Origin of the sequence: Profundibacter sp., assembly GCF_965277155.1 — a bacterium.
In the GTDB taxonomy this organism is placed as follows: Bacteria; Pseudomonadota; Alphaproteobacteria; order Rhodobacterales; family Rhodobacteraceae; genus Profundibacter.
Genome location: NZ_CBDIBV010000014.1, coordinates 1 through 56,800 on the forward strand (window position 1 = coordinate 1; position 56,800 = coordinate 56,800).

54 protein-coding genes, 1 tRNA gene and 6 pseudogenes (1 of these 61 cut by a window edge) are annotated in these 56,800 nt (G+C 56.8%); 28 read left to right on the forward strand and 33 right to left on the reverse strand.

Going from position 1 to position 56,800, the window contains the following annotated elements:
- Positions 1-223: hypothetical protein (locus ACQY4M_RS20805; protein ID WP_428548346.1), on the forward strand; the 223-nt coding region annotated here is incomplete at its 5' end.
- A gap of 63 nt (positions 224-286) precedes the next feature.
- Here ACQY4M_RS20805 and ACQY4M_RS20810 read toward each other — a convergent pair.
- Entirely contained in the window at positions 287-1,330 is a 1,044-nt protein-coding gene (locus ACQY4M_RS20810; RefSeq protein ID WP_428542508.1) for an IS5 family transposase, read from the reverse strand.
- 35 nt (positions 1,331-1,365) lie between these two features.
- On the opposite strand from ACQY4M_RS20810, the gene ACQY4M_RS20815 reads away from it, so the two are divergent.
- The gene (locus ACQY4M_RS20815; RefSeq protein WP_428548349.1) at positions 1,366-3,291 is read left to right on the forward strand and encodes a hypothetical protein; all 1,926 of its coding nucleotides are present in this window, start codon (positions 1,366-1,368) and stop codon (positions 3,289-3,291) included.
- Here ACQY4M_RS20815 and ACQY4M_RS20820 read toward each other — a convergent pair.
- Positions 3,266-4,516, reverse strand: a complete 1,251-nt coding sequence (locus ACQY4M_RS20820; protein ID WP_428539230.1) for an IS256 family transposase — start codon at positions 4,514-4,516, stop codon at positions 3,266-3,268. The genes ACQY4M_RS20815 and ACQY4M_RS20820 overlap by 26 nt on opposite strands.
- 244 nt (positions 4,517-4,760) lie before the next feature.
- On the opposite strand from ACQY4M_RS20820, the gene ACQY4M_RS20825 reads away from it, so the two are divergent.
- The 4 genes from ACQY4M_RS20825 (at position 4,761) to ACQY4M_RS20840 (ending at position 8,408) form a co-directional block, all read left to right on the forward strand.
- Positions 4,761-6,113: a hypothetical protein gene (locus ACQY4M_RS20825; protein WP_428548352.1), complete on the forward strand. Its 1,353-nt coding sequence runs from the start codon at positions 4,761-4,763 to the stop codon at positions 6,111-6,113.
- The gene (locus tag ACQY4M_RS20830) at positions 6,110-6,307 is read left to right on the forward strand and encodes a hypothetical protein (protein WP_428548355.1); all 198 of its coding nucleotides are present in this window, start codon (positions 6,110-6,112) and stop codon (positions 6,305-6,307) included. Before ACQY4M_RS20825 ends, ACQY4M_RS20830 begins: the two co-directional genes overlap by 4 nt.
- Before the next feature lie 216 nt (positions 6,308-6,523).
- Positions 6,524-7,567, forward strand: coding sequence for an IS5 family transposase (locus ACQY4M_RS20835; RefSeq protein WP_428539221.1), 1,044 nt, complete (start codon positions 6,524-6,526; stop codon positions 7,565-7,567).
- An 82-nt stretch (positions 7,568-7,649) separates the two neighbouring features.
- A complete protein-coding gene (locus tag ACQY4M_RS20840) occupies positions 7,650-8,408 on the forward strand; it encodes a DNA adenine methylase (protein WP_428548358.1) in 759 nt (252 codons plus the stop codon).
- 79 nt (positions 8,409-8,487) lie between these two features.
- On the opposite strand, the gene ACQY4M_RS20845 is transcribed toward ACQY4M_RS20840, so the two are convergent.
- Complete coding sequence (locus tag ACQY4M_RS20845) at positions 8,488-9,531, reverse strand: IS5 family transposase (protein ID WP_428539227.1); 1,044 nt, start codon at positions 9,529-9,531, stop codon at positions 8,488-8,490.
- Positions 9,532-9,566: 35 nt separating this feature from the next.
- Between ACQY4M_RS20845 and ACQY4M_RS20850 the strand changes: the two genes are divergently transcribed.
- A complete protein-coding gene (locus tag ACQY4M_RS20850; RefSeq protein ID WP_428539674.1) occupies positions 9,567-9,932 on the forward strand; it encodes a PDZ domain-containing protein in 366 nt (121 codons plus the stop codon).
- Positions 9,933-10,279: 347 nt separating this feature from the next.
- Positions 10,280-11,506: an IS256 family transposase gene (locus tag ACQY4M_RS20855; RefSeq protein ID WP_428549028.1), complete on the forward strand. Its 1,227-nt coding sequence runs from the start codon at positions 10,280-10,282 to the stop codon at positions 11,504-11,506.
- Between the two features lie 66 nt (positions 11,507-11,572).
- On the opposite strand, the pseudogene ACQY4M_RS20860 reads toward ACQY4M_RS20855, so the two are convergent.
- Positions 11,573-12,553 (reverse strand): annotated as a pseudogene (locus ACQY4M_RS20860) (bifunctional alpha/beta hydrolase/OsmC family protein); the annotation flags it as partial.
- Positions 12,554-12,711: 158 nt separating this feature from the next.
- On the opposite strand from ACQY4M_RS20860, the gene ACQY4M_RS20865 reads away from it, so the two are divergent.
- Positions 12,712-13,593: an endonuclease/exonuclease/phosphatase family protein gene (locus ACQY4M_RS20865; RefSeq protein ID WP_428548361.1), complete on the forward strand. Its 882-nt coding sequence runs from the start codon at positions 12,712-12,714 to the stop codon at positions 13,591-13,593.
- A 117-nt stretch (positions 13,594-13,710) separates the two neighbouring features.
- The gene (locus ACQY4M_RS20870; protein WP_428548364.1) at positions 13,711-15,189 is read left to right on the forward strand and encodes a multicopper oxidase family protein; all 1,479 of its coding nucleotides are present in this window, start codon (positions 13,711-13,713) and stop codon (positions 15,187-15,189) included.
- A gap of 13 nt (positions 15,190-15,202) precedes the next feature.
- Here the strand turns inward: ACQY4M_RS20870 and ACQY4M_RS20875 are convergent, their stop codons facing one another.
- Entirely contained in the window at positions 15,203-15,487 is a 285-nt protein-coding gene (locus ACQY4M_RS20875) for a hypothetical protein (protein ID WP_428548367.1), read from the reverse strand.
- 106 nt (positions 15,488-15,593) lie between these two features.
- Between ACQY4M_RS20875 and ACQY4M_RS20880 the strand changes: the two genes are divergently transcribed.
- Together ACQY4M_RS20880 and ACQY4M_RS20885 are read left to right on the forward strand one after the other, a co-directional pair.
- Positions 15,594-16,820: an IS256 family transposase gene (locus ACQY4M_RS20880; protein WP_428539582.1), complete on the forward strand. Its 1,227-nt coding sequence runs from the start codon at positions 15,594-15,596 to the stop codon at positions 16,818-16,820.
- A gap of 188 nt (positions 16,821-17,008) precedes the next feature.
- Positions 17,009-17,084, forward strand: a tRNA-Lys gene (locus ACQY4M_RS20885).
- A 237-nt stretch (positions 17,085-17,321) separates the two neighbouring features.
- Here the strand turns inward: ACQY4M_RS20885 and ACQY4M_RS20890 are convergent.
- Positions 17,322-17,567 (reverse strand): annotated as a pseudogene (locus ACQY4M_RS20890) (ATP-binding protein); the annotation flags it as partial.
- Between the two features lie 58 nt (positions 17,568-17,625).
- On the opposite strand from ACQY4M_RS20890, the gene ACQY4M_RS20895 reads away from it, so the two are divergent.
- Positions 17,626-18,758, forward strand: a protein-coding gene (locus ACQY4M_RS20895) for an IS3 family transposase (protein WP_428539245.1) whose coding sequence is annotated in 2 segments (ribosomal slippage) — positions 17,626-17,878 and positions 17,878-18,758 — 1,134 coding nt in all. Because the reading frame shifts where the segments join, the coding sequence is not laid out codon by codon here.
- 130 nt (positions 18,759-18,888) lie between these two features.
- Here the strand turns inward: ACQY4M_RS20895 and ACQY4M_RS20900 are convergent.
- The 4 genes and pseudogenes from ACQY4M_RS20900 to ACQY4M_RS20915 form a co-directional block, all read right to left on the reverse strand.
- Complete coding sequence (locus tag ACQY4M_RS20900) at positions 18,889-20,136, reverse strand: IS256 family transposase (protein ID WP_428549032.1); 1,248 nt, start codon at positions 20,134-20,136, stop codon at positions 18,889-18,891.
- 4 nt (positions 20,137-20,140) lie between these two features.
- A pseudogene (locus tag ACQY4M_RS20905) lies at positions 20,141-20,801 on the reverse strand (IS1595 family transposase).
- 196 nt (positions 20,802-20,997) lie between these two features.
- Positions 20,998-21,561: pseudogene (locus ACQY4M_RS20910) on the reverse strand (ATP-binding protein); the annotation flags it as partial.
- A pseudogene (locus ACQY4M_RS20915) lies at positions 21,558-21,866 on the reverse strand (IS21 family transposase); the annotation flags it as partial. The pseudogenes ACQY4M_RS20915 and ACQY4M_RS20910, both read right to left, overlap by 4 nt.
- A gap of 256 nt (positions 21,867-22,122) precedes the next feature.
- Between ACQY4M_RS20915 and ACQY4M_RS20920 the strand changes: the two are divergent.
- The 3 genes from ACQY4M_RS20920 to ACQY4M_RS20930 all read left to right on the forward strand — a co-directional run bounded on the left by ACQY4M_RS20920 (position 22,123) and on the right by ACQY4M_RS20930 (position 24,964).
- Complete coding sequence (locus ACQY4M_RS20920; protein ID WP_428539227.1) at positions 22,123-23,166, forward strand: IS5 family transposase; 1,044 nt, start codon at positions 22,123-22,125, stop codon at positions 23,164-23,166.
- A gap of 324 nt (positions 23,167-23,490) precedes the next feature.
- Positions 23,491-24,165, forward strand: a complete 675-nt coding sequence (locus ACQY4M_RS20925; protein ID WP_428544470.1) for a thiamine diphosphokinase — start codon at positions 23,491-23,493, stop codon at positions 24,163-24,165.
- Positions 24,158-24,964: a class I SAM-dependent methyltransferase gene (locus ACQY4M_RS20930; protein WP_428543398.1), complete on the forward strand. Its 807-nt coding sequence runs from the start codon at positions 24,158-24,160 to the stop codon at positions 24,962-24,964. The genes ACQY4M_RS20925 and ACQY4M_RS20930 overlap by 8 nt, the downstream gene beginning before the upstream one ends.
- On the opposite strand, the gene ACQY4M_RS20935 is transcribed toward ACQY4M_RS20930, so the two are convergent.
- The gene (locus ACQY4M_RS20935) at positions 24,961-25,863 is read right to left on the reverse strand and encodes a DMT family transporter (RefSeq protein WP_428543400.1); all 903 of its coding nucleotides are present in this window, start codon (positions 25,861-25,863) and stop codon (positions 24,961-24,963) included. The genes ACQY4M_RS20930 and ACQY4M_RS20935 overlap by 4 nt on opposite strands.
- A gap of 113 nt (positions 25,864-25,976) precedes the next feature.
- The gene (locus tag ACQY4M_RS20940) at positions 25,977-27,140 is read right to left on the reverse strand and encodes an NAD(P)/FAD-dependent oxidoreductase (RefSeq protein ID WP_428543402.1); all 1,164 of its coding nucleotides are present in this window, start codon (positions 27,138-27,140) and stop codon (positions 25,977-25,979) included.
- A gap of 74 nt (positions 27,141-27,214) precedes the next feature.
- Here ACQY4M_RS20940 and ACQY4M_RS20945 point away from each other — a divergent pair, with 74 nt between their 5' ends.
- Entirely contained in the window at positions 27,215-28,402 is a 1,188-nt protein-coding gene (locus ACQY4M_RS20945) for a winged helix-turn-helix domain-containing protein (RefSeq protein WP_428543404.1), read from the forward strand.
- A gap of 62 nt (positions 28,403-28,464) precedes the next feature.
- Here ACQY4M_RS20945 and ACQY4M_RS20950 read toward each other — a convergent pair whose 3' ends face one another.
- Entirely contained in the window at positions 28,465-29,841 is a 1,377-nt protein-coding gene (locus ACQY4M_RS20950; protein WP_428543406.1) for an L-serine ammonia-lyase, read from the reverse strand.
- A 237-nt stretch (positions 29,842-30,078) separates the two neighbouring features.
- Between ACQY4M_RS20950 and ACQY4M_RS20955 the strand changes: the two genes are divergently transcribed.
- The 6 genes from ACQY4M_RS20955 (at position 30,079) to ACQY4M_RS20980 (ending at position 35,545) form a co-directional block, all read left to right on the forward strand.
- Complete coding sequence (locus ACQY4M_RS20955; protein ID WP_428548370.1) at positions 30,079-30,426, forward strand: hypothetical protein; 348 nt, start codon at positions 30,079-30,081, stop codon at positions 30,424-30,426.
- Positions 30,427-30,581: 155 nt separating this feature from the next.
- Entirely contained in the window at positions 30,582-31,625 is a 1,044-nt protein-coding gene (locus tag ACQY4M_RS20960) for an IS5 family transposase (RefSeq protein WP_428539227.1), read from the forward strand.
- Between the two features lie 65 nt (positions 31,626-31,690).
- Complete coding sequence (locus tag ACQY4M_RS20965) at positions 31,691-31,813, forward strand: hypothetical protein (protein ID WP_428548373.1); 123 nt, start codon at positions 31,691-31,693, stop codon at positions 31,811-31,813.
- Between the two features lie 239 nt (positions 31,814-32,052).
- The gene (rpiA, locus tag ACQY4M_RS20970) at positions 32,053-32,841 is read left to right on the forward strand and encodes a ribose-5-phosphate isomerase RpiA (RefSeq protein WP_428548376.1); all 789 of its coding nucleotides are present in this window, start codon (positions 32,053-32,055) and stop codon (positions 32,839-32,841) included.
- 24 nt (positions 32,842-32,865) lie between these two features.
- Positions 32,866-34,224, forward strand: a complete 1,359-nt coding sequence (gene gor, locus ACQY4M_RS20975; protein WP_428548379.1) for a glutathione-disulfide reductase — start codon at positions 32,866-32,868, stop codon at positions 34,222-34,224.
- Positions 34,225-34,318: 94 nt separating this feature from the next.
- Entirely contained in the window at positions 34,319-35,545 is a 1,227-nt protein-coding gene (locus ACQY4M_RS20980) for an IS256 family transposase (RefSeq protein WP_428539582.1), read from the forward strand.
- Between the two features lie 67 nt (positions 35,546-35,612).
- On the opposite strand, the gene ACQY4M_RS20985 is transcribed toward ACQY4M_RS20980, so the two are convergent.
- From ACQY4M_RS20985 to ACQY4M_RS21045, 13 genes are all read right to left on the reverse strand, one after another.
- Positions 35,613-37,046: a phosphomannomutase/phosphoglucomutase gene (locus ACQY4M_RS20985; protein ID WP_428549035.1), complete on the reverse strand. Its 1,434-nt coding sequence runs from the start codon at positions 37,044-37,046 to the stop codon at positions 35,613-35,615.
- 88 nt (positions 37,047-37,134) lie between these two features.
- Positions 37,135-38,688, reverse strand: a complete 1,554-nt coding sequence (locus ACQY4M_RS20990; RefSeq protein ID WP_428548382.1) for a capsule biosynthesis protein — start codon at positions 38,686-38,688, stop codon at positions 37,135-37,137.
- A complete protein-coding gene (locus ACQY4M_RS20995) occupies positions 38,672-39,325 on the reverse strand; it encodes an ABC transporter ATP-binding protein (protein ID WP_118941578.1) in 654 nt (217 codons plus the stop codon). Before ACQY4M_RS20995 ends, ACQY4M_RS20990 begins: the two co-directional genes overlap by 17 nt.
- Positions 39,326-39,515: 190 nt before the next feature.
- The gene (locus ACQY4M_RS21000; protein ID WP_428548385.1) at positions 39,516-41,213 is read right to left on the reverse strand and encodes a Na(+)/H(+) antiporter subunit D; all 1,698 of its coding nucleotides are present in this window, start codon (positions 41,211-41,213) and stop codon (positions 39,516-39,518) included.
- Positions 41,206-41,550, reverse strand: a complete 345-nt coding sequence (locus tag ACQY4M_RS21005) for a hypothetical protein (RefSeq protein WP_428548388.1) — start codon at positions 41,548-41,550, stop codon at positions 41,206-41,208. Before ACQY4M_RS21005 ends, ACQY4M_RS21000 begins: the two co-directional genes overlap by 8 nt.
- A 9-nt stretch (positions 41,551-41,559) precedes the next feature.
- The gene (locus ACQY4M_RS21010) at positions 41,560-43,026 is read right to left on the reverse strand and encodes a proton-conducting transporter membrane subunit (protein WP_428548391.1); all 1,467 of its coding nucleotides are present in this window, start codon (positions 43,024-43,026) and stop codon (positions 41,560-41,562) included.
- On the reverse strand, positions 43,027-44,553 hold the full coding sequence (locus ACQY4M_RS21015; protein ID WP_428548394.1) for a monovalent cation/H+ antiporter subunit D family protein: 1,527 nt from the start codon (positions 44,551-44,553) through the stop codon (positions 43,027-43,029).
- The gene (locus ACQY4M_RS21020; RefSeq protein WP_428548397.1) at positions 44,554-44,982 is read right to left on the reverse strand and encodes a cation:proton antiporter subunit C; all 429 of its coding nucleotides are present in this window, start codon (positions 44,980-44,982) and stop codon (positions 44,554-44,556) included. It lies immediately after the preceding gene.
- Positions 44,982-45,422, reverse strand: a complete 441-nt coding sequence (locus ACQY4M_RS21025) for a Na(+)/H(+) antiporter subunit B (RefSeq protein ID WP_428548400.1) — start codon at positions 45,420-45,422, stop codon at positions 44,982-44,984. The genes ACQY4M_RS21020 and ACQY4M_RS21025 overlap by 1 nt, the downstream gene beginning before the upstream one ends.
- A complete protein-coding gene (locus ACQY4M_RS21030; protein WP_428548403.1) occupies positions 45,422-45,988 on the reverse strand; it encodes a DUF4040 domain-containing protein in 567 nt (188 codons plus the stop codon). Before ACQY4M_RS21030 ends, ACQY4M_RS21025 begins: the two co-directional genes overlap by 1 nt.
- Positions 45,981-46,349 (reverse strand): monovalent cation/H(+) antiporter subunit G, encoded by a 369-nt coding sequence (gene mnhG, locus ACQY4M_RS21035; RefSeq protein ID WP_428548406.1) that lies wholly within the window; start codon positions 46,347-46,349, stop codon positions 45,981-45,983. Before mnhG ends, ACQY4M_RS21030 begins: the two co-directional genes overlap by 8 nt.
- Positions 46,346-46,639, reverse strand: a complete 294-nt coding sequence (locus tag ACQY4M_RS21040) for a monovalent cation/H+ antiporter complex subunit F (protein ID WP_428548409.1) — start codon at positions 46,637-46,639, stop codon at positions 46,346-46,348. The genes mnhG and ACQY4M_RS21040 overlap by 4 nt, the downstream gene beginning before the upstream one ends.
- A complete protein-coding gene (locus tag ACQY4M_RS21045; protein ID WP_428548412.1) occupies positions 46,639-47,121 on the reverse strand; it encodes a Na+/H+ antiporter subunit E in 483 nt (160 codons plus the stop codon). The genes ACQY4M_RS21040 and ACQY4M_RS21045 overlap by 1 nt, the downstream gene beginning before the upstream one ends.
- A 225-nt stretch (positions 47,122-47,346) precedes the next feature.
- Here ACQY4M_RS21045 and ACQY4M_RS21050 point away from each other — a divergent pair, with 225 nt between their 5' ends.
- Positions 47,347-47,850: a uracil-DNA glycosylase family protein gene (locus ACQY4M_RS21050; RefSeq protein ID WP_428548415.1), complete on the forward strand. Its 504-nt coding sequence runs from the start codon at positions 47,347-47,349 to the stop codon at positions 47,848-47,850.
- A gap of 38 nt (positions 47,851-47,888) precedes the next feature.
- On the opposite strand, the gene ACQY4M_RS21055 is transcribed toward ACQY4M_RS21050, so the two are convergent.
- Positions 47,889-49,021, reverse strand: a protein-coding gene (locus tag ACQY4M_RS21055; RefSeq protein WP_428539245.1) for an IS3 family transposase whose coding sequence is annotated in 2 segments (ribosomal slippage) — positions 47,889-48,769 and positions 48,769-49,021 — 1,134 coding nt in all. Because the reading frame shifts where the segments join, the coding sequence is not laid out codon by codon here.
- Between the two features lie 64 nt (positions 49,022-49,085).
- Here ACQY4M_RS21055 and ACQY4M_RS21060 point away from each other — a divergent pair.
- Together ACQY4M_RS21060 and ACQY4M_RS21065 are read left to right on the forward strand one after the other, a co-directional pair.
- Positions 49,086-49,202, forward strand: a pseudogene (locus tag ACQY4M_RS21060) (uracil-DNA glycosylase family protein); the annotation flags it as partial.
- Positions 49,195-49,980 (forward strand): SseB family protein, encoded by a 786-nt coding sequence (locus tag ACQY4M_RS21065; protein ID WP_428548418.1) that lies wholly within the window; start codon positions 49,195-49,197, stop codon positions 49,978-49,980. The pseudogene ACQY4M_RS21060 and the gene ACQY4M_RS21065, both read left to right, overlap by 8 nt.
- Here the strand turns inward: ACQY4M_RS21065 and ACQY4M_RS21070 are convergent.
- Genes ACQY4M_RS21070 through rfbF form a run of 4 tightly spaced genes read right to left on the reverse strand, consistent with a single transcriptional unit; the run spans position 49,977 to position 53,809 of the window.
- Complete coding sequence (locus ACQY4M_RS21070) at positions 49,977-51,500, reverse strand: Hint domain-containing protein (protein WP_428548421.1); 1,524 nt, start codon at positions 51,498-51,500, stop codon at positions 49,977-49,979. The two genes, ACQY4M_RS21065 and ACQY4M_RS21070, sit on opposite strands and share 4 nt — an antisense overlap.
- Positions 51,392-51,976 carry a dTDP-4-dehydrorhamnose 3,5-epimerase gene (gene rfbC, locus ACQY4M_RS21075; protein ID WP_428548424.1) on the reverse strand — a complete coding sequence of 195 codons (585 nt, stop codon included), beginning with the start codon at positions 51,974-51,976 and terminating at the stop codon, positions 51,392-51,394. The genes ACQY4M_RS21070 and rfbC overlap by 109 nt, the downstream gene beginning before the upstream one ends.
- Positions 51,963-53,054 (reverse strand): CDP-glucose 4,6-dehydratase, encoded by a 1,092-nt coding sequence (gene rfbG / locus ACQY4M_RS21080; RefSeq protein WP_428548427.1) that lies wholly within the window; start codon positions 53,052-53,054, stop codon positions 51,963-51,965. Before rfbG ends, rfbC begins: the two co-directional genes overlap by 14 nt.
- Entirely contained in the window at positions 53,036-53,809 is a 774-nt protein-coding gene (rfbF, locus tag ACQY4M_RS21085) for a glucose-1-phosphate cytidylyltransferase (protein ID WP_428548430.1), read from the reverse strand. Before rfbF ends, rfbG begins: the two co-directional genes overlap by 19 nt.
- A gap of 218 nt (positions 53,810-54,027) precedes the next feature.
- Between rfbF and ACQY4M_RS21090 the strand changes: the two genes are divergently transcribed.
- Entirely contained in the window at positions 54,028-54,960 is a 933-nt protein-coding gene (locus ACQY4M_RS21090; protein WP_428548433.1) for a glycosyltransferase family 2 protein, read from the forward strand.
- Positions 54,961-55,013: 53 nt separating this feature from the next.
- Here the strand turns inward: ACQY4M_RS21090 and ACQY4M_RS21095 are convergent, their stop codons facing one another.
- Entirely contained in the window at positions 55,014-55,421 is a 408-nt protein-coding gene (locus ACQY4M_RS21095) for a hypothetical protein (protein WP_428548436.1), read from the reverse strand.
- Here ACQY4M_RS21095 and ACQY4M_RS21100 point away from each other — a divergent pair.
- A protein-coding gene (locus ACQY4M_RS21100) for an IS3 family transposase (protein WP_428539245.1) occupies positions 55,387-56,519 on the forward strand; the annotation gives its coding sequence in 2 pieces (ribosomal slippage) (positions 55,387-55,639 and positions 55,639-56,519; 1,134 coding nt in all). The genes ACQY4M_RS21095 and ACQY4M_RS21100 overlap by 35 nt on opposite strands.
- Positions 56,520-56,557: 38 nt before the next feature.
- Here the strand turns inward: ACQY4M_RS21100 and ACQY4M_RS21105 are convergent.
- Positions 56,558-56,800: the 3' portion of a sulfotransferase family 2 domain-containing protein gene (locus tag ACQY4M_RS21105; protein WP_428548439.1), read on the reverse strand. The gene runs 147 nt beyond the window's last position; the window shows 243 of its 390 coding nt (coding positions 148-390); its start codon lies off the right edge, out of view; it ends in the stop codon at positions 56,558-56,560.

Sequence of the window (56,800 nt, forward strand, 5' to 3'; positions counted from 1 at the left end):
ATCAAATCCCTATCCGGTTTCCGACAGTGAAATCGATTGGGATATGCTGGCCCGCTGGCATGAATACTGCACCGCCAAAGGTCTGAAATACGACTATGTGCACCAGTCCGCCGAAACCTTGTCCGACATGCTATTGGGAACCTCTGTAAATTCCCGTTTTCGCCTTCTTCGCGGCGGGGTGGACGGTTTTTCGCCTGTCCCGCCTGATTGCTTCGGATCATAAACCCATTTTCACCGGTTTCAAGCCGGTTTTGGGTATTTCAGGCACACCTCACCCCATGAACCCTTATCCCGGCGCCGCCAGGCCGCATTCGAACTGGACGAAGCGCTTCATGTTGTAGACCAGGTTCATCATCCCGATGCGAAATCGCGCCCGCTTCAGGCCGATGGAGCGGATCAGCTTGCCGCCCATGGAGCGCTCCTGAAAAGCGAATACATGCTCGACCCGGACCCGCACTTTCGAGCGCCTCCGGTTGGCCTTTTGCTGGCGCTCGCCAAGCGGCTTGCCGCGCCTGCCCTTGTGATGGATATGGCTGTGAAGCTCCCGCTCTTCCAGCTCGCTTTCGATCTTTTGCGAGCGATAGGCGCTGTCGGCCCACAGGTCCGATGAGGTGTTGCTCGCATCAATCAGACCGGCAAGCGCCTGGCTGTCATGCACGGCGGCATCGGTGACATCATAAGCGCGGATGAATTTGTGCCGCCGGTCGACATTGATGTGGTTCTTGTAGCCGTAATAGCTCTTGCCGTGCTTCTTCGTCCAGCGCGCATCCACGTCCTTCTGGCGCTTCTTGTGGGGTTTTTCCTCCCACTCTTCAGGCGTTTCGCCCGCCTTGATTTTCTCGTTCTCGTCCCTTTTGTTGTGCTGGCGCGGCGCCGGAACGATGCTCGCATCAACAATCTGCCCGCCCATCGCCAGATAGCCCTTTTCGCGCAGAAAGGCATCGAACTTGTCAAACAGCTCCTTCATCTTCCCGGCCCCGGCCAGCCTTTCACGGTAGGCCCAGATGGTCTTGGCGTCAGGTACGCTGTCTTCAATGCCAAGGCCGAGAAACCGCATGAACGACAGGCGGTCGCGGATCTGATACTCGATCTGATCGTCAGAGAGGTTGTAGAGCTGCTGCAAAACCATCGTCTTGAATATCAGCACCTCATCCCAAGGCGGGCGGCCAGCGTTGGATTTGCGCTGTTCGGGCGGCGTGCGCCATATGGCCTTCAGCTCGTCCCGGTAATCCTCGAACGGCACCATGTCGTTGAGCAACACCAGCGGATCACCAGATTTGTCCAGTCCCGCGTATCGGCTGGAAAGATCAAAAAATCCCATCTGACCCATGACAAAACCCCGTCGGTCGAATCATTTTCATCCTGATGACGATTCTACCCCGTCAGGCCGGATTTTGGGGGATTTTTAGAGGTTCCCTATTGAAAATCTGCGCGGCTGGCCGGGCAACCCCGCGCCATGACGGGTTGCGTTGGGGGGTTGTGGTGGACCGTCCCGACGATCTGATTGTGGACCACATCAATCCGCGCAACAGCACGGATTTTACATGGAGTCGTCCGTATTTTGACCCGCCCCATGCCTTCCGTGTGAAATTCTTTGATGAAACAAACGACTATCAGGATGCTGAACGCATTGTGCCGTGGGTGGGCCACACCGGCGACATCACCCTGACCGAGGCCCTGAACCTGCCGGGCAAGACAGATCCTGACGAAATCTGGATCGAGGCGCGCCGCCGTATGTACGAGCTGATGCACAGGCCGGATGTATTCACCGCAATGCAGGATGGCGCGGTGCGGGTTGCAACGCGCGGCGATACAATCATGGGCAGCTATGATGCGCTGGAACGCAGTCAGGTGGCCGCACGGGTGCTCGAGGTCAGGGATGATCTGGTCGTTCTGGACGAAACTGTCACGATTGAGTCGGACAAAAACTATGCCATCCGGTTCCGGGTGTTCGGGGCTGCGGATACAATCGGTCAGTCCGTTGTGCGCGAGGTAACGGGCGCTGCTGGCGAAACATCCGCGCTGCGCCTGCTGCCCGGACAGAGCGGCCCGCAGGTGGGCGATCTGGTTCATTTCGGGATCAAGACTACCGAAAGCATTGCCCTGAAGATCAAGGGGGTGGAGGCGGGCGAGAATTTCTCCAGCATCCTGAATATGGTTGCGGCCGCGCCTGAAATCGAAGATCTGGCAGATGCGGAAATCCCGCCCTCATGGGACGGTCGTGTTGGCACAACTCTGGTTCCTTCAGCCCCGCCACCAGCCCCCGCCGCCCCGGAATTCCGGACGGTAGCAACAGGGATCGATGGCACGGGCAATGCTGACAATATCCGTGTATTGGTCGGGGTCGCCGCCGGATCAACTGCAACAGTAAAAACCCTGAGAATAGAACACCGGATTGAAGGGGCTTCGGTCTGGACGTCCGTTGATGTGCCTGTGGCTGACGGGGGTGTTCTGATTGAAAGTTATGCCAAAGGCAACACGGTCGAATTGCGTGCCTCGGCTATCGGAGATGACGGGCAGCAAGGCCCGTACACGCCGGTTATATCCGTGATGATCGGTGCGAATGATCCGTTGACCCCGGGCTTTATGCCGATCAGCTCGATTGTCATTCGCGGCAGTATGGGCAGCTCGGCTGTGACAGTAGCGATTGGCACGGTCAATCCGCCTGAACAAATCCAGCTGTTTCGCGCCCCGACCGGCGTTGCTCTGGATCGCGCACTGCATGCGGTTGGCGATCCCTTCCCGGTCAGCCCCGGCACAACGGCGGTTTATATCGACGGAGATGGCACACGGTCAAACCTGTTGGACAATGGCGAGTTTACAACAACAGCCACTTGGGTGGCTGATGCGAACTGGACGGTGACAGATGGTCATGCGGTTCACTTTACCGGTGCGGCCGATAGTCTGCATCAACCCGTCAATGTGGCAGCCGGGGAATATTACCGGATTGCGCTTACAGTTTCGGGGCGCACAGCAGGAACCGTGACACCACGGCTGTCCGGTGGATCGGTTGTCGATGGCAATGCTGTTGCTGCGAACGGTCTGGCGCTTGATCGGATTCAGGCAGTCACGGGCAATACCACGTTCGAGCTGGTCGCCTCATCCGATTTTGACGGCTCTGTCGATGATGTGGTGCTCTTCATGGAAACACCAGTCTGCATCGATTCAGGAATTTATGATTACTACTTGGAACCGCAAACCCTTGGGGGCTTATCCCAAGTGCTGCCCGGGCCAGAGCTATGCCCAAAAGTTGGTGACGCAGTAATCAGGCGGCATGTTTTTCCTGCTTGATCCCGTCCTTAAATTCAACCCCTTCGATGATTTCCGGCAATCGGAATGCGCCGTCGAGTTTACGCCATTTCTTCTTTGCCGACATCATCAGGCGGAAGGTCATTGCCAAGGCGGTCTTGCGCCCGAGGCAGCCTTTGGTCTTCTTCGTTCGGTGCCGCACGGTGGCAAATATGCTTTCGATGGGGTTGGATGTGCGGATGTGTTTCCAGTGCTCGGCAGGGAAGTCGTAGAAGGTCAGCAGCACGTCCCGGTCCTTGGTCAGCTTCCCCACGGCACGCTCGTATTTCACGCCATAGGCTTCGATGAAGAAATTGAACGCGGCCTCGGCGTCCCGTTTGTTCTCGGCCATCCAGATGTCCTGTAGATGGCCCTTGGCTTTGGCTTGCAGCGACTTCGGCATGGCATTCAGGACGTTGCCGGTTTTATGCACCCAGCAGCGCTGCTCCCGGGTCTCACCGAACACCTCCCGCAAGGCGTTCCAGAAGCCGAGCGCGCCATCACCAACGGCCAGATCAGGGGCTTTTCTGAGGCCACGACGTTGCAAGTCCAGCAGCAGTTCACGCCAGCTCTGGCTGCTTTCTCGATACCCGTCCACGAGGCCCAGAACATCCTTGTTACCCCACTCGTCCGCGCCGATGATCACCAGCATGCATTGCTTGTCAGCATCCGTGCGCGGCTTGAAATAAACCCCGTCGGCCCAGAAATACACATAGCGTTTGGCCGACAGGTCACGCCGGTTCCAACGCTCGTATTCTGCCCACCACTCCGCCTTCAGGCGCGAAATCGTGCTCGATGTCAAACCACCCGCATCAGGCCCCAGAAGGGCCGCCAGTGCTTCGCCGAAATCACCCGTGGAAATACCTTTGAGATAGAGCCAGGGCAACAACTCCTCGACCGACTTTGCCCGGCGCAGATACGGCGGCAGAAGCGTCGAGGTGAACCTGATCTTCTCCGCCCCCGTGCCACGATCACGCACCCGAGGCACATTCACCGGGACAGGGCCGATCCCCGTCATCACCTCGCGCTCCGGCAGGTATCCGTGGCGAACAAGGCGCTGGCGACCGGCCGAATCCCTCAAATGCGCGTGTTGCGCCATCAGATCACAAACCTCGGCCTCGACCGCCTGTGCCAACAGATCCCGCGCGCCTTTGCGCAAGATATCCGTCAGCGGATCAGGTGAAATTCCGGCTGGATCGGTAAACTCCAAAATAGTATCGTCTTCCATGTGGCATATCCTTTTCTCTCTGAGAATCGCGGCGCGTCAACACCGCCATGATATGCCACCCAATCACCCCATCACCAACTTTCGGGCATTACTCCCCGGGCCATTATCGGGGCCTATAACCACACAGATAAAATAGGGTGTTCATACTATGGCACAAAACGGCGTAAAAACAACAGACCTGCCCAGCTTATCCGCATTCGATACGCTGGTCGGGAATGATTCAGGCAGCACCGGGCTTGTCCCTGTGACCGAAGTCGCCGCCACCCTTTATCCGTCCGGTTACGGGGACACCCACATTCACGGCTGCTGTTTTGATAAATGGTCCGATCTGTTTTTTGTGATCGAAGGTCATACAGCCAACATGGGGATTTACTGGAACGCGGACCCGTTCACAGATCCTGCGGGCTGGACCCGTATTGAAAAAGGCCCCCTTGGCGCTGTGCGCAGCGAAGGCCAGCCGACCTGTATCGTCCCCACCGACAACGGCATCGTATTGGCGTCCGACGCCCCCGAGCAGGGTATCTGGGCTATCCAGCGCGGGGCCACACCAGCGGATATGCAGGTGCACTGGATTTGGGAATGGCCGGGCGGGCGCGGCGGCACACTCGGCTTTGGTCTGTGCCATGCGCGCGACCCCGAGACCGGCATTGTATATCTCGGTTACAAGCACAACCCCGTGCCTGACAGCTATAACCCGCTGGCGATATTTGCCTCCGACGGGTTTTCCGGTGGACAGGTCTGGGCTGGCGGGCCCTCAACAGTGCCGACCACCGGAAACACAAATGATGTTTCTCGCATCGCAGTAACCCCGTGGGGCACAATCGAAGCCGAGGTCGGCGCAGGTGCGGAAGTTGGCGCAAAGCGGATTTCCGGACGCATTACACCGAATACAGGCTGGTCTGTCAGCTATGATCAGGGTGGAGTTTTGGGTGGTTCGCGCGAAGGCACGATTGGGAACGAACGGGCAATGGCGGCAGGGGAAGGCTCGCTTGCCTCGGCAAACGGGGCGACGGCTGTCGGACCCGCCGCCAAGGCCCAGCATCCAGCCTCTACTGCCGTCGGGTCATCCGCAAAGACGGTCGGCTCGAATGCAACGGCCATCGGTAAGTTGTCCCAAGCGGGGACTTCCTCTTTTGCCGGTGGATACCTGACCAAGGCAGGGTCGAACAGTGTTCTGGTAAGCTCCAACATTGACCTCTCGGCCAAATCCGGCGTGACAGGGATCGGTGCCAATCTGGTTATGACAATGGATAACATCGTCGGCATCGGCGCGTCTGTGAATGTTACGGCTGCATGGGGCGTTTGCGTCGGTACTTTTTCCAAGTCAACGGCTCTGGCGGGGACTGTTCTGGGGCACGGGTCGGAAGCAAACCATGCCTATTCGACGGTTATTGGCAAAGGCGTAATATCGACCGCCGCCTACCAGATAAAACTCGGCGAACAGCACCTGCAGATGTCACCTCCCACATCCGCCCCGGGCACCCCGCCTGCTGGCAGCTTTAACGTCTGGTCCCATGATCTGGGCAGCGGCGCTGGCGAACTGCGGTTCAAGGGCAGTGACGGAATTGAATATAAAATCACAATGACGGCAGTATGATGGATATCCAACCAACACCACAGGACTATATCGAAGCCTTGGTCCAGCAGCGCGATGATCTGGCAAACAGGCTGGCCAACGCAATTGCGGCCAATACAGCCCTGCAACGCGGCCTGTCCGAACTGCAGGATGCGTTGGCCGAGGCTCGCGCCGCGCAAAAGCCCCCCAAGCCCAAGAAAACCAAGGCCTCATAGCAGGAGGCCAAAGGGTGCTAGACACACCCTCCGACACGGGGCCAAACCTCTCACAGCCGACCCCAATAAGATCAAGGTCGCTCCTGTCCCTCGAGGGAGCGCCAATCTAGAAACGATTCGGTTAATTATGTCTACACAAAGACCTCTGCATAACATCGGGATTCCCCCGGGTTGGCCGTTTTGGTAAGCTAGCCGGGAAATCTCTGGGGTGAATAGATGGACCTTTTCCTGCACGAAGCGGCGGCACGGATCGGCGCGGATGACGTTCTGTCGAAGATCGACGCGCTGATGGATTGGAACTCGTTTTTGCCGATCCTGCGGCGCGGTCTGGGGCGCTCGGGGATCGGGCCTCAGGGCTATGATCCGCTGGTTCTGTTCAAGTGTCTTCTGGTTGGCCAGTGGCACGGGCTGAGCGACCCGAAGCTGGAGCGGGCCTTGAAGGTGCGGCTGGATTTCATGCTGTTCTGCGGGCTCGATCTGCACGCGTCGGTGCCGGATGAGACGACCCACTGCCGGTTCCGCAATGCGCTGGTCCGGGGTGGCGTTTACGATGAGCTGCTGGCCGAGGTCTGCCGCCAGATCGAGGCGCATGGGCTGAAGCTGAAAGAGGCTGAGGCGGCGATCATTGATGCGACCCTGATCGCGGCGGCGGCGCGCCCGCGCACCCATATCGACGCCCCGCAGGACCGGGCAGAGGACGGGGCAAGGGAAGGGACGCCGGATGATCCGCCCGAGGTCTCACCCGACGGGGCACAGCTGCATTTCAGCGCCGACCCTGATGCCCGCTGGGTCAAGAAGGGCCGCAAGAGCACGCTCGGCTACAAGGGCTTTGCCCGCTGCGACGAAGAGGGCTTTATCGACAAGGTGCACACCACGCCCGCCAATGCCGCCGAAAGCCCCGAATTCGCCACCATGATCGCGGGCGCAAAGGCGCAGCGGGTGCTGGCCGACAAGGCCTATGCGAGCAAGGCCAACCGCCAGATGCTGCGCGGCAAATACCGCGACGGCATCCTGCGCAAGGCAGCGCGCGGCCGCCCCCTGCGGCAATCGGAGAAACGCTTCAACCGGCTGATTTCGAAACGCCGCTTCCGCATCGAGCAGACTTTCGGCACGATGAAACGCCTCTTCGGCCTGCAGCGGGCGAGATATTTCGGGCGCGCCAGGGTGCATGCCCAGATGGTCATGGCCGCCATCGCGCAAAACCTGCTCAAGGCCGCAAACAGGATCACCCTCAACCCGCAAACCCCCGCAATCGCATAGCCCCAAACCCCGCCACCCGTCTGTCCGCCGGACCCGCAGGGGCGCAAGGTGGGCGGCCGAAATCTTGCTTCAACCGAAAGCCATGGCCTCATGCAGAGGTCTTACACATTCCATTCCCAAAACCGCCCCTGTCGCCCCGTATCTGGGCGGCAAGCGCAATCTTGCCAAGCGCATTTGCGCCCTGATCGACGCAGATGGCCACCGCACCTATGCCGAACCGTTTGTCGGCATGGGCGGTATTTTCCTGCGGCGCACCCGTCAGCCACGCGCCGAGGTCATCAATGATTACAGCCGGGACGTGGCCAATCTGTTCCGGATTCTGCAACGTCACTACCCGCAGTTTCTGGATCACCTGCGCTTTCAGCTGACCACCCGCGTCGAGTTCCAGCGCCTGCTCGATACCGATCCCGCCACCCTGACCGACATGGAGCGTGCCGCGCGTTTCCTTTATCTCCAGCGCACAGCCTTTGGCGGCAAAGTGTCGGGGCGCAATTTCGGCGTGTCCAAGGATCGCCCGGCACGGTTTAACCTGACCACGCTGGAACCAATGCTCGAGGATCTGCACAGCCGCCTGTCTGGCGTGGTGATCGAGTGTCTGGACTTCGGCGACTTCATCCCCCGTTACGACAGTCGCAAGTCGTTGTTCTATCTGGACCCGCCATACTGGGGCTGCGAGAACGATTACGGCAAAGAGGTGTTCACCCGTGCCGATTTCACCCGTCTTGCGGACGTTTTATCGGTTATTAAAGGCCGCTTCATAATGTCTTTAGGGAACCTCTGTAAATTCCCGTTTTCGCCTTCTTCGCGGCGGGGTGGACGGTTTTTCGCCTGTCCCGCCTGATTGCTTCGGATCATAAACCCATTTTCACCGGTTTCAAGCCGGTTTTGGGTATTTCAGGCACACCTCACCCCATGAACCCTTATCCCGGCGCCGCCAGGCCGCATTCGAACTGGACGAAGCGCTTCATGTTGTAGACCAGGTTCATCATCCCGATGCGAAATCGCGCCCGCTTCAGGCCGATGGAGCGGATCAGCTTGCCGCCCATGGAGCGCTCCTGAAAAGCGAATACATGCTCGACCCGGACCCGCACTTTCGAGCGCCTCCGGTTGGCCTTTTGCTGGCGCTCGCCAAGCGGCTTGCCGCGCCTGCCCTTGTGATGGATATGGCTGTGAAGCCCCCGCTCTTCCAGCTCGCTTTCGATCTTTTGCGAGCGATAGGCGCTGTCGGCCCACAGGTCCGATGAGGTGTTGCTCGCATCAATCAGACCGGCAAGCGCCTGGCTGTCATGCACGGCGGCATCGGTGACATCATAAGCGCGGATGAATTTGTGCCGCCGGTCGACATTGATGTGGTTCTTGTAGCCGTAATAGCTCTTGCCGTGCTTCTTCGTCCAGCGCGCATCCACGTCCTTCTGGCGCTTCTTGTGGGGTTTTTCCTCCCACTCTTCAGGCGTTTCGCCCGCCTTGATTTTCTCGTTCTCGTCCCTTTTGTTGTGCTGGCGCGGCGCCGGAACGATGCTCGCATCAACAATCTGCCCGCCCATCGCCAGATAGCCCTTTTCGCGCAGAAAGGCATCGAACTTGTCAAACAGCTCCTTCATCTTCCCGGCCCCGGCCAGCCTTTCACGGTAGGCCCAGATGGTCTTGGCGTCAGGTACGCTGTCTTCAATGCCAAGGCCGAGAAACCGCATGAACGACAGGCGGTCGCGGATCTGATACTCGATCTGATCGTCAGAGAGGTTGTAGAGCTGCTGCAAAACCATCGTCTTGAATATCAGCACCTCATCCCAAGGCGGGCGGCCAGCGTTGGATTTGCGCTGTTCGGGCGGCGTGCGCCATATGGCCTTCAGCTCGTCCCGGTAATCCTCGAACGGCACCATGTCGTTGAGCAACACCAGCGGATCACCAGATTTGTCCAGTCCCGCGTATCGGCTGGAAAGATCAAAAAATCCCATCTGACCCATGACAAAACCCCGTCGGTCGAATCATTTTCATCCTGATGACGATTCTACCCCGTCAGGCCGGATTTTGGGGGATTTTTAGAGGTTCCCAGAAGGCTTTTTTCCAAAACACCAACACGGACGTGGTTAATGATGGTTTCACAGATACGTTCGGGTTCACGCCGTATTGGACAGCAGATCATGGACTTACCATTTCCGCAATTACGGCCAAAACACCGGCAAGTTCTGCCGGTCTGAAAGTCGGTGATCGGATCCTGTCTTTGGACAGGCGTGATGTCTCAGCCATGAAAGCCGACGGCTTTTGCCAATTGTTACGGCATCCTGTGCTGGATAAACAAAGGTCGTTGACCATCATCTATCAGCGGGCCAATGAAAACCCCAAGAGCATAACGCTCAACAAGTGAAGGAAACCCCGTGCGACAGGCAGAAACCGAGGCCCTGCCCCCTGAAGAACAGGCAGAATACTCCAGGGGCCGCATCGCTCTATGACCAATCCGCACCTTGGTGGCCACACTTATGCTGTCTCTGTCAAAGGGCGTTGCCGAGGCGCAGGAGGGCTATCCGCTGATGAAATCGCTTTTATTGAAGACCACGGCGACTGGTGCTCAATGTCGGTTGGCACAAAGTCGTTCTGGGCCATTCCTGAATGCTGGGTAGTGTCGCGAGTTTGGTGGAAATTCGAGGACGGCGTAATCTCCGGGTGCATCGAAGCCACCCAACCGGCGGCTGGAACCGCCAAGGAGATCACGCCATGACAAAGAATACAGCAACATCGACATCCGCGCTACTGGCCAATGAAGCAGGCTATGACCCGATTGAAGACCGGCTGCGCCAGAACATCCGCGCGACGATCGAGGCGGTTTTCGAAGAGGAGCTGGAGCAGTTTCTGGGCCGTTGCCGGTATGGCCGCAGCGGCGGGGCAAAGGCCGGATACCGCCACGGGCATCGCGAGCGGCAACTGGTCGGAACATTTGGAACCGAAACGGTGCGCGTGCCGCGTGCGCGGATCACAGGCGAGGCCGGCAAGGCCAGAGAATGGCGCTCGAAGGCATTGCCCCGCTACCAGCGGCTGACGAAGAAGGCCGAGGCGCTGATCGCTGCTGTCTACCTTTCGGGCACCAACACACGGCGGGTAAAACGCGCCCTGTTCGGCCTGTTTCAGGGGGCGGTCAGCAAGGATGTGGTGAGCCGCGCCTGGCGCAAGGTGAAGGTGGACTGGCAGGCGTGGTGCGCCCGCAGCCTTGCGGATGAAGACATCGTGCGGCTGATCCTGGACGGCACCGTGATCAAAACGCGGATTGACAGGAAGGCCACCAATATCTCGGTTCTGGCCGCGATTGGCGTGCGCCGGGATGGGCAGAAGGTCTTGTTATCACTGATGAACATGGGCGGCGAAAGCACCTCCGCCTGGCGTCAGTTCATCAACGATCTGGATGCGCGCGGGTTGAAACGGTCCGAATTTGTCATCGTGGACGGGGCACCGGGACTTGAGGTCGCTCTCATTGCCCTCTGGGGTGAAGATCTGCCGATCCAGAGGTGCACGGTGCACAAGCACCGCAACCTTCTGGCCAAGGCACCCAAGCGTATGCATGATGAGTTGACAGAAGATTACCGCGACATGATCTACGCCAAAACACCCGAGGAAATCGCCACCCGCCGCAAGGCATTTCTGCGAAAATGGCGGCTGAAATGCAAGGCCGTCGCTGACAGCTTGGAAGAAGCAGGAGATAAGCTTTTCACCTTCACGCGTCTGCCACAAGGCCAGTGGAAATCGGCCAGAACGACAAATGCGATCGAACGCCTGAACGAGGAATTCCGCCGCCGCATCAAGACCCAGACCGTGCTGCCATGCGCCGAGACCGTGCCGATGCTGCTTTGGGCTCTGATGGCCTCGGGGCAGATCGTCATGCGAAAGGTCGATGGCTGGGAAACGCTCGCTCAGCCCGTCGCCGACGCAACCCTTGACCAAGCCGCCTGACCGGCGCATAACTCAACCCGCTCGGAGGTGCCTGAAATCAATTTCCACCACTTTCGAGACACAACCCATGCTGGTGCAGGCCCCCAGACCCGCCGACAGGAACCCGTAAGGCGACATGCCGCGGTTGGTGCCGCCATAGGCCAGTGGCTCGTCCGCCAGCGCGTGGTGCAGCGGGCCGGAGGTGATGTCTTGCAGATATCCATCCGGGTCGGCCTCGCGCACCCGCACCACGCCTTCGGGGGCACCGATGGGCGGGGCTGGCGGGGTCAGCTCCATATAGCGGCTGGCCCAGGCGGCAATCACGCCGGCGGCGTATTCGGCGTCCGCCGCGCGGGTGATCAGGTGGTCGGCATCATCCAGCGTGACAAAGCTTTTGGGGTGTTTCGCGGTCATGAAGATTTCGGCGGCATTGTCAATGCTGACCACGGTGTCGCGCGGGGCGTGCAGCACCAGCAGGGCGCGTTTCAGGTTGGCGATGGCGGGGGCCAGTTCGGATTTCGAGATATCCTCGATGAACTCACGGGCGATCTTGAAGGGGCGGCCACCAAGGCAGACATCGGCCATGCCTTCGGTGCAAATCTCGGAAATGGCGTCTTTGAAATTATGGGTGACATGTTCGGGATCAAAGGGCGCGCCGATGGTGACAACGGCCTTTGCGCAGTTGATCCGGCCAGCGGCCTTCAGCACTGCCGCCCCGCCCAGCGAGTGGCCGATCAGCATATCGACCGGCATGTCGCGTCCGGCCAGATATTCGGCGGCCAGCACCAGATCATCAATGTTGGAGGAAAACGAGGTGTTCTCGAACTCGCCCCCGGAGTGGCCAAGACCGGTGAAATCGAACCTGAGTACCGCAATCCCCATTGCGGCCAGCCGTCCGGCAATGCGGCGTGCGGCGGGAATGTCCTTGGAGCAGGTGAAACAATGGGCAAACAGGGCTGTGCCCAGATGCGGCTCCTTGGGCATATCCAGACGGGCTGCAAGCGTATGTCCGTTGTGGCCGGTGAAGGTGATCTTTTCGGTTTGCTTGGGGACAGTCCCTTGGTCAATTCGTATTTGAATCAAGGATGGGGTGGCAGGGGCGGATGTGCAAGGCATGTGACAGCGGGTCACGCCACAGTGATGTTTTTCGCACAGATTGTGAGGCGTTGACCGCGCTGGCCGGGCTGCCTAAGAACGGGCCGAGTGTGATTTTGTGAAAGCCTTGTATGTTCCTGCGTTTTATTGCCCTGATCTGCCTGTTTGTTCTGGGGGCCAGCCATTTTGGAGCGCTGCACCCGTTGGGGGATTCCCTTGCGGTGTTTCGCGGGGTTTTGACCATTGTCGGCGCAGTGGCCGTGTTGGTGCTGGTATTGCAACGGCGCTGGGTGTTGACCGCATTGGGGGCAGGGTTGGTGCTGTTGTCGGCCTATACGGTGCTGATGCCAAGGTTCACGTTTTCGGCGGCGCTTGATGTGCCCTATGCGCTGTATCAAAAGAATATGTCGTTCCGGATGCCGGACACGGCCATGCTGGCAACGGATATTTTGCAGCAGGCACCGGATTTTGTGACCCTGGAGGAGGTGGACAGGGAAAACCTTGGCCTGTTGGGCGCCCTAAAGTCCGATTATCCCGCACAGGCATTTTGTCCGTTTGCATTTGTTGGCGGGGTGGCTGTGGCTTCGCGCTGGCCCAAAGTGGCGGGCAGCGATGTTTGTTTGCCGGGGCAGGGCATGGTGGCGATGCAGGTGGAAACGCCGGGCGGGCCGCTCTGGCTGGTGGCATTGCATTTGCATTGGCCGTTTCCGCACGGGCAGGCGGCACAGGTGCGAAGGCTGGAACCGGCCCTGAAGGCGCTGGAGGGGCTGGTGGTGTTGGGCGGTGATTTCAATATGGTGCCGTGGTCGCAGACTATGCGGGCCATCACCGCCGCCACCAAAACCCGTCGGGTCGGGGCGCCTAAATACACTTTCCCGCTGTTTGACGGGCTGTATATGTTGCCGATCGACCATGTGCTGGTCAATGCAAATACCCGCCCCGCCGAAACCTGGCGTCGCCCGCAACTGGGGTCGGATCACTTCGGATTGTTGGCGCGGTTCTATCTGCGCTGATACACAGGGATACAATCTTGACGTAGAAGTGAGGCCTGCGCTTCTGTAAACATAGTCCTGCGGGCTATATTCTATGTGCGGGCGGGATGCCTGAAAATATAATGCAAAGGCGATACCATGAGATTTTCCAGACGACAGTTTATCAACTCCGCCGCGGCGGTTATTGCCACACCGGCCCTGATCGGGCGTGCCATTGCGGCCACCGGCGGGCGGGATTTGCCGATCCCCGATGTTCTGGATTTATCTGGCGGCGGTGGCGTGCCCGCACTTGACGCGATGGCGGCGCGCACCGAAATCATGGATGGCGCAAAAAGTGTCACTGTCGGTTACGGACAGGGGTTTCTTGGCCCCGTGATCCGCATGAAACGCGGGGAAACGGCGCGGTTGAACCTTGGCAACCGGATCAAGGAACCGGTGACGGTGCACTGGCACGAGATGCATATTGACGGCGCGCAGGATGGCGGGCCGCACAGCCCTGTTGATACCGGCGGGGTGCTTGAGGCCGCTTTGGATATTGATCAACCTGCCGCAACCCTTTGGTATCACTCGCATATCCACCAACGCACCGGTATTCAGGTTTATTACGGGCTGGCGGGGATGCTGATAATTGATGACCCGGACGCAGCCGACAGCGGCTTGCCGCAGACCTATGGTGTGGATGACATACCACTGGTGGTGCAGGACCGGATTTTTGATCGCGGCGGGCAGATGCTCTATGCGCCGCAGGGACCAACGCGGATGATGGGCTATCGCGGCAGTGAAATTCTGGTGAATGGCGCGATCCGGCCACGGGCCATCGTGCCTGCCGGATTGGTGCGGTTGCGGATCCTGAACGGATCAAACGCGCGGATCTATCATTTCACATTCGAGGACGGGCGCGTGTTTCATCAGGTGGCCAGTGATGGCGGGCTGTTGCCGATGCCCGTTGCCATGAACACCCTGACACTGGCCCCCGCCGAGCGGGTGGAAATTGTAGTGGATTTCAGCGCCGGTGCCACCCGCCTGCTATCGGCCCCCGACACCAATATGGGTATGATGGGCGGTGGCATGATGGGCGGTATGATGCGCGGTGCTTCCCCCGAAGCGGTGGCCGATGGCGGGGTGTTCGAGGTGATGTCCTTTGCCGTTGATAACAGCCGGAAAGCCCCCGTTACGACATTGGCCAAAACGCTGGCCGGCGCGCCGATTCCCGAATTTGGCGAGCCCGTCCGCCATCGCCGTTTTGCCCTGAACATGGGGATGGGCATGGGCATGATGCGCGGTGGTGGATCAATGGCGATCAACGGCAAATCCATGGATATGGCGGTGATCAATCAGGAACTGAAATCGGGCGAGGCCGAGATATGGGAGGTGAGCACCGAGATGATGGCGCACCCGTTCCATGTGCACGGAACCTCGTTTCAGGTGCTGACACTGAACGGGCGCAAGGTGGATTACACCAAAACGGGGCTAAAGGATGTGGTGCTGGTGGATGGCACCGCCGAACTGCTGGTTCAGGTCAACCGCAAGGCGGACGCGAAGCAGCCGTTCATGTTCCATTGTCACATTCTGGAGCACGAGGACATGGGGATGATGGGGCAGTTTACGGTGAGTTGACCGAAAACTCCGGCTATGGCTGTGACGTCTGTACCTGACAAAGTGCTGTTCCGGCCCACACCCGTATCGCCCGCCAATCGCGGTAATCCCCTTCGGGAACGCGCAGAAAGGCAAAGATAAGACGGGCCAGTAGGCGTGTGCGGCGGGGCATCTTGCCATAGTCCAGCACACCTGCGAAACGGCCAATATCGGCGGCACGGATGTTAGGCAGGGTGGCGGCGATGCTGTCGGCATAACGGGCGGCCTGTTGCAATGCCTTGGGGGATTTGTGCGACAGGGTAAGGCAGGTCAGGAACATCGCAAGAGGTAGTGTCGCGAGTTTGGTGGAAATTCGAGGACGGCGTAATCTCCGGGTGCATCGAAGCCACCCAACCGGCGGCTGGAACCGCCAAGGAGATCACGCCATGACAAAGAATACAGCAACATCGACATCCGCGCTACTGGCCAATGAAGCAGGCTATGACCCGATTGAAGACCGGCTGCGCCAGAACATCCGCGCGACGATCGAGGCGGTTTTCGAAGAGGAGCTGGAGCAGTTTCTGGGCCGTTGCCGGTATGGCCGCAGCGGCGGGGCAAAGGCCGGATACCGCCACGGGCATCGCGAGCGGCAACTGGTCGGAACATTTGGAACCGAAACGGTGCGCGTGCCGCGTGCGCGGATCACAGGCGAGGCCGGCAAGGCCAGAGAATGGCGCTCGAAGGCATTGCCCCGCTACCAGCGGCTGACGAAGAAGGCCGAGGCGCTGATCGCTGCTGTCTACCTTTCGGGCACCAACACACGGCGGGTAAAACGCGCCCTGTTCGGCCTGTTTCAGGGGGCGGTCAGCAAGGATGTGGTGAGCCGCGCCTGGCGCAAGGTGAAGGTGGACTGGCAGGCGTGGTGCGCCCGCAGCCTTGCGGATGAAGACATCGTGCGGCTGATCCTGGACGGCACCGTGATCAAAACGCGGATTGACAGGAAGGCCACCAATATCTCGGTTCTGGCCGCGATTGGCGTGCGCCGGGATGGGCAGAAGGTCTTGTTATCACTGATGAACATGGGCGGCGAAAGCACCTCCGCCTGGCGTCAGTTCATCAACGATCTGGATGCGCGCGGGTTGAAACGGCCCGAATTTGTCATCGTGGACGGGGCACCGGGACTTGAGGTCGCTCTCATTGCCCTCTGGGGTGAAGATCTGCCGATCCAGAGGTGCACGGTGCACAAGCACCGCAACCTTCTGGCCAAGGCACCCAAGCGTATGCATGATGAGTTGACAGAAGATTACCGCGACATGATCTACGCCAAAACACCCGAGGAAATCGCCACCCGCCGCAAGGCATTTCTGCGAAAATGGCGGCTGAAATGCAAGGCCGTCGCTGACAGCTTGGAAGAAGCAGGAGATAAGCTTTTCACCTTCACGCGTCTGCCACAAGGCCAGTGGAAATCGGCCAGAACGACAAATGCGATCGAACGCCTGAACGAGGAATTCCGCCGCCGCATCAAGACCCAGACCGTGCTGCCATGCGCCGAGACCGTGCCGATGCTGCTTTGGGCTCTGATGGCCTCGGGGCAGATCGTCATGCGAAAGGTCGATGGCTGGGAAACGCTCGCTCAGCCCGTCGCCGACGCAACCCTTGACCAAGCCGCCTGACCGGCGCATAACTCAACCCGCTCGGAGGTGCCTGAAATCAATTTCCACCACTTTCGAGACACAACCCATTTCACATCACTGGCAGTCCGTTCCAACAGGCAAAACGGAAATTTCTGCATTCGGGGTCTAAAAACTCGAAATCAGGGGTTGACCCCACCGCGCCACCTACCTAATTAAGCGCCTTGTGTGGGCCGGTAGCTCAGTTGGTAGAGCAACTGACTTTTAATCAGTAGGTCCCGGGTTCGGATCCCGGCCGGCTCACCATTTTATCCTTTGAAAGTGACGAATGACACGTGATAGTTCCTTTACGACAGGTTTCCCCTTTTTTGTGTCAACGGCGGAATAAAACCCGGTCAAAGGGCGGCGAAAATCAGGCCACTTTAGGGCTGATCCTGTAAGGCCCGTTTTCATCTGATCGCAGTGGTTTGAGGTTGTCGCGCCTTGGTGCGTGCGGCCTCCAAATAGCAAGCACGTGCCAAGGTGCATTGGCCGTCAGGCCAATTATTGCACGCGGCGTTTTGCCCGGCTTTGGTTGAGACGATAGCTTTCGCCGTTCATTTCCAGGATGTTGACGTGGTGGGTCAACCGGTCGAGCAGTGCGCCGGTCAGGCGTTCCGCGCCAAATGTTTCTGTCCATTCTTCGAAGGGCAGACTGCTGGCGATTAGTGTCGAGCCTTGCTCATAGCCTTGCTCATAGCGTTGCGATATCAGCTCGAACAGCAGTTCTGCGCCGGTTTTGAGAGGTGGTCGCGGAAATTCGGACCAGTTGTTAAGGTGGATCGACTTATGAGAAAGACGATTCAAAATGACGAAACGAAAGAACCATTCTCCCGAATTCAAAGCCCGCGTTGCGCTTGAAGCAATCCGCGAGGAAATGACGATGGCGGAGCTGTCGAAGAAGTATGGTGTGCATCCAACCCAGATTGGCACATGGAAACGAGCAGCGATTGAAAACATGGCCACGGCATTTTCCAGACGGGGCCGTGATCCTGATCGGGTTGATGAAGCCCAGATTGAGAAGCTGCACTCCAAGATTGGTCAGCTGGTCGTGGAACGGGATTTTTTAGCCAACGCCTCGCAACAGTTGCTCGGGAAGCGAGGCAAAAAATGGTGAGCCGTGAGCATGATCTGAGTGTGCGACGACAATGCGGGCTACTTTCTCTGGCGCGCTCGAACCTGTATTACCAGCCAAAAGGCGAAAGTGCTGAAAATTTGCGGTTCATGACAATAATCGACAAGCAATTCTTGCAGACGCCGTGGTATGGATCACGGCAAATGGCCCGGCACATGCAGCGCCAAGGTTACAAGTGTGGTCGCCACAGGGTCCGCCGTTTGATGCGGCTGATGCGGTTGGTTCCGATCTACCAGACGCCCAACACGAGCAAGAAACATCCGCAGCATAAGATCTACCCGTATCTGCTGCGAGACCTGACGATTGATCGTCCAAACCATGTGTGGTGCGTAGATATCACCTACATTCCGATGCAGCGCGGGTTCCTCTATTTGGTCGCGATCATGGACTGGCACAGCCGCAAGGTTTTGAGCTGGAGATTGTCAAACAGCATGGAGGCAGATTTTTGCGTTGAAGCCCTGAAAGAGGCTATGGCCAAATACGGCAAGCCCGATATCATGAACAGCGACCAGGGCAGCCAGTTCACCGGGTTTGAATGGACGCAGGCGCTGAAAGAAGCCGACGTGAAAATCTCGATGGATGGCAAAGGTCGCTGGGTCGATAACCGGATGATCGAGCGGCTTTGGCGATCCTTGAAATACGAATGCATTTACCTCAACGCATTTGAAACGGGTTCGCAGACCCGCGCCGGGATCGGGAAATGGTTGGCTTACTACAACACCGAGCGCCCGCATTCCACCCACGGAATATTGACCCCGGATGAAGCCTATGACAGAAAAACAAAACCAATGAGTTTGGCAGCCTAAATGAAACCCTGATCCATCTTAAACTGGCTGCTGACTGGTCAAAAAAGTGGGACCACCTCTTTGCTCAGGGGCACAAATCCCAACTTGTCCACTGCCCGGGAGCTATGCCCATAAGTTGGTGACGCAGTAATCAGGCGGCATGTTTTTCCTGCTTGATCCCGTCCTTAAATTCAACCCCTTCGATGATTTCCGGCAATCGGAATGCGCCGTCGAGTTTACGCCATTTCTTCTTTGCCGACATCATCAGGCGGAAGGTCATTGCCAAGGCGGTCTTGCGCCCGAGGCAGCCTTTGGTCTTCTTCGTTCGGTGCCGCACGGTGGCAAATATGCTTTCGATGGGGTTGGATGTGCGGATGTGTTTCCAGTGCTCGGCAGGGAAGTCGTAGAAGGTCAGCAGCACGTCCCGGTCCTTGGTCAGCTTCCCCACGGCACGCTCGTATTTCACGCCATAGGCTTCGATGAAGAAATTGAACGCGGCCTCGGCGTCCCGTTTGTTCTCGGCCATCCAGATGTCCTGTAGATGGCCCTTGGCTTTGGCTTGCAGCGACTTCGGCATGGCATTCAGGACGTTGCCGGTTTTATGCACCCAGCAGCGCTGCTCCCGGGTCTCACCGAACACCTCCCGCAAGGCGTTCCAGAAGCCGAGCGCGCCATCACCAACGGCCAGATCAGGGGCTTTTCTGAGGCCACGACGTTGCAAGTCCAGCAGCAGTTCACGCCAGCTCTGGCTGCTTTCTCGATACCCGTCCACGAGGCCCAGAACATCCTTGTTACCCCACTCGTCCGCGCCGATGATCACCAGCATGCATTGCTTGTCAGCATCCGTGCGCGGCTTGAAATAAACCCCGTCGGCCCAGAAATACACATAGCGTTTGGCCGACAGGTCACGCCGGTTCCAACGCTCGTATTCTGCCCACCACTCCGCCTTCAGGCGCGAAATCGTGCTCGATGTCAAACCACCCGCATCAGGCCCCAGAAGGGCCGCCAGTGCTTCGCCGAAATCACCCGTGGAAATACCTTTGAGATAGAGCCAGGGCAACAACTCCTCGACCGACTTTGCCCGGCGCAGATACGGCGGCAGAAGCGTCGAGGTGAACCTGATCTTCTCCGCCCCCGTGCCACGATCACGCACCCGAGGCACATTCACCGGGACAGGGCCGATCCCCGTCATCACCTCGCGCTCCGGCAGGTATCCGTGGCGAACAAGGCGCTGGCGACCGGCCGAATCCCTCAAATGCGCGTGTTGCGCCATCAGATCACAAACCTCGGCCTCGACCGCCTGTGCCAACAGATCCCGCGCGCCTTTGCGCAAGATATCCGTCAGCGGATCAGGTGAAATTCCGGCTGGATCGGTAAACTCCAAAAGGGGCTGACCCAGATAACTACTTCAAGTAACGCTTAACCCATTGTCTTAGCTGCAATAACTGAGCTGAAGGGTCACTGTTGTTGAAACGCCACTCGCATTCCTTCAAATATAGCCCAAATTGGGCCTTGGGGACACCGTTAAATCGGCGCATGTGGCGCTTGGCTTGGTTCCAGAAATTCTCGATGCCATTGATGTGGTTGTGACGGTCTGCAAAGAGCTTGGAATGGTTGATGGATGCGAAAGTGGTGGAAGTCTGACACATCCAGCACATTATAACCGCGCCAACAATCGGAATAGACGATGGAATCCGGCACGACTTTGCGCTCTATGATCGGGATCAGAGTGGCGGATTTGGCGTCCGGGATGATCTTGGTGTAAACCTTCCCACCCCTTTTTAATATACCAAAAACGGGAATTTTACCTGCCGCACCACGCCCGCGTTTACCTTTGCGTTTGCCGCCAAAGTAGCTTTCGTCCACTTCTATTTCTCCGCCGAACATAGCTTGGCTTTCCGCCTCCAGCTCATAGGCGATTATCTCGCGCAGGCGTAGAAAATAAAACGCTGCGGTCTTGCGGTTTACACCACACAAACTGGCTGCTGTTCGTGCTGTCGATCCCGAAACAAAATGCTCCGTAAGACGGTCTTGCTTGTAGTGGCTCAGGCGACTCTTTCTCATGCTTCCCATCATAACCTCTTTTTAGGTTATCTGGGTCAGCCCCCTCCAAAATAGTATCGTCTTCCATGTGGCATATCCTTTTCTCTCTAAGAATAGCGGCGCGTCAACACCGCCATGATATGCCACCCAATCACCCCATCACCAACTTTCGGGCATTACTCACTGCCCGGCAGGGCATGTTACATGCCCGAGAGGGGATAATCAGCAGCTTGACCTTGGCCAACTGTCTTTGGCGGCGCAGCAGGTGCCTCTCGTCGCGAGCCTACATCAGTTCATTGACCAGTGCTGCGGTTGTGACAAACGCCACCGGCAGGCACATTTTGCAAGCCGCAAGGCCCAGCCCGAGGGCGATGTGGGTTTTCCCGGTGCCGCTGGGTCCAAGGGCAATGACATTTTACCTGCGCTCGATTATTACCGGCAGGCGATGCCTGCATCGCCGAGAGGCCAATCGCAACGGGCCAGTTCCAGCACCATCATTTTGTTCAGGGAGGGGATGGCTTTGAAGTCGAAGCTGTCTAGGCTTTTAGCGGCGGGGAATTTTGCGGATTTAATCCGGCGTTCTACCATTCTGCGCTCTCGGTCGATCAGTTCCAGCTCTGTCAGCCGGGCAACCCTCTCATCGCTGCCGGGCAGTGGATAACGCACATGGTCCAGCCCCTCCGCAGCACAGATGCGGGCCTGCTTGTCATGTTCGCGCAAAAACGTGGGCGCGCAGGGTTTTTAGGTGATGGGCGAGCAGCAGTTCGCGGGCTTTGCTTATGATGCACCCCCTTCTGACAGCAGGCCCATGTAGGATGACGCCGATGTCGTGGCGCCATTGGTTCGGGGCAGGAACGGATAGACATCCAGATCCAGCCGTGGTGGACGCCGTTCTACACGGCACAGAACCAGATTGATAGCGTCAAAGCTGACGGCTCCCATGCGCAGCGCATCCTTTATGGCCCCGTGCAGTTCATCCACATCAAAGCGTTCCAGCAAGCGCAGCATTTGCACATATTCCCGCTTCCCCGTCTTGCCCTGCCACGCCTCCAGAAGACGTTGAAGTGTGTCAAAGGCTTTTGGGAGCTGCTCTGCATCTGAGCTACGAACAGATTTTTGAGTTCTAGCCTGTCAGATACCACAAAACGCTGCTCGTTAATTCAAACCCCCATTTTGGAAGATTGAATCAGAAATCAAAACGGATGAGAATACTGCATGTCCACAGGCCCTAGATCATATCATACTTATTATTAAAGGGAACCTCTAAAAATCCCCCAAAATCCGGCCTGACGGGGTAGAATCGTCATCAGGATGAAAATGATTCGACCGACGGGGTTTTGTCATGGGTCAGATGGGATTTTTTGATCTTTCCAGCCGATACGCGGGACTGGACAAATCTGGTGATCCGCTGGTGTTGCTCAACGACATGGTGCCGTTCGAGGATTACCGGGACGAGCTGAAGGCCATATGGCGCACGCCGCCCGAACAGCGCAAATCCAACGCTGGCCGCCCGCCTTGGGATGAGGTGCTGATATTCAAGACGATGGTTTTGCAGCAGCTCTACAACCTCTCTGACGATCAGATCGAGTATCAGATCCGCGACCGCCTGTCGTTCATGCGGTTTCTCGGCCTTGGCATTGAAGACAGCGTACCTGACGCCAAGACCATCTGGGCCTACCGTGAAAGGCTGGCCGGGGCCGGGAAGATGAAGGAGCTGTTTGACAAGTTCGATGCCTTTCTGCGCGAAAAGGGCTATCTGGCGATGGGCGGGCAGATTGTTGATGCGAGCATCGTTCCGGCGCCGCGCCAGCACAACAAAAGGGACGAGAACGAGAAAATCAAGGCGGGCGAAACGCCTGAAGAGTGGGAGGAAAAACCCCACAAGAAGCGCCAGAAGGACGTGGATGCGCGCTGGACGAAGAAGCACGGCAAGAGCTATTACGGCTACAAGAACCACATCAATGTCGACCGGCGGCACAAATTCATCCGCGCTTATGATGTCACCGATGCCGCCGTGCATGACAGCCAGGCGCTTGCCGGTCTGATTGATGCGAGCAACACCTCATCGGACCTGTGGGCCGACAGCGCCTATCGCTCGCAAAAGATCGAAAGCGAGCTGGAAGAGCGGGGGCTTCACAGCCATATCCATCACAAGGGCAGGCGCGGCAAGCCGCTTGGCGAGCGCCAGCAAAAGGCCAACCGGAGGCGCTCGAAAGTGCGGGTCCGGGTCGAGCATGTATTCGCTTTTCAGGAGCGCTCCATGGGCGGCAAGCTGATCCGCTCCATCGGCCTGAAGCGGGCGCGATTTCGCATCGGGATGATGAACCTGGTCTACAACATGAAGCGCTTCGTCCAGTTCGAATGCGGCCTGGCGGCGCCGGGATAAGGGTTCATGGGGTGAGGTGTGCCTGAAATACCCAAAACCGGCTTGAAACCGGTGAAAATGGGTTTATGATCCGAAGCAATCAGGCGGGACAGGCGAAAAACCGTCCACCCCGCCGCGAAGAAGGCGAAAACGGGAATTTACAGAGGTTCCCTTAATATTTTACTCGCACGATTCATGACCTGCTCACTTCCGTATCGTCTTTTATATAATAGTCGCTGGATTTTCACTAGCGAATGGTTCTATTTGATGAACAAAACTAGGATTTTTTGGGTATTAATTCATGGCGGAAATGTGGTTTCTTCAACAAAATAGTGTTTATTAATGATGAATCCCCCAAATGTAGTGGTTAACCATGCTGTCACCTTGCTTGGTGCGGGGCGATCCATCCCTAAAGTTGTGAAACAGGCACTGTCATTTGCACCGATTCTTTTTGCGGCGGACGGGGGCGGCAAAGTGGCATTGGACATGGGATTAATGCCCGAAGGAGTGATCGGTGATCTGGATTCCCTGACGCCGGAAATTCAGCAGCAGTTACCGGCGGATAGGGTATATCGGTTCCCGGATCAGGATAGCACGGATTTTGACAAGTGTCTGCGCACTATTCACGCGCCGTTGATACTGGCAACCGGATTTACCGGACTGCGGCTGGACCATGAATTGGCCGCTTATAGTTCCCTGCTGCGTCATCCGGATCAGCGCTGCATTTTGCTGGGCGAGGTGGATTTGTGTTTTCTGGCACCTGAAAGGATGCGAATAGATTTGCCCGCCGGAACCCGTTTTTCGCTGTTCCCGATGGCATCCTGTGTGGCAAATGCCACGGGATTGCGCTGGCCGGTTGACGGGTTGATAATGGCGCCTGACGGGGTAATTGGCACTTCGAACGAGGTTACAACAGGGCAGGTCACATTACAGGTGTCAGAGCGCAAATTGCTGGTGATCCTGCCGCGCGTACATCTGGAGGCCGTGATCAAAGCATTGAAAGGGGTGATGAATGGATAATGATCGTGCGGTGGCGGTCGCGGCAAACCGGCGGGCGTGGAATGAATCCGCCGCGCGGCACAAGGCAGGAGAGCGTTGGGCGCAATTGGTTCAAGATGTGTCCAGGCCGGATTTTTCCAGCTTTGATAACACAATGACGGATGCGTTGCGCCGGATTGATCTGCGCGGAAAATCCGTGGTGCAGGTCGGATGCAACAACGGGCGCGAGGTGCTGTCGCTGGCATCCTTCGGGGCCAAACATTGTTTAGGGATTGATCAGGCAGAAGAGTTTATTGCCCAAGCCAATGAACTGAACCGCATTGCGGGGCAAGATTGCCGGTTCTTGCGGGCGGACATCTATGATCTGCCCGCAGATGTGCCGCAAGATTTCGATCTGGTTCTGGTCACCATCGGGGTGCTGAACTGGATGCCCGATCTGGCTGGATTCTTTCAGGCCGTCGCCGGATTGTTGCGCCAAGGCGGGCAGGTGTTGATCTATGAAACCCATCCGTTTCTGGAAATGTTCGAACCTATTGCAGATAACCCGTATCAGCTGGCCAATTCCTATTTTCGGGAACACCCTTTTATAGACACTGACCCGATTGTTTATGATGGCGTGAAAGATGGCAAAGTGACGCCGTCTTACTGGTATATTCACAAGATCAGCGATGTTCTGAACGGGTGTATTGCGGCGGGATTGCAAATTGTGCGGTTTGATGAATTTCCCCACTCCAACCGCGAGGTGGAATATGACTGTTACGAAGGGCAAGCCGCACAACTTCCGATGTGTTATCTGCTTGAAGCCCGCAAACCTGGCTAGGCGATCGAGTCAATCGCCAGCCGCCGTTCCCGCATCACGATATACAGGCCTGCGGCAACCGTGATTAGGATGCCGATGGCGGCCAAACCGTTCGGAAAATCCTTGAAGATCAACCAGCCGATCAGCGTGGCAAAGGGAATTTCAAGATATTGCACCGGCGCAAGGGTGGCCGTGGGGGCGAATTTCAGTGACCACGTCATGACCAGATGGGCCAATGTGCCCAGAATGCCGAGGATTGCGAGCAAAACCAGATCAGGATCGCTGGGGGTGATCAGGGTCAGGGCCGAGATATTGTAACCGGAAGTGGCCCACAGCACCAAGGCCAGCACCAGCAAGGCCATGCCGCCGCTGATAGCCTGCAATGTAACCGGATCCGATTTTGCGGTTAACTGGCGGGTGACGATCATAAATGCGGCAAAGGCCACAGCCACGATCAACGGAAGCAGCGCGGCATACCCGACATTGGCGAAACTGGGCTGGATCACCAGCAATGTGCCGACAAACCCGATGGCGCAGGCAATCAGGCGGTGCGGGCCGATGTGCTCTTTCAGGATCAGCCACGCCAGCAACAGCAACAGAAAAGGTTCGACAAAGGCAATAGCGACGGCTTCGGCCAGCGGTAGATAGATAAGCGACAGGAACATCGCGCCAATACCTATGATATGTAGGATAGAGCGCAGGAACAGCAGGCCAAGGGTTCGCGGGTCCATCCTGAGGTCGCGTTTTGTCAGCAGGACAATGGGCAGCAGGATCAGCACCTGGAAGGTAAAGCGGAAAGTGACGATCTGGACTACCGGCACGGTGCCGCCCAGCACTTTGGCCATAGCATCCGCAAAGGGGGCCATGACGCAGAAGGTGGCCATCAACAGGATGCCAAGAAGGGGGCGATCATTGTGCATTTGCCCACGCTAGAGAACATGGAGTGGGCGTGCAATTCCTGTTTTGGGGTTGCGCTGCCTTTGGCCGCGCCGCGGGTCCCTGCGGCGCAGATACTTGGAAAAAGAAGAAGGGGTCAGAAGAAGCCGCTAAACCGGGTCAGGGCAAACGGGGCGAGGGTTTCGGGGTATGTGCCGGTTGTGATCGCTTCGGCCATCAATTGGCCCAGCACAGGCGCAAGGGTGATGCCGCTGTGGGTGGCGATGATATGCAGGCCCTTGGCATCTGGCATGGGGCCGATGATGGTTTTGCCGTCGGTCGGGTAGGGGCGCACGCCGATGCCCAGTTTGCAGTCGTCTATGTCAATGGTGCCGGTTAGCTGCGGCAACACGGTATAAGCGCGGTCCAGCAGCAATTGCCCCATCTTGCGCAGGTGGTCCGGTGTCTGGTTGTCAATGATCATTCCGTCAATATCGTCCGAGGCGATTTTCAGCCCGCCATTGAATTCCGGCAGTATGTGCAATTCGTTTTTCGGCGCGGAATAATACATGTGGCGCAGCGGCGGGGCGGTTGGCAGGGGCGGGGTGGTCAGGATCAGTCCTGGCACCTTGTTCAGCGGGAACCGCGTGGCAAACCCGTCGTATCCGGTCAGGGTGCTAAGGGTGGTTGCCGTATCCTGACCGGTGGCCAGAATGATGTTGGCGGCGTGGAATGTGCCTTGGGTGGTGATCAGGCCGGTGACATCCCCCTCATCGGTTGCCAGCAGTTCGGTGGCAGCACAGTTTTCCAGCAATGTGCTGCCTTTCGCTGTCATTTGCTCCACCATGAAGCGGGTGAAATGCGGGGCATTGATGAGCAGGTCATCGGGGCTTAGCAGGGCCTCGGCGTCATCGGGGAATGTCATTTCCGGTTCAAGCTGGCGCAATTCGGTGTTGGAAATCCAGCGGTTGGCATAACCGAACGCCGTCAGGGCGCGGGCTTGTGTCTGCATCGCCTTATATCCGTCAGTATCGGATTTTGACACGACTTCCAGCGCACCGGTGGGGTTGATGCCCAGTGTTTCATTGCCGAATTCGTCTTGCAGGGCGTTATACCCTTTCACGCCGGCCGCGTTCAGATTGTGATAAGTCTTGTCCGTGGTTTTGACGCTGGCATTGGCCCAGGCAAAACTGTTGGCTGTGGTGCCGGTGGCGATTTTATCCCGCTCCAGAACAAGAACCTTTTGACCCTTGCGGGACAGGTGAAATGCGGTGGTGCAACCGATAATGCCACCGCCGATGATGATTGTGTCATATGTCATACGGCAGATAAAAACAGTTTGCTGTTTGGCGCAAGGGGCTATCGGAATTCTGTTTGGCAGGTCATATTGGCGTGATGGTATTTCAGATTAATAATCGCGATGCCCGCCGGTTGTGGCTGCAATCACTTGGGCTGGCAAAGGCACCGGTGGGGCAATCCGATGTGGTTGGGATCATCCGGCGGCTTGGATTTGTGCAGTTGGATACCATCCGCAATGTGGCCCGGGCGCATGACCATATTCTGTGGAGCCGTGACCAGACGTATCGCGAAGGCGGGCTGGAGGGGGTTTTGGCGGATGGCGAAGTATTCGAGCATTTCACCCATGATGCGTCGTGTCTGCCAATTGAAACCTATCCCTATTGGCAGCGGCAGTTCCGGCGCTATGCCCACAAGATGGCGAACCAGTCCTATTACAAAACGGCGATGAGATCGGCGGATATTGCGGCCATTCTGGAACGGGTCAGGCGGGAGGGGCCGCTTTCGACCCATGCGTTTGATACCAAGGCCAAGCCGAAAAAGGGGGTATGGTCACGCCCGCCGCATAAGGTCGAGCTGGATAAAATGTGGTATTCTGGGGTGCTTGCGACCTCGCACCGCAAGGATTTTACCAAGTTTTACGATTTGGCCGAGCGGGTTATTCCGGCAGATTTGCGCGAAGTGGTGCACTCGGACGAGGTGCAGGTAGACTGGTTGTGCCGTGCGGCTTTGACGCGGTTGGGGTTTGGCACGGTCGGGGATATTCAACGGTTTTGGGGCGCGATGAGCGCGGCGGAGGCGAAGGCTTGGGTGTCGGATGCAAAGCTGGCGCCGGTTCAGGTGCAGGCGCGGGACGGAAGCTGGCGCGAGGGTTTTGCGCTTGAGGATATCGAGGCGCGGATTAAAGCGGTTGAAACGCCGACATCAAGGTTGCGGATCATTAATCCGTTTGATCCGGTGGCGCGGGATCGGGATCGGCTGGCCGCATTGTTCGGGTTTGACTACAAGATCGAGATATTCGTGCCCGCGGCCAGGCGCAAATGGGGCTATTATGTTTACCCGCTGCTGGAAGGGGACCGGTTCGTCGGGCGGATTGATATGAAAGCAGATCGGGCCAAGGGGGTGCTGGTGGTGAAACAGGTCTGGTGGGAGGCCGGTGTTAGGGCAACGGATGCGCGTATTGCCAAGCTGGAGGCCGAGGTCGGGCGGATGGCGCGGTTTGTCGGGATGGATGATATCCAGTGGAATTGCGCCGCCTGCGGCGTCGCCCCAGGCGCGCGCCCCTGACGGGGCACGCTCTAGCCTGCGGCGCAGGTATTTGGGGCAAGAAGAAGAGGGGAGATTACCCGCTAACAATTCGGGATATTCACCGCCAGCCCGCCAAGGGATGTTTCTTTGTAGCGTTCACTCATATCCACGCCGGTCTGGCGCATGGTTTCGATGCAGGAATCCAGTGGCACCAGATGACGGCCATTGCCACGCATCGAAAGCGAGGCGGCAGAGACGGCTTTGATGGCACCCAGCCCGTTTCGTTCAATGCAAGGCACTTGCACCAGACCTTTGACGGGATCGCAGGTCATGCCCAGATGGTGTTCCAGCGCGATTTCGGCAGCGTTTTCCACCTGTAGCGGGGTGCCGCCCAATACGGCGCACAGCCCCGCTGCCGCCATCGCCGAGGCCGAGCCGATTTCGGCCTGGCAGCCACATTCCGCACCGGAGATCGAGGCGTTGTGTTTGATCAGACCACCAATGGCACTGGCGGTTAGCAGGTATTCGGGGATGCGGGACACCGATGCACCCGGCACATGATCCAGCCAATAGCGGGCCACCGCAGGCACGACACCCGCCGCGCCGTTGGTGGGGGCGGTGACGACTTGGCCACCGGCCGCGTTTTCCTCGTTCACCGCCATAGCATAGACGCACATCCAGTCGTTGATAGTGTGGGGTGCTGTCAGGTTCAGGCCCGCTTCGGCCTGCAAGGATTGGTGAATGTCATGGGCGCGGCGTTTAACGTTCAGCCCGCCGGGCAGGATACCCGCAGTGGACAGGCCGCGATCAATACAGGCGTTCATGGCCTCCCAGATGCGGGCCAGCCCTATATCGAATTCGCCAACACCCATATGGCTCAATTCATTGGCGCGTTTCATATCGGCAATGGTTTTGCCGCTTTTGGCAGCCATATCCAGCATCATTTGCGCGGTTTCGAACGGATAGGGGCGGGTGGCATCGCGGGCGTCCAGCACCGGCTCAAGCGCCTGTTCCGCTTCGGTCACCACAAAACCGCCGCCGATGGAATAATAGGTTTCCTGCAACACCACATCTCCCTGTGCATCGGTCGCCATCAGGATCATGCCGTTCGCGTGGCCGGTCAAGGGGTGGTCGTAGTCGAAAACCAGATCGCGTGCGGGGTCGAATTTCAGCGGGGGTAAGCCTTGGGGCCGGACCTGTTTTTGTGCTTTGATGCCTGTCAACGCCGCTTCGGCTTGAACTGCATCGTATGTTTCTGGCACAAACCCCGCCAACCCCAGAATAGTGGCGCGGTCGGTGGCGTGGCCAACGCCGGTAAAGGCCAATGATCCATGCAAGGAGGCCCGCAAGCCCTGCGCCTGAAACGGCGAGGCGCGCAGCAGGTCCAGAAACCGGCCAGCCGCCACCATCGGCCCCATCGTATGGGAGGACGAGGGGCCGACCCCCACCTTGAACATGTCAAATACGCTTAGAAACATCCGCGCCGCTTCCTTTGTTTGTCTTCGCAAAGGTCATGAACGCATAAGGCGGCGGCAAAGCAAGTCCAAAAACGACGAGGCGGCGGGGGGAAGCGGTGTTTGCTGTTCTGGGACCGTGCCGGATTGGCAAATATGTTTACACCGTTGCCGTCCGCTATTGAAAAAACTGCATAAAAGCGCAAATGTTATGAGGCTTGCTGTCAGTTCAGTATTTCACCCAGAAAGGGTACTGTATCTATGAAACCTTCTTTCCTGCGGATAGCCGCCCCTGTTTTCGTTGCATCCATGGCGTTTAGCGCCCTGCAAGGGGCCGCGCAAACGGCGATAGATTCGGTTGTTTACAAGATTCCGGAAAATGTAATCAAGGAAATACGAAGGGATCCGGAACGGGCGATACAAACGCTGATGACATTTGCGTTTTCGTGCAATGATGACGGTATTGTCACCGAAAAATGTTATACGACCGTCCGTTCGATAGAAAAGGCGCAGAGGCGGGTAAGGCAGGCAGAATTTCTTTTGTTCATGGACCTGAACGCGGACGGGTCGGTTACACTGGCCGAGCTTAAGGCCTACAATCGCACCTAGGAACCAAGACGGCAATCCCAGAATACGTTGGCCTTTTTGGAGGCTGATACAAACGAGGATAATATATTGGGAACCTCTAAAAATCCCCCAAAATCCGGCCTGACGGGGTAGAATCGTCATCAGGATGAAAATGATTCGACCGACGGGGTTTTGTCATGGGTCAGATGGGATTTTTTGATCTTTCCAGCCGATACGCGGGACTGGACAAATCTGGTGATCCGCTGGTGTTGCTCAACGACATGGTGCCGTTCGAGGATTACCGGGACGAGCTGAAGGCCATATGGCGCACGCCGCCCGAACAGCGCAAATCCAACGCTGGCCGCCCGCCTTGGGATGAGGTGCTGATATTCAAGACGATGGTTTTGCAGCAGCTCTACAACCTCTCTGACGATCAGATCGAGTATCAGATCCGCGACCGCCTGTCGTTCATGCGGTTTCTCGGCCTTGGCATTGAAGACAGCGTACCTGACGCCAAGACCATCTGGGCCTACCGTGAAAGGCTGGCCGGGGCCGGGAAGATGAAGGAGCTGTTTGACAAGTTCGATGCCTTTCTGCGCGAAAAGGGCTATCTGGCGATGGGCGGGCAGATTGTTGATGCGAGCATCGTTCCGGCGCCGCGCCAGCACAACAAAAGGGACGAGAACGAGAAAATCAAGGCGGGCGAAACGCCTGAAGAGTGGGAGGAAAAACCCCACAAGAAGCGCCAGAAGGACGTGGATGCGCGCTGGACGAAGAAGCACGGCAAGAGCTATTACGGCTACAAGAACCACATCAATGTCGACCGGCGGCACAAATTCATCCGCGCTTATGATGTCACCGATGCCGCCGTGCATGACAGCCAGGCGCTTGCCGGTCTGATTGATGCGAGCAACACCTCATCGGACCTGTGGGCCGACAGCGCCTATCGCTCGCAAAAGATCGAAAGCGAGCTGGAAGAGCGGGGGCTTCACAGCCATATCCATCACAAGGGCAGGCGCGGCAAGCCGCTTGGCGAGCGCCAGCAAAAGGCCAACCGGAGGCGCTCGAAAGTGCGGGTCCGGGTCGAGCATGTATTCGCTTTTCAGGAGCGCTCCATGGGCGGCAAGCTGATCCGCTCCATCGGCCTGAAGCGGGCGCGATTTCGCATCGGGATGATGAACCTGGTCTACAACATGAAGCGCTTCGTCCAGTTCGAATGCGGCCTGGCGGCGCCGGGATAAGGGTTCATGGGGTGAGGTGTGCCTGAAATACCCAAAACCGGCTTGAAACCGGTGAAAATGGGTTTATGATCCGAAGCAATCAGGCGGGACAGGCGAAAAACCGTCCACCCCGCCGCGAAGAAGGCGAAAACGGGAATTTACAGAGGTTCCCTATTAACGATCACCGAGGTAATGCAGTTTGCAGATAAACGTATCGCCAAACAGGGGCGGATGATAAGCGGCAGGGTTGTTGACGGGATTATGAGCATGGATATTGATGGTGATGGCAAGGTCACTACGCGAGAGTTGGTCGAGGTTGTCAAAGCGGTTTCCGGTTAACCTGTTGGCTGTTTCCCGGTTCGGGAAAACTGTTAATTGCTTTAATTCCCCCTCGCCGTGGCTGCCCTGATCCCGTATAACCCTGCCAACAACTGGGGAGTCGCATATTATGACCGGAGAATTATCGCCAATCGACAAGGCCAAATTTGTCGCGGCCAAACGGGCTGTGGAATATGTCGAGGATGGCATGCGTGTCGGGCTTGGCACTGGATCGACTGCTGCGTGGATGGTGCGCTGTCTGGGCGAAATGGTTCGCGAGGACGGCTTGAAAATCAAGGGCGTGCCTACATCCACCCGAACCGCCGATCTGGCGCGTCAGGTCGGGATCGAGGTGATCTCGCTGGACGAGGCAAAGTGGCTGGATGTCACCATTGACGGCACGGATGAATATGACGGCAATCTGAACCTGATCAAAGGTGGCGGTGGTGCGTTGTTGCAGGAAAAGATCGTTGCGACGGCCTCGGATATGATGGTGGTGATTGCCGATATTTCCAAACGGGTGGAAACGCTGGGTGCTTTCCCGCTGCCGATCGAGGTGATCCCCTTTGGCTTGCAGACCACGCAGGCGCTGGTCGAGGAAACACTGGTCAGCATGGACGTGCTGGGCAACAATGTGACCCTGCGGATGAATGGCGATGTGCCTTTTGTCACGGATGAAGGGAACCACATTCTGGACCTGCATCTGAACCGCATCGGCAACCCGCGCCAATTTTCGCTGGTGATCAACCAGATCCCCGGCGTGGTGGAAAACGGGCTGTTCATCGATATTTGTGACGCGGTTGTGATCGGATACGGGGATGGCAGGGTCGAAGTGCGGGATATAAATGCAGGCACGGTACAAGAGGATCGTATCGACTTTGTCGAAAACGAAAACCTGTTCACCGATCTGACCGACTAGGCTTTTTAAAAGGGCGCGAGCATTATGAAATTTGACTATGATCTTTTCGTCATTGGCGGCGGCTCGGGCGGGGTGCGCGCGGGGCGTCTGGCGGCAAGCGAGGCAGGCGCCAAAGTGGCGCTGGCCGAAGAATACCGCATGGGCGGCACCTGTGTTATTCGCGGGTGTGTGCCGAAAAAGCTGATGGTGTTTGCTTCGGCCTATAGCGGGGCCAATGCGGACGCGCGCGCCTATGGCTGGTCGGATGCCAGCATCGGCACGTTTGACTGGCCGCATTTCAAGGCCAAGCTGGACGCTGAACTGGACCGGCTGGAAAATATCTACCGCACCAATCTGGCCAAGGCAGGGGTCGAGATTTTCAATGCTCGCGCTGAAATGGTGGATGCACATACCGTCAAACTGTCAAGCGGCGAGACTTTTACCGCAAAACACATCCTGATTGCGGTTGGCGGGCGTCCCTTCACGCCGGATTTTGAAGGTTCGGACCTGACGATCACATCAAACGACATCTTCAAGCTGGAAAAACTGCCCCGTTCCATTCTGATCGTCGGGGGCGGATTTATTGCCTGCGAATTTGCCTGCATTCTGAACGGGCTGGGCGTGGAAGTGACGCAATTCTATCGCGGTGCGCAAATCCTGCGTGGTTTTGATGACGAGGTCCGCGGCCATGTCGCCGATCTGGTGCGCGAACGGGGGGTGGACCTGCATGTGGGCACTGATGTGATGAAGATCGAAAAGGATGATCAGGGGCTGTGGGTTAAATGCACCACCGGTCATGACCACCATTTCGATGCGGTGATGTATGCCACCGGACGGGTGCCCAACACCGATCATCTGGGACTGGAAAACACCGGTGTTGAGCTGGGCCGCAAGGGTGAGATCATCGTTGATGATTATTCGCAAACCGCTGTGCCCTCGATTTACGCGGTGGGGGATGTGACCGACCGGATCAACCTGACACCGGTTGCGATCCGCGAAGGGGCGGCCTTTGTCGATACCGTGTTCCACGGAAAACCGACCAAGGCCGATCATGAACTGGTCGCTAGCGCCGTCTTTACCCAGCCCGAACTGGGCACCGTCGGCATGACCGAGGAAGAAGCGCGTGAAGCGGAGCCGATCGAGGTTTATTCCGCCACCTTCCGCGCCATGCAGACCGGTTTTGCCGAACGCGAGGATCGGGTGATGATGAAACTGATCGTGTCACAGGCCACCCGTGTGGTGCTGGGCTGTCATATCGTGGCCGAAAATGCGGGTGAAATGATCCAGCTGGCGGCGGTTGCTGTCAAGATGGGGGCGACGAAAGAAGACTTTGACCGCACTGTCGCGGTTCACCCGACAATGACCGAAGAACTGGTGACAATGAAGGTGCCAACCCGCAGGTAGTGTCGCGAGTTTGGTGGAAATTCGAGGACGGCGTAATCTCCGGGTGCATCGAAGCCACCCAACCGGCGGCTGGAACCGCCAAGGAGATCACGCCATGACAAAGAATACAGCAACATCGACATCCGCGCTACTGGCCAATGAAGCAGGCTATGACCCGATTGAAGACCGGCTGCGCCAGAACATCCGCGCGACGATCGAGGCGGTTTTCGAAGAGGAGCTGGAGCAGTTTCTGGGCCGTTGCCGGTATGGCCGCAGCGGCGGGGCAAAGGCCGGATACCGCCACGGGCATCGCGAGCGGCAACTGGTCGGAACATTTGGAACCGAAACGGTGCGCGTGCCGCGTGCGCGGATCACAGGCGAGGCCGGCAAGGCCAGAGAATGGCGCTCGAAGGCATTGCCCCGCTACCAGCGGCTGACGAAGAAGGCCGAGGCGCTGATCGCTGCTGTCTACCTTTCGGGCACCAACACACGGCGGGTAAAACGCGCCCTGTTCGGCCTGTTTCAGGGGGCGGTCAGCAAGGATGTGGTGAGCCGCGCCTGGCGCAAGGTGAAGGTGGACTGGCAGGCGTGGTGCGCCCGCAGCCTTGCGGATGAAGACATCGTGCGGCTGATCCTGGACGGCACCGTGATCAAAACGCGGATTGACAGGAAGGCCACCAATATCTCGGTTCTGGCCGCGATTGGCGTGCGCCGGGATGGGCAGAAGGTCTTGTTATCACTGATGAACATGGGCGGCGAAAGCACCTCCGCCTGGCGTCAGTTCATCAACGATCTGGATGCGCGCGGGTTGAAACGGCCCGAATTTGTCATCGTGGACGGGGCACCGGGACTTGAGGTCGCTCTCATTGCCCTCTGGGGTGAAGATCTGCCGATCCAGAGGTGCACGGTGCACAAGCACCGCAACCTTCTGGCCAAGGCACCCAAGCGTATGCATGATGAGTTGACAGAAGATTACCGCGACATGATCTACGCCAAAACACCCGAGGAAATCGCCACCCGCCGCAAGGCATTTCTGCGAAAATGGCGGCTGAAATGCAAGGCCGTCGCTGACAGCTTGGAAGAAGCAGGAGATAAGCTTTTCACCTTCACGCGTCTGCCACAAGGCCAGTGGAAATCGGCCAGAACGACAAATGCGATCGAACGCCTGAACGAGGAATTCCGCCGCCGCATCAAGACCCAGACCGTGCTGCCATGCGCCGAGACCGTGCCGATGCTGCTTTGGGCTCTGATGGCCTCGGGGCAGATCGTCATGCGAAAGGTCGATGGCTGGGAAACGCTCGCTCAGCCCGTCGCCGACGCAACCCTTGACCAAGCCGCCTGACCGGCGCATAACTCAACCCGCTCGGAGGTGCCTGAAATCAATTTCCACCACTTTCGAGACACAACCGTTAAAATGTCTGGTCATAATCCCCGACAGCGGTTTCCGTGCGGATCACTGCGTCAATATCGGCAAAGATCGCCCGCATTTCGGCTTCGCTTTCGGGGCTTTCGCACACCACCACCAGATTTGGCGTATTGGACGAGGCCCGCACCAGCCCCCATGCGCCGTTGTCCAGAATAACCCGCGCGCCATTCACCGTGACGACCTGTGCAATCTTGCGGCCTGCGATGCTGCCACCGTCCTTGTGCAGTTGCACCAGCCTGGCCACCAGCCGTTCCAGCACCTGATATTTTTCGGTATCGGCGCAATAGGGTGACATGGTGGGCGTGGCCCATGTTTGCGGCAAGGCGCGGCGCAGGTCGGACATGGATTTGTCAGGGTTGCGGTCCAGCAGCTTGCAGATTTCCACCGCCACCCGCAGCCCGCTGTCATAGCCACGGCCAATCGGCTCGGCCAGAAAATAGTGGCCGGATTTTTCAAACCCTGCCAGCGCGCCGATTTCCTTGACGCGGCGTTTCATGTGGCTGTGGCCGGTTTTCCAGTAATCGGCTTTGGCGCCGTATTTCTGCAACTCGGGGTCAGACGCATAAAGGCCGGTCGATTTCACATCGGCCACAAATGTTGAATTTGGGTAAAGCCGCGCAAAATCGCGGGCCATGATCACGCCTACCTTGTCGGCAAAGATTTCCTCGGCCGTGTCATCGACCACGCCGCAACGGTCCCCGTCGCCATCAAACCCAAGCGCCAGATCGGCCCCCGAGGCCGTGACAGCCGCCGCCATATCATGCAGCATTTCCATTGCTTCGGGGTTCGGGTTGTAATGCGGAAAGGTATAGTCCAGCTCGTTGTGCAGCGGCACCACTTCAACGCCGATGCGTTCAAACAGTTCCGGCGCAAAGGCGCTGGCGGTGCCGTTGCCTGTGGCGCAGACCACCTTTAGCGGGCGGGACATTCTGAAATCCCCGACCAGATCATCCAGATAGGCCTCTTTCACGCCGTCAACAAATTCATAGCGTCCGCCATGATGCGGTTTGCCGTGGCCACCCAATACGATGTCGCGCAGTTCGGCCATTTCATCAGGGCCATGGGTCAGCGGACGTTCAAAGCCCATTTTGACACCGGTCCAGCCGTTCGGATTGTGGCTGGCCGTGACCATCGCCACCGCCGGCGCATCCAGATGGAACTGGGCGAAATAGGCCATCGGGGACAGGGCGGGACCGATGTCTTTGACATGAATACCGGCCTGCATCAACCCCAGCATCAGGGCGTTTTTGATCGACGGGGAATAGTCGCGGTAATCATTGCCAACGGCAATCACGGGTTCAATGCCCCGATTGCGCATCTGGGTGCCAAGGCCAAGTGCAGTGATTCCGGCCAGATTGATGTCCTCGGGGTATTTCCAGCGGGCATCATACTCGCGAAAACCGGTTGGTGTGATCATCGCATCACGTAAAAATTCCCAAGTATTCTGGGAAACCTGCTGGCTTGGTTTTGTCACTTTGAACATCTCGCTATTGAATAGAATGGCATCAGGATGAAACCTGTTCCCGCAGGATCGAAGCCGTCAGGGAAATCATAAGATAGGCACCCGAAAAGATAAGAAACGCCAATAGGGTATTTTCGAATTTTCGTGGGTATGCTGCTTCGTCCGGCTTAACCGGCGAAACCCCCATTGACAGGTATCGGGTTTGCCGGTTTGCCTCGATGCGGGAATTCTCCAACTGCTGCAAGGCGGCTTCCAGCATCATGGTGCGCGTTTCCACTTCTCTCTCGGCACCGCGCAATTCGCTGGTTCTGCGGGCAACCGAAACATCATTGCCTGAATTCGAGACAAGTTTCCCGCGCACTTCCTGTATCTTGCTTTTCAGTGATCTAACTTTGCGTTCCAGAGGGGCCAGTTTGGCCGGGTTCGGGCGTGGGTTGGATCGCAGTTCTTCCAGTGAAAGCTCGGATTGCAGCAATTCCTGCTCCAGAAGCGCTATGCTATTCGTAAGCAGGGAAACCTCGACTTCGGTGTTGATTATTTGCAGAGTTTCCTGCAACGAATTAACCTTTTCCTGTGCTAGATCCAATTGTTCCTTGGCGTCCGCATAATTATCCTCTGCACCTTTCATTTGATCATCGCGCATACGGGCAGTCATATGATCCACTTGCTCTTCCGCATAGGAAATCAGGGCGTTTGAATACAACACACTTGTTTCGGGATCAGCGGCAATCACCTCCATTTTAACAATGCCTTCTGTCGGGTCATAGCTTAGGATCACATGTCGTTTGTACAGTCTGTAAGTCTGTTCATTCGTGGCGTCAGGGTCGAGCCGCTGGATCGGATCGATCCAGTCCTGCGAAAAATGGGCCTTGAAGCCATATTCCCGATCCAGCCGCAACATTGCATCCCGTGACTGCAGATAGCTTTGCACGGTAATAGAATCCTGCGAAGTGGCTAATCCGGTTCCGCCAAAAAGGCTGCCAATCTTGCTCCCTCCCTGTGAGTTAGCTTTCTGTATGACAAACTGGGATGTGGTTGAATACATCGGAGTGGCAATGTTGTAATAGTAATACCCAACCAGAATTGTGGGCAGCAGCACGAAAAATGCAAGCCGCGTAAACAACAGGAACAGTTTAAGACGTCGCCGCCGCGCAATATCACGTTGAACTTCCAATATGGCCTTGGCGCGCGCGCCTGCAGTGTCCACATTGGTCGAAGGCAGATTGGTTTTTGCCAGCGGTACGGTTTGGGGAAGTTGGGTCTTGCCCCCTGCCCCCTCGGGTTTATTTTCTGTCGCGATAATCGCATTCCCGCGCTGGAACGGATCAACCCCTTTGGCGCGCAGCAGCCTGACAGCATCGAAATCCGACGTCGCATTCAGCCCGTGTTTTTGCGCTACCCTGCGTGCCATTCGCAACTGGCGGCCGGTCAGGCCCTCTTTTCGGATTTCCTGTATCTCTTGCTCGACAGAAACTTCGCGTGCGTCACTAACTTCGCCGCTAACACCCTTGCCCGCTTCCGCTTTTGCACCAGAAGAACCGTTAAGGGGGCCACTGCCGCGGATCCTGTATTTTTTGGCTCTAGGCTTCATAGTCATAAAGTTGCTTTGCCTCTTCCAAAGTGTCAAACATATGCAGTTGGCCCTCACGAAGGACTGCAGCCGAACGGCAGTATTTTTCCAGCGTTTCTGGTTTATGCGAAACGATCAGAACAGTTGTAGTTTCCAACCTTTCACGCAGAATATCACCCGCCCTTTTATTGAATTCGGCGTCGGTTGTCGACGGCATCCCTTCGTCAATAAGATATAGGTCAAAATCCAGCGCCAGCATGAGCGAAAAACTGAATCTGGATCGCATTCCCTGGCTGTATGTGCCTACCGGCATGTCGAAGTATTCATCCAGATCGCACATCCATCGACAGAACGCTTCGATATAGTCGGGATCCAGCCCGTACAGCCGCGCAATATAGCGTGAATTCTCCATCGCAGACAGCTTGCTGATAACCCCCCCCATAAACCCCAGCGGGAACGAAACACGGCAGTTTTTGATGATTTGCCCTTCGTCCGGTTTTTCAAGCCCCGCGACCATGTTGATCAATGTCGTTTTACCGGTGCCGTTCTTGGCCAAAATTCCCATGGAATTACCCAATTCCACACGAAAAGAAGCGCGATCAAGGATCACCTTGCGCTGCTTGCCGGTCCAGAAGGACTTGCTGACATTTATAAACTCGAGCATTTATGCTCCGGTATAGCATCCATTGGCACCGTGCGTTCTAACAGGTTTTTGTTAATATCCTCTGCACGGTCTATTCATCTGTTATGTCGGGAGTATTCCCGAAATTCCAACAGCAACAGGGGGAAATGCGTGGAATTTGTAGCATTTTATGCCGGATTACATCAGTTTCGGGCGAAAGGTTCACAATTCTTCAGCTAAAAAAGCTGACAATCAATGTCGCGCCCAGCAGAACCGAAATCCAGATCACCATTGAGCCGGTAGGCCAGGAACTTGCCATGCGCCCTTCGGGGCCGTGCGAATGATACAGACCCGTGATGATATTCTTTACACGTCGGTTCAGGAACCCCAATGTGCCGGACCAGATGGCGCTTACGACAGTGGCAACCTTGCGAATGATGCGGGGCAGCAGCCAGCGGTAACTCCAGTCCGTATCCAGATTGATCGCCCTCACTTCCGGCGGATGGATGCCGGTGCGCATCAATATGCCAAAAGCCAGCAGGGCAAACAGCAGCAATTGCAATTGCCCGACAACGTGGCTGGTGGTGTAGGGGGTGAAATCCACCTCGAACGGAAGCAGTGCGTATAGAGGCGCAGGATAGACGCCGATAGCAATACACAGCGCCGCCGTCAGGCCCATTGCCAGCAGCATATGTGTCGGGGCCTCTTTTGGCCGTTTGCCGCTGTCATGGGCAAAAAACATAAAGAACGGGATTTTGATGCCCGAATGGGACAGAACGCCGGCCGAGGCAAACACCAGCGCCAGCCAGACAACGAACATTCCGCCGGACGCCGCTTCGTCCAGAATGATGGATTTGGTGACAAAACCCGAGAACAGCGGGAATGCCGAAATCGACGCCGCCCCCACCAGACAGAACATCGCGGTTTTGGGCATGGTGCGGTATAGCCCGCCCAGTTCAGACGCCTTTGAGGTGCCGGTGCGATACATCACCGCCCCAACCGACATGAACAACAACGCCTTGTAAAGAATATGCGCGAAGGCATGCGCAGCCGTGCCGTTCAGCGCCATATCCGAACCGATGCCGATACCCACCACCATGAACCCCAACTGGTTGTTCAAGCTATAGGCCAAAACGCGGCGCAGATCGTTTTCGATCTCGGCAAAGAAGATCGGGAATACGGCCATTACCACACCGATATAGATCAGGATTTCCGTGCCCGCGAACCCGCGTGCCAGTGCATAGATCGCAAGTTTCGTGGTAAAGGCAGACAGGATCACCGTGCCGGTGATAGTCGCCGCCGGATAGCTGTCCTGCAACCAGTTGTGCAACAATGGAAAGGCGGCTTTGATCCCGAAGGACAGGAAAATCAGCCATGTGCCAAGTGATCCCAGCGTCATCGTTTCAAACACGATCGACCCCGTGTCGCGGTACACCAGCGCCACACCGGCCAGCAGGATTACACCTGATCCGATCTGGATAATCAAATAGCGCATCCCCGTATGGAATGCCCCTTCGGTGCGCCGTGCCCAGATCAGGAACACGGATGCAATCGCCGTGCCTTCCCAATAGAAAAACAACGTGATCAGGTCACCCGCAAACACCGCGCCAATGGCCGAGCCGGCATACAGCAATGCCGCCACCTGCTGCACCGTATCGCGCACATGCCATGCGTAAAGATTGCCCAGAAACGCCGCCAGACTAAAGATCAGCCCGAACACACGGGCCAGCTTGTCCACCCGCATCAGCTCCAGATCAAAGCCGAACAGCGGCACGGCATAATGCATCCCCAGCGGCATGGTCCAGATTTGCCACGCGGCAATGATTGGCACAATTAGCAACAGCCCCGCCCGCATCGGGCCTTTGGGCAGCGCCAGCAGCACAATCGCGGCGGCAAAGAACAGGTAAGCGGTGGGGATCTGGTCAAGCATCATAATCGACCTTTTCCAGTTCCGCTTCTGGGTATTCTTCGCGGTCCACGGCTTTGTCGCCGTAGTAATCCTCGGGCCGTTTAATCAGCACGCGCAAGCCTTTGGCAGCAAGGATCAGGCCGGTGAACATGATAAAGCCGTAAGCGCCGAAAAACCCGGGCAGATGCTCTACATCGAAATAGCCGTGTTTTTCAAAGGTGAAATCAGCCAAAAACAGCAACCCGCACACAACGGCCAGCGCCCAGAAAATCTTGTTTGCGCTGCCGGGCTTATCGACCCACAGCAGCATCCGGCCAAGGACGGGGTAGGTATCGGGGTTGTCTTTGTGCTCGGACATATCTTCCTCCTACCTGCTGGCGCTGACGATGGGCATCAGGAAATCCCTGATGTCTGTGGCATAGAAAAACAGCAACACACAGCCAAATGCTGTGATCGCAGGCGGCAGCCAGACCAGTGTCGGGGATTCCTTGATGGCCGTCGCCTCGCCTACCTTCGCTGGCCAAAAGAACCCCTTGCCGACAATCGACAACAGATAGGCCACGTTTAACAGGGAACTGAGCATCAACACCGCAATCATCACCTGTTGGCCTGCGTCTGCGGCCCCGACGATCAACAGCCATTTGCTCCACGATCCGCCCAATGGTGGCAGTCCGATGATTGACAGCGCCCCGATCAGGAAGGCGCCATAGGTGATCGGCATGATCCGCCCCAGACCGTTCATCTGGCTGATGTTGGTCTTGTGGGTGGCGACATAGATCGAGCCGGCGCACATGAACAAAGTGATCTTGCCCATCGCGTGCATGGCAATATGCATCCCGCCGCCAAGCGCCCCCATGGAGGTAGCCAGCGCCATGCCAAGGGTGATGTAGGATAGCTGGCTGATGGTGGAATAGGCCAGCCGCGCCTTCAGGTTATCCTTGGTCATCGCCACGATGGACGCGGCGATAATGGTATAGGCCGCAACCCACATCAACCACTCGGACGCGCCGGTTTCGGCCAGAAAATCGATGCCAAAGATGTAAATGCCGACTTTCAGCATAGTGAACACACCTGCCTTGACCACTGCCACCGCGTGCAACAGGGCACTAACTGGCGTGGGGGCGACCATCGCGGCGGGCAGCCAGCGGTGGAAGGGCATAAGCGCCGCCTTGCCGATGCCGAAGGCATACAGCCCCAGCAGCAGCGCCACCATCGGCCCCGCGATATACCCGCGCAGGATGCCGCCCTGTGTGAAATCCAGTGTACCGGTCAGGGTGTAGGTCCAGATAATCGCCACCAGCAGCAGACCGATCGAGGTGCCCATCAGGATGCCCAGATAGGTGCGCGCACCACTAATGGCCTCGGGCGTGCCTTTGTGGGCGACCAGCGGATAGGTCGAAAGCGTCAGCATTTCATAGAACAGGAACAGCGTGAACATATTGGCCGAAAACGCCAGCCCCATCACCGCCCCGATGGCCAGCGAGAAACTGGCAAAGAAACGGGTGTGGTTGTCCTCGTTATTGCCGCGCATATAGCCAACGCCATAGATATGCGTCAGGATCCACAGACCGGAGGCAACGATGGCAAACAGCAGGCCCAGTGGCTCGACGTTGAACGCAATATCAAGGCCGGGGAAGACGGTCAGAAGGCTGAACGCCTCGCTCGTGGTGTTGCCCACATTCGACAGGATCACCAGCACCGTGGCAAAGGTGGCAAAAGCCGCGCCAAGGGTCATGCTGTCACGCAGGTTCGCGTGCTTGCGCAGCAGCAGGTTGCCAATGGCCGCCGCAGCGGGGATCAGCATAGTCAGCAGGATGGCGGTATTGGTCTCCATTTACTGCCCCCCCGCCATGAAACCGTGCAACAGGCCGTCAGCGGCCGTGCGGGCGGCGGTCATTGTCAGTTCCGTATCAATCCCGAACCACACCGTCGCCCCGGCCATGATCCACAGCGGCACCAGCATGGTCAGCGGTGCCTCTTGCCGCACCCAGCCTTTGGCTGGTTGCTTCATATACAGCGTTTCGATCACCCGCCAGACATAGACAATCGCCAGCAGGCTTGATCCGACAACCGCAAGCGCCAGCGGCCAGTACCCTTGCTCGATCGCGGCTTGCACCAGCACCCATTTGCTGATGAAACCGGCAGTTCCCGGCACCCCGATCAGCGACAGGCCGGCAATCACGATGGCAAAACTGGTGAACGGCATCACTTTGCCCATGCCTTCGATTTTGGCATAGAAGGAACTGCCGCTGCGCAGCACCAGCGCGCCAACCCCCATGAACAGGGCAGCCTTGGTGATGCCGTGGTTGAACAGATGCACGATGGCAGCCGTCAGGCCGGTTGTCGACAGCAACCCGATACCCAGCAGGATATAACCGATCTGGGCAATACTGGAATAGGCCAGCATGCGTTTGAAATCGCTTTGGAAAGCCGCAATCAACGAAGCCGCAAACATTGCCAGGATTGCCAGTGGCATCATCACCCAGCGAACCGCATGCATTTCAAACAGGAAATCCGGCTGGAAGATGGTGAACATGAACCGCAGCAGCACATATATGGCAACCTTGGTTGCGGTGCCGGCAATAAATGATGTTACGGCAGAAGGCGCATAGGTATAGGCATTGGGCAACCACAGGTGCAGCGGATAGACAGCGGCCTTCAGCCCCATGCCGACCACAACAAAGGCAAAGGCCGTTTCCAGCGTGCGGTTGGTGCCATGGATTTGAATGTAGTAGGCAATATCCGCCATATTCAGCGTACCGGTGGCGGCATACAGAAAGCCGATGCCAATCACGAAAAATGTGGCACCGATGGTGCCCATGACAAGGTAATCATAGGCCGCTGTCAGCGCGCGTTTATCGGTGCGCGCCCCCATCGCGACCAGCACATAGGTCGACAGGGACGAAATTTCGAGGAACACAAACACGTTGAACGCATCCCCCGTGACAACCACCCCCAGCAGGCCGGTGAAACACAGCAAATACATGGTGTAGAACAGGGTCTGGTGGCGTCTGGGTATTTCGTTCTTGATGCTCTGGATCGTGTAGGGCAGCACGATGGTGCCGATGGCTGACACCAGCAATAATACGAACGCATTGGCCGCATCAATCCGGTATTCGATGCCAAGCGGTGGCAACCAACCTCCGATCGCGTAGGAAATCACGCCGCTGTCAAGCACCCGCAGCAACAACAGCACCGAAATTACAAACGACGCCAGCGCCGCCCCAAAGGCAATCGGCCACGCCAGACGGCGCGAGCCGATCAGCACTGTCAGCGGGGCGGCCAGAAACGGTATGATAATAATCAGAACCGGCAGGTGGTCCGAAAGTGTACGCGCAGTATGCAAGGCTTCAACCGTCATCTAGGCGCGCCCCCCCATAGCTTCACCCAGCGTGCGGTTTTCCTGCGTCACCAGTTCGGTTTCGATGGCCAGAATTTCGTCCTCTTCAATGGTGTTGTATTCCTCGCGGATGCGCACAATCAGTGCCAGCCCCAGTGACGTGGTGGCAATGCCGACCACAATCGCCGTCAGGATCAGCACATGCGGCAGCGGGTTGGTATAAATCGTCTCGGGGTCAATTTCCATATCCAAAGGGAAGATAGGCGCAGTGCCACCCGTGACCTTGCCAAGCGAGATGTAGAACATGAACACCGCCGACTGAAACAGGTTCAGCCCGACGATTTTCTTGATCAGGTTGCCCTTGGCCACCACGATATACAGGCCGGTCATCATCAGAACGGTGAACAGCCAGTAATTCATGTGACCAAGGATGAAATCAAGCGTCGGCATTACCATTCCTCGTCACTGATGGCGGGGCGGCGGGATGCAAAGGCATAGTAGATCGAGATCATAACACCGGTTACCGTCACCAGCACGCCGAATTCCACTGCGAAAATCCCCCAGTGCTGTCCATGGGATGGGTGATCTGGCGAAAATGATCCGTAATCCAGAAAATCATAGCCCAGAAACAACGCCACAACGCCGGTGCCGGCATAGATCAGCACCCCTAGCGCCATCATCTTATGCGCCAGCCAAGCGGGCATCACGGCCTGTACTTTTTCCAACCCGAAAACGATCCCGTACAAGATAAATCCAACAGCCATGATCACACCCGCCTGAAACCCGCCACCGGGTGAAAAATCACCATGGAACTGCACATAAAGCGCAAACAGGATAATCGGGGCGACCAGCATTTTGGTAACAACACGAAGGATAAGGTGGTGATGCATCAGCTAACCTCCCCTTCATCCTTGGTGTGCTTGCGACGACGGCGGCGCAATCCGGAAATCAGCATCAGCACCCCGACACCCGCGGTGAACACAACGGCGGTTTCGCCCATCGTGTCATAACCGCGATAGCTGGCCAGAATGTAGGTAACGACATTGGGGATATCCATATCCTCGGGCCCGCGTTCCATATATTGCGCGGCCACGCCAACCTGTGCGGGGGCATTGGCATCGCCAAAATGCGGCATGTCCAGCGTGCCGTAAATGATGGCGGCACCGGTGACGGTAACCACCAGCAGCGGAATCCACGGGGTGTGGACCGGTTTCTTTTCAATCCGCGATGTCAGGGTCAGGGTCGACAGCATCAACACGGTGGAAATACCCGCCCCCACGGCGGCCTCGGTAAAGGCCACATCGACAGCATCCAGCGTCACCAGCAGCATCGCTGACAACAGGCTGAACACCCCCGCCATCATGGTCACACCAAACAGGCGGCGCATTTTTACGATGGCAATGCCGGTGGCCACCAGCATAGTGAACAGGGACAGGTCGATGAACAGATCAAGCATCATCTTCCCCTTCCGGCTTTATCGGTTCCGGTTCGGCCCCAGTCAGCCCTTCACCCTCGGGGGGGCGCAGACCGGTGACAAGGGCGGCGTTGGCCACGGCATGGGTCGAGGTCGGGCCGGTGATAAACAGGAACACCCCGATGATCAGCAGTTTCACAGTGACCAGCGTTGGCCCCGCTTGCAGGCACATGCCGATCACCAGCAGGATCATACCCGCGGAATCAGTGATCGAAGCCGCATGCAGCCGCGACCAGAAATCGGGAAAGCGTATGGTGCCCACCGCACCGATCACGACAAAGATCGATCCGGAAACGATAAAGAACCAGCTTAACAGGTTGATGATGATCTCCAGCGCGCTCAATGCCCGATCTCCCGATCTGTAGGACGCTGATGCACATCCCCGATAGCGCGGTAGCGGAAATATTTCAGGATTGCGATGGTGCCAATAAAATTGATCAGCGCATAAAGTAGCGCAATATCCAGAAAATCGGGCCGGCCCGTCAGAAAGCCGATCACCCCGATGAACAACACCGTATGGGTGCCGAAGGAATTGACCGCCAGCACGCGATCATACAGCGTTGGTCCGGCATATAGGCGCACCAGAACCAGCACCATAGCAATAAACAGCGCAAAGATCGCAAAAACAAACATCACGCCCCCCCTGCGGTTTCACATGCGGTGATCCGCGCGTCCATATCGGCCAGTGCTTCAGGGTCGCCTTCGGAATAGGAAACCGCATGCACCAGAAAATGCCCGTCCTCGGTTTCGACCGTGATGGTGCCCGGGGTCAGGGTGATCGAATTGGCAAAAATCACCTGCCCGACGTCGGTTTTCTGGGTGTAGGGCGTTTTGAACAGATGCTGGCGGATCGGCATATCGCGGGCCAGAATAATCTTTGTTACGGCCCAGTTGGCCCGTGCGATTTCCAGCATCAGCCACGCCAGGTATTTGGTGTATTTCACGGGGGCCAGCAACAGATCGACCCGATCGCCATCCCCTGCGTCCATCCGGCCGGTGATAAACAGCGTCAACAGCACAGAAGCCACACCTAACCCGATGATGAAAGGCTCGAAAATACCGGACATCAACAACCAAAGGGCGAAGAAAACAATCGCTATGCCAATGTTTCGCACCGATATCCCCCTTTGTTGTCCCACCCTCGGTAAATACGCGGGGTCGGTTCGTTACAGATAGTATATGCGAAGGGGGGGTGCAATGACTTGTCGTGCAATTTCAAGAGGAGATTTCGGCTCCGGACCAGTGCAAGATATTTCTATTAAACCGGTTTAATAGTTATGCTGTCACCTTGGAAAAGTCACCTGTTTGCTGTTCTGGCAGCCTTTCGGTAAATCCGTTACATGGATCAGTTTATTGCCCGCCTGCAATCCTGCCGCCTTTGTGCCGATCGCTTTGCGGCCACGGCCACAGCCCATCAGCCACGTCCCGTTGTCTGGCTGGATCCGCAGGCGCGCATCCTGATTGCCGGACAAGCGCCGGGCGCGCGGGTGCATGACTCCGGCAAACCGTTTGACGATCCCTCTGGTGATCGTTTGCGTGATTGGCTGGGGGTGGATGCCGATACCTTCTATGACCTGCAACAATTCGCCTTTGCTCCAATGGGGTTTTGCTTTCCGGGATATGACGCCAAAGGATCGGATCTGCCGCCGCCCAAACTCTGCGCTGATACATGGCGTCGTGACCTTATCCACCATCTGACACAGCTCCGCCTGACCCTGCTGGTGGGTGGATACGCGCAGAAATGGCATCTGGGCAAAGCGGCTAAAGGGGGTGTAACCCGCACCGTTAAGGGCTGGCGCGACCATGCGCCCGACGTATTCCCAGAGGTGGTCCCACTTTTTTGACCAGTCAGCAGCCAGTTTAAGATGGATCAGGGTTTCATTTAGGCTGCCAAACTCATTGGTTTTGTTTTTCTGTCATAGGCTTCATCCGGGGTCAATATTCCGTGGGTGGAATGCGGGCGCTCGGTGTTGTAGTAAGCCAACCATTTCCCGATCCCGGCGCGGGTCTGCGAACCCGTTTCAAATGCGTTGAGGTAAATGCATTCGTATTTCAAGGATCGCCAAAGCCGCTCGATCATCCGGTTATCGACCCAGCGACCTTTGCCATCCATCGAGATTTTCACGTCGGCTTCTTTCAGCGCCTGCGTCCATTCAAACCCGGTGAACTGGCTGCCCTGGTCGCTGTTCATGATATCGGGCTTGCCGTATTTGGCCATAGCCTCTTTCAGGGCTTCAACGCAAAAATCTGCCTCCATGCTGTTTGACAATCTCCAGCTCAAAACCTTGCGGCTGTGCCAGTCCATGATCGCGACCAAATAGAGGAACCCGCGCTGCATCGGAATGTAGGTGATATCTACGCACCACACATGGTTTGGACGATCAATCGTCAGGTCTCGCAGCAGATACGGGTAGATCTTATGCTGCGGATGTTTCTTGCTCGTGTTGGGCGTCTGGTAGATCGGAACCAACCGCATCAGCCGCATCAAACGGCGGACCCTGTGGCGACCACACTTGTAACCTTGGCGCTGCATGTGCCGGGCCATTTGCCGTGATCCATACCACGGCGTCTGCAAGAATTGCTTGTCGATTATTGTCATGAACCGCAAATTTTCAGCACTTTCGCCTTTTGGCTGGTAATACAGGTTCGAGCGCGCCAGAGAAAGTAGCCCGCATTGTCGTCGCACACTCAGATCATGCTCACGGCTCACCATTTTTTGCCTCGCTTCCCGAGCAACTGTTGCGAGGCGTTGGCTAAAAAATCCCGTTCCACGACCAGCTGACCAATCTTGGAGTGCAGCTTCTCAATCTGGGCTTCATCAACCCGATCAGGATCACGGCCCCGTCTGGAAAATGCCGTGGCCATGTTTTCAATCGCTGCTCGTTTCCATGTGCCAATCTGGGTTGGATGCACACCATACTTCTTCGACAGCTCCGCCATCGTCATTTCCTCGCGGATTGCTTCAAGCGCAACGCGGGCTTTGAATTCGGGAGAATGGTTCTTTCGTTTCGTCATTTTGAATCGTCTTTCTCATAAGTCGATCCACCTTAACAACTGGTCCGAATTTCCGCGACCACCTCTCCCCTTGCCCCATCCGTCTTGGCGCAATACAGGCTGGATCAGGAAAAACCCGTGGTTTAAGGCCGATCTGCTACCAGCGCTGAAAACCCGTGTAAAAGAGGTTCTGGATGACTGACCCAACCCCGCTTGATGCTACCCATGCCGCTATGCAATCCGCCCCCGATGATACGGCCCGGCGCCTGCGGTTCTTTGAACGGCTGGCGGACAGCGAGTTATTTCTGCTGCTGGAAGCCGAGGCACAGGGGGACACCATCAAACCCGAAGTGTTCGAGGTGGACGGGGCGAAATATGTGCTGGTATTTGATCGCGAGGAACGGTTGGCTGAATTCGTCGAAGGCGCGGCCCACCACGCCACACTGTCGGGGCGGGTGGCTGCGCGGATGCTGGCAGGGCAAGGGGTCGGGCTGGCGGTCAACCTTGGCGTAGCGCCATCATCGATCCTGATACCGGCGGAGGCCATGGCGTGGCTGGGTGAAATACTGGAGGAAACACCGGATGAAATTCAGGCCAGACCGGTCGCATTTTCCGCCCCCGCCGGCATCCCCGAAACCCTGCTGACCGCGCTGGATGGCAAACTGGCCATCGCCGCCGGACTGGCCAAAACCGTCTATCTGGTGGCTGTGGAATACGAGGACGGTAACAGCGGGCATATGCTGGCGATCATCGATGCGCTACCAGGGGCCCAAGGTGCCCTGGCCAAAGCCGTTGGCGAAGCCGTCAGTTTCAGCGGCTTTGAAACCCCGCTGGATGTCGCGTTCTTTGCGGGGGATGAACCGCTGTGCGCCACCTTGCAGAAAACCGGCTTGCGGTTTGATCTACCGGAAAAGAAAACGGCTGCACACAGCCCTGCTGCGCCTGGCATGGACCCGGAGAACCCGCCGATCCTGCGTTAAGAGGCTTGAAACAACAGCGTGGCTTCAAACCGACGAATTTCCATGCGAACAATATTGTCATAGGTATTCGGGGCGACACGCAAGTCTGGATACAAGGCAAACAGTTCTTCTCTCACAGGTGCATCAAAAGCATCCAACCCGACATGCCCGGGATGAAAGCTCTCGGTTGGCAGCCCGTTGGAATAGACAATCTGGTGTTGATCAAATAGCAGGTGAAAATAGGCAAAGCCACAGGTGCGGTCCGACAAAAAGGCTTTACTGCCTGTCAGATGCTTGGCGGCCGTCAAAACCTCGGGTGTTCCGAACAGCAAATTGCAATGGTAGTCGGCCACCATAATCCGGTGACGGGGTGATACATACAGATCTTGTGCAGGCTTGCCTGCACCAAAACTGTGCGCCGGAATGCAGACTGGACGAAAATCGATTTGCATGTCGGCACCCGCAGCTATTTCCTTTCGACCAACCCAGCGCAACGGCTGCAACCCATTGTCCCGCGTTACCACCAAATCACCAGCCTCAAGCGTTTCAACAGGTCGTTCCCCTGTAGCCGTCAATATCAATGTCCCGGTTACAAAGTGGAACCCCTCGTAAAAGGCAGGTCTGTCCATGCCCGCGCCTGTTTCCTCGTCCAGCAGCGCCTGCACCGCATCGCTTGCCTGTTGTGGTCCGCCCGCGTGCTGCACAAACACCCGCAGGCTGCCGCCGTGGGTGGGCAGGCGTTCGACATCGAACACTTCTAGCCCCTGATGCTGCATAATCCGCGCAACGGACAGCAGGCTGAGGTAGGAGAAATGCTCGTGATAGATGGTGTCAAACTGGTTCAGGCGCACCAGATTTAACAGATGCGGGAATTCAAAGGTTGCCACACCATCCGCCGCCAGCAGGATTTTGAAACCGCCGACAAAATCATTGATATCGGGCACATGGGCCAGCACGTTGTTGGCCGCCATCAGTTTGGCGGAAATGCCCTCTGCCGCCAGCTTTTGCGCAGTTTCCACGCCAAAGAAAATCTCGCGGGTTTCGATGCCCAGATTGCGTGCCTCTGTGGCCACGGCGGCGGTTGGCTCGATCCCCAGACAGGGGATGCTGGCAGTCTGGAAATTCTTCAACAGATAGCCGTCATTCGAGGCAATCTCGACCACCATACTGTCCTTGCCCAGCCTAAAACGTGCGGTCATCTGTTCTGCGTAGCGGGCGGCATGATCCAGCCACGAGGCCGACATCGAACTGAAATAGGCATAATCGCTGGTGAACAGGCTGTCGGCGGCGGCAAAATCCTGCGTCTGCACCAGCCAGCACTGATCACAATACAGCACCCGCAACGGCAGCCAGATTTCCGGCTTTTGCAAATCTGCGGGCGCAAGATAGGCGTTTGACGGCGGCGCGCTGCCCAGATCGACGAATACGCGGGTCAGCGGGGCGGCGCAGTGCCGGCATTTGGGCTGATCTTGCGTGGCAGATTGCGCAGCGTCGGCAGGGCCTGATCCCGTGGGGATATTTCGGTCACTTCTAGGGGCCATTTAATACCTATTTCATCATCTAACGGGTTAACCCCGCCCTCGCAGTCGGGCGTAAAGGGTGCAGAGTGGAGATACAGCAGTTCGACATCGGGTTCCAGCGTCTGGAAACCATGGGCAAATCCCGGCGGTATATAAAGGCTGCTCCAGTTTTCGGCCGAAAGCTCGACCGCGATCCAGCGCCCGAAACTGTCCGAGCCTTCGCGCAGATCAACAGCCACATCCAGAATGCGGCCACGCAGGCAGCTGACGATTTTCACCTCGGCCGCCGGTGGGTACTGGAAATGCAGCCCGCGCAGGGTGCCCTTGCGGGCGCTGTAGCTGTGGTTGATCTGGACAATTTCCATATCAAGACCGGCCTCGGCCAGTTCCTGTTTGCAGAACAGACGCGAAAAATGCCCGCGCGCATCGCCCAGTTTGTGCTTGTCGATGCGCAGCACCCCGTCCAGACCGGTTTTGGATATTTCAAGATGTGCCAAGGCTGTCCCCGAAATAATCCCCGATCTGTTGTAGGGTGAAGGCCGCCATATCCTGCCCCTTTGCATGGGCACGATACCAATCGGCCGTTTGTTCCAACGCCTGATCAATTGACCAACGCGGAGTCCAGCCCAAATAGGCACTGGCCTTGGCGCTGTCCAGTTTCAGGATTTGTGCCTCTTTATAGGCATGGGGCTGAATGATTGGGTGCAGATCGCTGTGGCTCAGCTTCAGGAAGGTTTCGACCACATAGGCAACCGTCCTTGTATCCGATGGTCCGGGGCCGAAATTCCAGCCCTCGGAAAAATCATCCGGTTTTTGCGCCAGATGTTCGGCCAGCATCAGGTATCCCGACAATGGCTCCAGCACATGTTGCCACGGGCGCAGGGCATCGGGTGCCCGCAACACGGGGGCCACGTTACCGGCTATTGCCCGTACCATATCGGGGATCAGACGGTTGTCGGCCCAGTCCCCGCCACCGATCACATTGCCCGCCCGTGCGGTGGCCGTGGCAATGTCCAGATCGGCCAGAAAGGACTGCCGGTAAGCCGCTGTCAGCAGTTCGGCACAGCCCTTCGAGACCGAATAGATATCCTTGCCGCCCATCGGCTCGTTTTCGCGGTAGGGCCAGACCCATTCGCGGTTTTCATAGCATTTGTCACTGGTGACATTGACCACCACCGCCGGATTGCCAAGGTTGCGCAGCGCCTCGAACAGATGGGCGGTGCCCATGATGTTGGTGGCCAGCGTGCCCAGCGGATCTTCGTACGAGGCATGCACCAGCGATTGCGCCGCCAGATGGAAAACAATATCCGGCCGTGCCGCCTGCAAGGCCTGCTTAAGCACAGTCGCATCACGGATGTCGCCGCGCGTGTCACTGGTAAGCAAGCCCGCGACACGGGCCAGATCAAACAGGTTCGGCCCATCATTGGGGTCCAGCGAAAATCCGTGCACTTCGGCCCCCAGACGGGACAGAACACAGACCAGCCAACTTCCCTTAAAACCGGTGTGACCGGTCAGAAAAACCCGTTTTCCACGCCAAAAATCCGCCTGCACTCCCGTCATTCCCAGACCTTCCACGGGGCGGCGCCACTGTTCCACAAATCTTCCAGATGGTTCTTGTCGCGCAGAGTGTCCATCGGTTGCCAGAACCCTTTGTGGAAATAGGCATTCAACTGATTATCATGGGCAATGCGGGTCAAGGGATCCTCTTCCCAAGATGTTTCGTCGCCTTCAATATAGTCAATCACCTTTGGCGACAGCACAAAAAACCCGCCATTGATCCAGCCGCCATCCCCGCGCGGCTTTTCGATGAAATCACGCACCTTATCACCGTCCAGATCCAGCGCCCCATAACGGCCCAGCGGCTGCACCGCCGTGATTGTCGCAAGTTTGCCGTGTGCCTTGTGATGGGCGACCTGTGCGCTCACATCTATATCGGCAACGCCATCGCCATAGGTGAAGAAAAAGAACTCCTCGTCCTTCACATAGTCGTAAATCCGTTTCATCCGCCCACCGGTCATACTGTTTTCGCCCGTATCCGCCAACGTCACCTTCCACGGCTCGGCAACCAGCCTTTGCAGGTGGGTTTCATTGGTTTTCAAATCAACGGTGATGTCAGACTGGTGCAGGTAATAGTTCAGGAAATAATCCTTGATCATATAGCCCTTGTAGCCACAGCAAATAACGAATTCGTTCACCCCGTGCGCCGCATAGGTTTTCATGATGTGCCAAAGAATAGGCTTGCCACCGATTTCAACCAGGGGCTTGGGCCGCAAGGCGGATTCCTCGCTGATACGGGTGCCAAAACCACCTGCCAGAATGACTGCTTTCATGATGAATATCTCTGTTGCTACGTCATGATTACCGTAACATTACAACGCGGGAAGTTTAAAGGGTTTTACATTGATTAAATCTGAAAACCGCAAGCAATGAAATCGTTTGCCTATTGTTCAATCACAACATGCTGCCTATTAGTGTTGTAATTCACCCTGCAGGGGCCGATTGGGACCTGCGATGTGCAGAACTGCAGCAAATTGGGTAGCACCATAATATGACAATTCCATGCACAATTCTTATCCCGACAAAAGACCGCTCCAACCTACTTAGGCGAGCGGTCAAATCAGCATTGGATGCGGCCCCAGACAATTCTGAAATCATCGTGATAGATGACAAAAGCAATCCCCCTGCGCAGATTACGTTGGAGGAGTTTGACGATCCAAGGCTGGTTTGTCTAGTGAATGGTGACAAGGGGGGGGCTGCTGCGGCCCGTAATCTCGGGATGAAATCCGCAAAAGGCGAGGTTGTCTTTTTCCTGGATGACGATGATGAATTTATGGCTGATTACTGCCGTGAAATTCTGGATAATATTGTGCCAAACCATCACGGCCTTGCCTATGGTTTTTCCGCCTATCTGGTTTCCGGCAATAAATCGGATGGCAAAACCGAAGGTACAATTGAAAACAACAAACTGGATCAGGGCATTATTGCTGATACGGCCCCCTTCCGGCGGCGGATTTGTGGCTTTGGTATGGGGTTCTGGATCAAACGCGACGTGTTTGAAGAACTTGGCCCGATTGACGAGGCGATGGCCACCAACGAGGATACAGAATACCTGTGCCGGTTGATCGATGCAGGAAAAGCCGCGTGGTTCTCGGCAAAGCCCGGCGTAAGGGTTCACCAACACAGCGCTGAAACCGCGGCCACTGAATTGGGCCATGTAACCAGTCGCATTCAAAGCGCAGATCGCGCGCAATCATTTTTAATAATTTATCTGCGTTATCAGCGTCTTATGAAATTCGATAAACAAGCACGACAGCATATCGCACGTCGTTATATCAAACTTGCAACCAAATCAGGGATGCTGGGGGAGTGCTGGAAATTTGCTGGGACTTTACCGAACCTGTCCGAGCGCATTTCTGCCCGATATTATGCCTTGGTAAATTTTAGCGCATACCGTTTATCTGGCAAGCATTCCAAAACCTGATGACCTGATCGGCGGTCAAGGTGCTGGGTATACGGGTCTGTGCCACCAAATTCTCAGGATAGCTTGTCAGAATAACCAAACAGTTTGAAATCCTTGGCAAAGTAGTTTCTGACCATATCCTCGGTCGTTGGGTTGTAGTAATCCTGATAAGGCCGCTTGGACGATTTGCTTCTGGTCTTGTGCAGATGCTGCAACTCGAACGAAGGCAGCTGTAACTGTTCGGCGATCTCGGCAAGTTCCTGGTTTACCGTTTCAAAATGCACGACACGATCAACAAGGATTTTCCCGTCGGGATCAGCAACGAAATACGCCTGCCCCGGAAATTTGGCGAAAATAGGATCATACCAGCGTTTGGGGGACAGAGGTGGTCGCGGAAATTCGGACCAGTTGTTAAGGTGGATCAACTTATGAGAAAGACGATTCAAAATGACGAAACGAAAGAACCATTCTCCCGAATTCAAAGCCCGCGTTGCGCTTGAAGCAATCCGCGAGGAAATGACGATGGCGGAGCTGTCGAAGAAGTATGGTGTGCATCCAACCCAGATTGGCACATGGAAACGAGCAGCGATTGAAAACATGGCCACGGCATTTTCCAGACGGGGCCGTGATCCTGATCGGGTTGATGAAGCCCAGATTGAGAAGCTGCACTCCAAGATTGGTCAGCTGGTCGTGGAACGGGATTTTTTAGCCAACGCCTCGCAACAGTTGCTCGGGAAGCGAGGCAAAAAATGGTGAGCCGTGAGCATGATCTGAGTGTGCGACGACAATGCGGGCTACTTTCTCTGGCGCGCTCGAACCTGTATTACCAGCCAAAAGGCGAAAGTGCTGAAAATTTGCGGTTCATGACAATAATCGACAAGCAATTCTTGCAGACGCCGTGGTATGGATCACGGCAAATGGCCCGGCACATGCAGCGCCAAGGTTACAAGTGTGGTCGCCACAGGGTCCGCCGTTTGATGCGGCTGATGCGGTTGGTTCCGATCTACCAGACGCCCAACACGAGCAAGAAACATCCGCAGCATAAGATCTACCCGTATCTGCTGCGAGACCTGACGATTGATCGTCCAAACCATGTGTGGTGCGTAGATATCACCTACATTCCGATGCAGCGCGGGTTCCTCTATTTGGTCGCGATCATGGACTGGCACAGCCGCAAGGTTTTGAGCTGGAGATTGTCAAACAGCATGGAGGCAGATTTTTGCGTTGAAGCCCTGAAAGAGGCTATGGCCAAATACGGCAAGCCCGATATCATGAACAGCGACCAGGGCAGCCAGTTCACCGGGTTTGAATGGACGCAGGCGCTGAAAGAAGCCGACGTGAAAATCTCGATGGATGGCAAAGGTCGCTGGGTCGATAACCGGATGATCGAGCGGCTTTGGCGATCCTTGAAATACGAATGCATTTACCTCAACGCATTTGAAACGGGTTCGCAGACCCGCGCCGGGATCGGGAAATGGTTGGCTTACTACAACACCGAGCGCCCGCATTCCACCCACGGAATATTGACCCCGGATGAAGCCTATGACAGAAAAACAAAACCAATGAGTTTGGCAGCCTAAATGAAACCCTGATCCATCTTAAACTGGCTGCTGACTGGTCAAAAAAGTGGGACCACCTCTGACATCCTGTATTCCAGAAATTCCTCGAATTCCATTTTCCGGACCATTTTAGCAACCCTTTTGGTGCGAAACTGTTTCATATACTCGTAGTGGGATACCGTATGATCGAACGGATCACGCACAACGGTAAAGCTGAAGAATTGTTCAAAGGCGGGCCGTCCCAGTTTGTGAATTACCTTGGCCGCCGTATCATGGACACGGAAATGCGCTTTCTTAACGGG

Coding starts and splice junctions, on each gene's coding strand:
- ACQY4M_RS20810 (WP_428542508.1), bottom strand. CDS start 1,330: ATGGGTCAGATGGGATTTTTTGATCTTTCCAGCCGATACGCGGGACTG.
- ACQY4M_RS20815 (WP_428548349.1), top strand. CDS start 1,366: ATGACGATTCTACCCCGTCAGGCCGGATTTTGGGGGATTTTTAGAGGT.
- ACQY4M_RS20820 (WP_428539230.1), bottom strand. CDS start 4,516: ATGGAAGACGATACTATTTTGGAGTTTACCGATCCAGCCGGAATTTCA.
- ACQY4M_RS20830 (WP_428548355.1), top strand. CDS start 6,110: ATGATGGATATCCAACCAACACCACAGGACTATATCGAAGCCTTGGTC.
- ACQY4M_RS20835 (WP_428539221.1), top strand. CDS start 6,524: ATGGACCTTTTCCTGCACGAAGCGGCGGCACGGATCGGCGCGGATGAC.
- ACQY4M_RS20840 (WP_428548358.1), top strand. CDS start 7,650: ATGGCCTCATGCAGAGGTCTTACACATTCCATTCCCAAAACCGCCCCT.
- ACQY4M_RS20845 (WP_428539227.1), bottom strand. CDS start 9,531: ATGGGTCAGATGGGATTTTTTGATCTTTCCAGCCGATACGCGGGACTG.
- ACQY4M_RS20850 (WP_428539674.1), top strand. CDS start 9,567: ATGACGATTCTACCCCGTCAGGCCGGATTTTGGGGGATTTTTAGAGGT.
- ACQY4M_RS20855 (WP_428549028.1), top strand. CDS start 10,280: ATGACAAAGAATACAGCAACATCGACATCCGCGCTACTGGCCAATGAA.
- ACQY4M_RS20865 (WP_428548361.1), top strand. CDS start 12,712: ATGTTCCTGCGTTTTATTGCCCTGATCTGCCTGTTTGTTCTGGGGGCC.
- ACQY4M_RS20870 (WP_428548364.1), top strand. CDS start 13,711: ATGAGATTTTCCAGACGACAGTTTATCAACTCCGCCGCGGCGGTTATT.
- ACQY4M_RS20875 (WP_428548367.1), bottom strand. CDS start 15,487: ATGTTCCTGACCTGCCTTACCCTGTCGCACAAATCCCCCAAGGCATTG.
- ACQY4M_RS20880 (WP_428539582.1), top strand. CDS start 15,594: ATGACAAAGAATACAGCAACATCGACATCCGCGCTACTGGCCAATGAA.
- ACQY4M_RS20920 (WP_428539227.1), top strand. CDS start 22,123: ATGGGTCAGATGGGATTTTTTGATCTTTCCAGCCGATACGCGGGACTG.
- ACQY4M_RS20925 (WP_428544470.1), top strand. CDS start 23,491: ATGAATCCCCCAAATGTAGTGGTTAACCATGCTGTCACCTTGCTTGGT.
- ACQY4M_RS20930 (WP_428543398.1), top strand. CDS start 24,158: ATGGATAATGATCGTGCGGTGGCGGTCGCGGCAAACCGGCGGGCGTGG.
- ACQY4M_RS20935 (WP_428543400.1), bottom strand. CDS start 25,863: ATGCACAATGATCGCCCCCTTCTTGGCATCCTGTTGATGGCCACCTTC.
- ACQY4M_RS20940 (WP_428543402.1), bottom strand. CDS start 27,140: ATGACATATGACACAATCATCATCGGCGGTGGCATTATCGGTTGCACC.
- ACQY4M_RS20945 (WP_428543404.1), top strand. CDS start 27,215: ATGGTATTTCAGATTAATAATCGCGATGCCCGCCGGTTGTGGCTGCAA.
- ACQY4M_RS20950 (WP_428543406.1), bottom strand. CDS start 29,841: ATGTTTCTAAGCGTATTTGACATGTTCAAGGTGGGGGTCGGCCCCTCG.
- ACQY4M_RS20955 (WP_428548370.1), top strand. CDS start 30,079: ATGAAACCTTCTTTCCTGCGGATAGCCGCCCCTGTTTTCGTTGCATCC.
- ACQY4M_RS20960 (WP_428539227.1), top strand. CDS start 30,582: ATGGGTCAGATGGGATTTTTTGATCTTTCCAGCCGATACGCGGGACTG.
- ACQY4M_RS20965 (WP_428548373.1), top strand. CDS start 31,691: ATGATCCGAAGCAATCAGGCGGGACAGGCGAAAAACCGTCCACCCCGC.
- rpiA (WP_428548376.1), top strand. CDS start 32,053: ATGACCGGAGAATTATCGCCAATCGACAAGGCCAAATTTGTCGCGGCC.
- gor (WP_428548379.1), top strand. CDS start 32,866: ATGAAATTTGACTATGATCTTTTCGTCATTGGCGGCGGCTCGGGCGGG.
- ACQY4M_RS20980 (WP_428539582.1), top strand. CDS start 34,319: ATGACAAAGAATACAGCAACATCGACATCCGCGCTACTGGCCAATGAA.
- ACQY4M_RS20985 (WP_428549035.1), bottom strand. CDS start 37,046: ATGATCACACCAACCGGTTTTCGCGAGTATGATGCCCGCTGGAAATAC.
- ACQY4M_RS20990 (WP_428548382.1), bottom strand. CDS start 38,688: ATGACTATGAAGCCTAGAGCCAAAAAATACAGGATCCGCGGCAGTGGC.
- ACQY4M_RS20995 (WP_118941578.1), bottom strand. CDS start 39,325: ATGCTCGAGTTTATAAATGTCAGCAAGTCCTTCTGGACCGGCAAGCAG.
- ACQY4M_RS21000 (WP_428548385.1), bottom strand. CDS start 41,213: ATGCTTGACCAGATCCCCACCGCTTACCTGTTCTTTGCCGCCGCGATT.
- ACQY4M_RS21005 (WP_428548388.1), bottom strand. CDS start 41,550: ATGTCCGAGCACAAAGACAACCCCGATACCTACCCCGTCCTTGGCCGG.
- ACQY4M_RS21010 (WP_428548391.1), bottom strand. CDS start 43,026: ATGGAGACCAATACCGCCATCCTGCTGACTATGCTGATCCCCGCTGCG.
- ACQY4M_RS21015 (WP_428548394.1), bottom strand. CDS start 44,553: ATGACGGTTGAAGCCTTGCATACTGCGCGTACACTTTCGGACCACCTG.
- ACQY4M_RS21020 (WP_428548397.1), bottom strand. CDS start 44,982: ATGCCGACGCTTGATTTCATCCTTGGTCACATGAATTACTGGCTGTTC.
- ACQY4M_RS21025 (WP_428548400.1), bottom strand. CDS start 45,422: ATGCATCACCACCTTATCCTTCGTGTTGTTACCAAAATGCTGGTCGCC.
- ACQY4M_RS21030 (WP_428548403.1), bottom strand. CDS start 45,988: ATGCTTGATCTGTTCATCGACCTGTCCCTGTTCACTATGCTGGTGGCC.
- ACQY4M_RS21040 (WP_428548409.1), bottom strand. CDS start 46,639: ATGTTTGTTTTTGCGATCTTTGCGCTGTTTATTGCTATGGTGCTGGTT.
- ACQY4M_RS21050 (WP_428548415.1), top strand. CDS start 47,347: ATGGATCAGTTTATTGCCCGCCTGCAATCCTGCCGCCTTTGTGCCGAT.
- ACQY4M_RS21065 (WP_428548418.1), top strand. CDS start 49,195: ATGACTGACCCAACCCCGCTTGATGCTACCCATGCCGCTATGCAATCC.
- ACQY4M_RS21070 (WP_428548421.1), bottom strand. CDS start 51,500: ATGGCCCCTAGAAGTGACCGAAATATCCCCACGGGATCAGGCCCTGCC.
- rfbF (WP_428548430.1), bottom strand. CDS start 53,809: ATGAAAGCAGTCATTCTGGCAGGTGGTTTTGGCACCCGTATCAGCGAG.
- ACQY4M_RS21090 (WP_428548433.1), top strand. CDS start 54,028: ATGACAATTCCATGCACAATTCTTATCCCGACAAAAGACCGCTCCAAC.